At 70.9% G+C, this 57,671-nt stretch carries 37 protein-coding genes, 3 rRNA genes and 2 pseudogenes; 26 read left to right on the top strand and 16 right to left on the bottom strand.

Annotated elements, in window-relative coordinates:
- The first annotated feature begins 512 nt into the window (after nucleotides 1–512).
- The 4 genes from ACSMXW_RS18940 to ACSMXW_RS18925 all read left to right on the top strand — a co-directional run bounded on the left by ACSMXW_RS18940 (nucleotide 513) and on the right by ACSMXW_RS18925 (nucleotide 5,538).
- On the top strand, nucleotides 513–1,547 hold the full coding sequence (locus tag ACSMXW_RS18940; RefSeq protein ID WP_485797892.1) for a LacI family DNA-binding transcriptional regulator: 1,035 nt from the start codon (nucleotides 513–515) through the stop codon (nucleotides 1,545–1,547).
- Nucleotides 1,548–1,857: 310 nt separating this feature from the next.
- Entirely contained in the window at nucleotides 1,858–2,931 is a 1,074-nt protein-coding gene (locus ACSMXW_RS18935; RefSeq protein WP_485797891.1) for a S1C family serine protease, read from the top strand.
- A 268-nt stretch (nucleotides 2,932–3,199) separates the two neighbouring features.
- A complete protein-coding gene (locus tag ACSMXW_RS18930; RefSeq protein WP_485797890.1) occupies nucleotides 3,200–3,925 on the top strand; it encodes a response regulator transcription factor in 726 nt (241 codons plus the stop codon).
- 221 nt (nucleotides 3,926–4,146) lie between these two features.
- A complete protein-coding gene (locus ACSMXW_RS18925; RefSeq protein ID WP_485808148.1) occupies nucleotides 4,147–5,538 on the top strand; it encodes a sensor histidine kinase in 1,392 nt (463 codons plus the stop codon).
- Between the two features lie 347 nt (nucleotides 5,539–5,885).
- On the opposite strand, the gene ACSMXW_RS18920 is transcribed toward ACSMXW_RS18925, so the two are convergent.
- Both ACSMXW_RS18920 and ACSMXW_RS18915 read right to left on the bottom strand, forming a co-directional pair.
- Nucleotides 5,886–6,437 (bottom strand): TetR family transcriptional regulator, encoded by a 552-nt coding sequence (locus tag ACSMXW_RS18920; protein WP_485797889.1) that lies wholly within the window; start codon nucleotides 6,435–6,437, stop codon nucleotides 5,886–5,888.
- 98 nt (nucleotides 6,438–6,535) lie between these two features.
- Nucleotides 6,536–8,425 carry a bifunctional metallophosphatase/5'-nucleotidase gene (locus ACSMXW_RS18915; RefSeq protein ID WP_485797888.1) on the bottom strand — a complete coding sequence of 630 codons (1,890 nt, stop codon included), beginning with the start codon at nucleotides 8,423–8,425 and terminating at the stop codon, nucleotides 6,536–6,538.
- A gap of 296 nt (nucleotides 8,426–8,721) precedes the next feature.
- Here ACSMXW_RS18915 and mshD point away from each other — a divergent pair, with 296 nt between their 5' ends.
- The 8 genes from mshD to pstB all read left to right on the top strand — a co-directional run bounded on the left by mshD (nucleotide 8,722) and on the right by pstB (nucleotide 19,653).
- Nucleotides 8,722–9,675 carry a mycothiol synthase gene (mshD, locus tag ACSMXW_RS18910; RefSeq protein ID WP_485797887.1) on the top strand — a complete coding sequence of 318 codons (954 nt, stop codon included), beginning with the start codon at nucleotides 8,722–8,724 and terminating at the stop codon, nucleotides 9,673–9,675.
- A 340-nt stretch (nucleotides 9,676–10,015) separates the two neighbouring features.
- Complete coding sequence (locus tag ACSMXW_RS18905) at nucleotides 10,016–12,385, top strand: RNA degradosome polyphosphate kinase (RefSeq protein WP_485797886.1); 2,370 nt, start codon at nucleotides 10,016–10,018, stop codon at nucleotides 12,383–12,385.
- Nucleotides 12,386–12,602: 217 nt separating this feature from the next.
- Nucleotides 12,603–13,973, top strand: a complete 1,371-nt coding sequence (locus ACSMXW_RS18900; RefSeq protein WP_485797885.1) for a CHAD domain-containing protein — start codon at nucleotides 12,603–12,605, stop codon at nucleotides 13,971–13,973.
- Nucleotides 13,974–14,194: 221 nt separating this feature from the next.
- Entirely contained in the window at nucleotides 14,195–14,620 is a 426-nt protein-coding gene (locus ACSMXW_RS18895) for an NUDIX hydrolase (RefSeq protein WP_485808146.1), read from the top strand.
- A gap of 883 nt (nucleotides 14,621–15,503) precedes the next feature.
- A complete protein-coding gene (pstS, locus tag ACSMXW_RS18890) occupies nucleotides 15,504–16,634 on the top strand; it encodes a phosphate ABC transporter substrate-binding protein PstS (RefSeq protein ID WP_485797884.1) in 1,131 nt (376 codons plus the stop codon).
- 140 nt (nucleotides 16,635–16,774) lie between these two features.
- The gene (pstC, locus tag ACSMXW_RS18885) at nucleotides 16,775–17,779 is read left to right on the top strand and encodes a phosphate ABC transporter permease subunit PstC (RefSeq protein ID WP_485797883.1); all 1,005 of its coding nucleotides are present in this window, start codon (nucleotides 16,775–16,777) and stop codon (nucleotides 17,777–17,779) included.
- The gene (pstA, locus tag ACSMXW_RS18880; RefSeq protein WP_485797882.1) at nucleotides 17,776–18,837 is read left to right on the top strand and encodes a phosphate ABC transporter permease PstA; all 1,062 of its coding nucleotides are present in this window, start codon (nucleotides 17,776–17,778) and stop codon (nucleotides 18,835–18,837) included. Before pstC ends, pstA begins: the two co-directional genes overlap by 4 nt.
- A 39-nt stretch (nucleotides 18,838–18,876) precedes the next feature.
- Complete coding sequence (gene pstB, locus ACSMXW_RS18875) at nucleotides 18,877–19,653, top strand: phosphate ABC transporter ATP-binding protein PstB (RefSeq protein ID WP_485797881.1); 777 nt, start codon at nucleotides 18,877–18,879, stop codon at nucleotides 19,651–19,653.
- A gap of 320 nt (nucleotides 19,654–19,973) precedes the next feature.
- Here pstB and ACSMXW_RS18870 read toward each other — a convergent pair whose 3' ends face one another.
- Together ACSMXW_RS18870 and ACSMXW_RS18865 are read right to left on the bottom strand one after the other, a co-directional pair.
- Nucleotides 19,974–20,972, bottom strand: coding sequence for an anion permease (locus ACSMXW_RS18870; protein ID WP_485797880.1), 999 nt, complete (start codon nucleotides 20,970–20,972; stop codon nucleotides 19,974–19,976).
- A 6-nt stretch (nucleotides 20,973–20,978) separates the two neighbouring features.
- Entirely contained in the window at nucleotides 20,979–21,599 is a 621-nt protein-coding gene (locus tag ACSMXW_RS18865) for a DUF47 domain-containing protein (protein ID WP_485797879.1), read from the bottom strand.
- A gap of 797 nt (nucleotides 21,600–22,396) precedes the next feature.
- Here ACSMXW_RS18865 and ACSMXW_RS18860 point away from each other — a divergent pair.
- Entirely contained in the window at nucleotides 22,397–22,807 is a 411-nt protein-coding gene (locus tag ACSMXW_RS18860) for a metal-sensitive transcriptional regulator (protein WP_485797878.1), read from the top strand.
- A gap of 775 nt (nucleotides 22,808–23,582) precedes the next feature.
- Here ACSMXW_RS18860 and ACSMXW_RS18855 read toward each other — a convergent pair.
- Both ACSMXW_RS18855 and ACSMXW_RS18850 read right to left on the bottom strand, forming a co-directional pair.
- Nucleotides 23,583–23,753 carry a hypothetical protein gene (locus ACSMXW_RS18855; protein WP_485797877.1) on the bottom strand — a complete coding sequence of 57 codons (171 nt, stop codon included), beginning with the start codon at nucleotides 23,751–23,753 and terminating at the stop codon, nucleotides 23,583–23,585.
- 215 nt (nucleotides 23,754–23,968) lie between these two features.
- On the bottom strand, nucleotides 23,969–24,808 hold the full coding sequence (locus tag ACSMXW_RS18850) for an SCO4651 family lipoprotein (RefSeq protein ID WP_485797876.1): 840 nt from the start codon (nucleotides 24,806–24,808) through the stop codon (nucleotides 23,969–23,971).
- Between the two features lie 147 nt (nucleotides 24,809–24,955).
- Between ACSMXW_RS18850 and ACSMXW_RS18845 the strand changes: the two genes are divergently transcribed.
- Entirely contained in the window at nucleotides 24,956–25,165 is a 210-nt protein-coding gene (locus ACSMXW_RS18845; protein WP_485808144.1) for a hypothetical protein, read from the top strand.
- Nucleotides 25,166–25,453: 288 nt separating this feature from the next.
- Entirely contained in the window at nucleotides 25,454–27,016 is a 1,563-nt protein-coding gene (locus ACSMXW_RS18840; protein WP_485797875.1) for an FAD-binding oxidoreductase, read from the top strand.
- Between the two features lie 530 nt (nucleotides 27,017–27,546).
- On the opposite strand, the pseudogene ACSMXW_RS18835 reads toward ACSMXW_RS18840, so the two are convergent.
- Nucleotides 27,547–28,179: pseudogene (locus ACSMXW_RS18835) on the bottom strand (phosphatase PAP2 family protein); the annotation flags it as partial.
- Nucleotides 28,180–28,452: 273 nt separating this feature from the next.
- Nucleotides 28,453–29,472, bottom strand: a complete 1,020-nt coding sequence (locus ACSMXW_RS18830; protein ID WP_485797874.1) for a C40 family peptidase — start codon at nucleotides 29,470–29,472, stop codon at nucleotides 28,453–28,455.
- Nucleotides 29,473–29,740: 268 nt separating this feature from the next.
- Between ACSMXW_RS18830 and ACSMXW_RS18825 the strand changes: the two are divergent.
- Nucleotides 29,741–29,968, top strand: a pseudogene (locus ACSMXW_RS18825) (DUF397 domain-containing protein); the annotation flags it as partial.
- A 544-nt stretch (nucleotides 29,969–30,512) separates the two neighbouring features.
- On the opposite strand, the gene ACSMXW_RS18820 reads toward ACSMXW_RS18825, so the two are convergent.
- Entirely contained in the window at nucleotides 30,513–31,130 is a 618-nt protein-coding gene (locus ACSMXW_RS18820) for a cysteine hydrolase family protein (protein ID WP_485797873.1), read from the bottom strand.
- Nucleotides 31,131–31,879: 749 nt separating this feature from the next.
- On the opposite strand from ACSMXW_RS18820, the gene ACSMXW_RS18815 reads away from it, so the two are divergent.
- The 7 genes from ACSMXW_RS18815 (at nucleotide 31,880) to ACSMXW_RS18785 (ending at nucleotide 41,542) form a co-directional block, all read left to right on the top strand.
- On the top strand, nucleotides 31,880–33,421 hold the full coding sequence (locus ACSMXW_RS18815; RefSeq protein ID WP_485797872.1) for a hypothetical protein: 1,542 nt from the start codon (nucleotides 31,880–31,882) through the stop codon (nucleotides 33,419–33,421).
- 355 nt (nucleotides 33,422–33,776) lie between these two features.
- A complete protein-coding gene (locus ACSMXW_RS18810) occupies nucleotides 33,777–34,085 on the top strand; it encodes a hypothetical protein (RefSeq protein WP_485808143.1) in 309 nt (102 codons plus the stop codon).
- Nucleotides 34,086–34,358: 273 nt separating this feature from the next.
- Nucleotides 34,359–35,219, top strand: coding sequence for a DUF8175 domain-containg protein (locus ACSMXW_RS18805; RefSeq protein ID WP_485797871.1), 861 nt, complete (start codon nucleotides 34,359–34,361; stop codon nucleotides 35,217–35,219).
- The gene (locus ACSMXW_RS18800) at nucleotides 35,209–36,561 is read left to right on the top strand and encodes a hypothetical protein (protein WP_485797870.1); all 1,353 of its coding nucleotides are present in this window, start codon (nucleotides 35,209–35,211) and stop codon (nucleotides 36,559–36,561) included. The genes ACSMXW_RS18805 and ACSMXW_RS18800 overlap by 11 nt, the downstream gene beginning before the upstream one ends.
- A 32-nt stretch (nucleotides 36,562–36,593) precedes the next feature.
- The gene (locus tag ACSMXW_RS18795) at nucleotides 36,594–38,135 is read left to right on the top strand and encodes an SCO6880 family protein (protein ID WP_485808142.1); all 1,542 of its coding nucleotides are present in this window, start codon (nucleotides 36,594–36,596) and stop codon (nucleotides 38,133–38,135) included.
- Between the two features lie 126 nt (nucleotides 38,136–38,261).
- A complete protein-coding gene (locus tag ACSMXW_RS18790) occupies nucleotides 38,262–39,677 on the top strand; it encodes an ATP-binding protein (RefSeq protein ID WP_485797869.1) in 1,416 nt (471 codons plus the stop codon).
- 212 nt (nucleotides 39,678–39,889) lie between these two features.
- Nucleotides 39,890–41,542, top strand: coding sequence for a TraM recognition domain-containing protein (locus ACSMXW_RS18785; protein ID WP_485797868.1), 1,653 nt, complete (start codon nucleotides 39,890–39,892; stop codon nucleotides 41,540–41,542).
- Between the two features lie 183 nt (nucleotides 41,543–41,725).
- Here ACSMXW_RS18785 and ACSMXW_RS18780 read toward each other — a convergent pair whose 3' ends face one another.
- From ACSMXW_RS18780 to ACSMXW_RS18760, 5 genes are all read right to left on the bottom strand, one after another.
- The gene (locus tag ACSMXW_RS18780; protein ID WP_485797867.1) at nucleotides 41,726–42,292 is read right to left on the bottom strand and encodes a GNAT family N-acetyltransferase; all 567 of its coding nucleotides are present in this window, start codon (nucleotides 42,290–42,292) and stop codon (nucleotides 41,726–41,728) included.
- Between the two features lie 122 nt (nucleotides 42,293–42,414).
- Nucleotides 42,415–42,531: ribosomal RNA gene (rrf, locus tag ACSMXW_RS18775) — 5S ribosomal RNA — on the bottom strand.
- A 91-nt stretch (nucleotides 42,532–42,622) separates the two neighbouring features.
- Nucleotides 42,623–45,744: ribosomal RNA gene (locus ACSMXW_RS18770) — 23S ribosomal RNA — on the bottom strand.
- A gap of 331 nt (nucleotides 45,745–46,075) precedes the next feature.
- Nucleotides 46,076–47,605, bottom strand: a 16S ribosomal RNA gene (locus tag ACSMXW_RS18765).
- Together the 16S, 23S and 5S rRNA genes form the textbook arrangement of a ribosomal RNA operon.
- Before the next feature lie 555 nt (nucleotides 47,606–48,160).
- On the bottom strand, nucleotides 48,161–48,709 hold the full coding sequence (locus ACSMXW_RS18760; protein ID WP_485797866.1) for a MarR family winged helix-turn-helix transcriptional regulator: 549 nt from the start codon (nucleotides 48,707–48,709) through the stop codon (nucleotides 48,161–48,163).
- A gap of 108 nt (nucleotides 48,710–48,817) precedes the next feature.
- On the opposite strand from ACSMXW_RS18760, the gene ACSMXW_RS18755 reads away from it, so the two are divergent.
- A complete protein-coding gene (locus tag ACSMXW_RS18755) occupies nucleotides 48,818–50,137 on the top strand; it encodes an MFS transporter (RefSeq protein ID WP_485808141.1) in 1,320 nt (439 codons plus the stop codon).
- A 110-nt stretch (nucleotides 50,138–50,247) separates the two neighbouring features.
- Here the strand turns inward: ACSMXW_RS18755 and ACSMXW_RS18750 are convergent, their stop codons facing one another.
- Both ACSMXW_RS18750 and ACSMXW_RS18745 read right to left on the bottom strand, forming a co-directional pair.
- A complete protein-coding gene (locus tag ACSMXW_RS18750; protein ID WP_485797865.1) occupies nucleotides 50,248–51,966 on the bottom strand; it encodes an ATP-binding SpoIIE family protein phosphatase in 1,719 nt (572 codons plus the stop codon).
- Between the two features lie 280 nt (nucleotides 51,967–52,246).
- Nucleotides 52,247–53,662, bottom strand: a complete 1,416-nt coding sequence (locus tag ACSMXW_RS18745; RefSeq protein ID WP_485808140.1) for an NAD(P)/FAD-dependent oxidoreductase — start codon at nucleotides 53,660–53,662, stop codon at nucleotides 52,247–52,249.
- A 360-nt stretch (nucleotides 53,663–54,022) separates the two neighbouring features.
- On the opposite strand from ACSMXW_RS18745, the gene ACSMXW_RS18740 reads away from it, so the two are divergent.
- Nucleotides 54,023–54,925, top strand: a complete 903-nt coding sequence (locus tag ACSMXW_RS18740; RefSeq protein WP_485797864.1) for a TetR/AcrR family transcriptional regulator — start codon at nucleotides 54,023–54,025, stop codon at nucleotides 54,923–54,925.
- Nucleotides 54,926–55,448: 523 nt separating this feature from the next.
- Nucleotides 55,449–57,578 (top strand): sigma-70 family RNA polymerase sigma factor, encoded by a 2,130-nt coding sequence (locus tag ACSMXW_RS18735; protein WP_485797863.1) that lies wholly within the window; start codon nucleotides 55,449–55,451, stop codon nucleotides 57,576–57,578.
- Nucleotides 57,579–57,671: the final 93 nt, after the last annotated feature.

The following is a 57,671-nucleotide window of genomic DNA, read 5'->3' as shown; positions in this document are numbered from 1 at the left end:
TCGCGCAGTTCCCCGCGCCCCTGAGGGAGTGCCCCTTGCTGCATCGTCGTCGAGTACCGACCGGCGGGGGTTGCTAGCGCAGTTCCCCGCGCCCCTCGATCCCCGGGGCCGGTGCCGCCACTCATCCTGCGGCCAGGACACCCCACCGGGGGCGCGGCACCCCGATCAGGGGCGTAGGGGACCACGCATCAACCCCAACCGACCGGCACCCGGCAACGAACCGCAAGGGGCAGCCTGATCAGGGGCGCGGGGAACTGCGCGACCTGCCCCCACCGACCGGCACCCGGCAACGAGACCCGAAGGGGCAGACGCCACCAGGGGCGCGGGGAACTGCGCAGACAAGGGGGGGCGGGGAGCTGCGCGAACGGGGCCCGGCGGGGAGCCGAGGGCTGCCGCGTTGGACGGTGCGCGGGGTACCGGAAGCGGCCGCTCCGGAGAGCCCGTCGGCACCCCGCCGACGGGCGAACCGCACCTGGGCACACCCCCCGGTTCCATCCGCGTAGACTTCGCGCGTGGCCAAGGTGACGCGGGACGACGTGGCGCGACTGGCGGGTACTTCGACCGCGGTCGTGAGTTACGTGATCAACAACGGACCCCGGCCGGTCGCCCCGGCCACCCGCGAGCGCGTGCTCGCCGCGATCAAGGAGCTGGGCTACCGCCCCGACCGCGTCGCCCAGGCCATGGCGTCCAGAAGGACCGACCTCATAGGCATGATCGTGCCGGACGCCCGCCAGCCGTTCTTCGCGGAGATGGCCCACGCGGTCGAACAGGCCGCCGCCGAGCGCGGAAAGATGGTGCTGGTCGGCAACTCCGACTACCTCGACGAGCGCGAGGTGCACTACCTCCGCGCCTTCCTGGGGATGCGCGTCTCCGGCCTGATCCTGGTCAGCCAGGGCCCGAGCGAGACCGCGGCGGTGGAGATCGACGCCTGGGACGCGCGCGTGGTGCTGCTGCACCGCCGCCCGGAGGCGATCGAGGACGTCGCCGTGGTCACCGACGACATCGGCGGCGCCCAGCTCGCCACCCGCCACCTCCTGGAGCGGCACGGCCACCCGTACGTCGCCTGCCTCGGCGGCATCGAGACGACGCCCGCGGTCGGCGACCCGGTGGCCGACCACGTCACCGGCTGGCGCCGGGCGATGGAGGAGGCCGGCCGCCCCACCGAGGGCCGCCTCTTCCAGGCCCCGTACAACCGCTACGACGCCTACCAGGTCGCGCTCGCCCTGCTGGCGGGACCGAACCGCCCGCCCGCGATCGTCTGCGCCACCGACGACCAGGCCATCGGGGTGCTGCGGGCGGCCCGCGAGCTGCGCATCGACGTGCCGGGCGAGCTGGCCGTCGCCGGCTTCGACGACGTGAAGGAGGCGGGGCTCACCGACCCGCCGCTGACCACGGTCGCGTCGGACCGGCCCGCGATGGCCCGGGCGGCGGTGGACCTCGTCCTGGACGACGGCCTGCGCGTGGCCGGCTCCCGCCGCGAACGCCTGAAGCTCTTCCCGTCCCGCCTGGTCATCCGCCGTTCCTGTGGCTGCCCCCGCGAAAGCTGAGCCCCACCCGCCTTCCGGCTCACCCGTGGTCGCGCGAGCCCCGCTCTCGTCCCCGGCCACCACATCCCCGTGGCTGATGCCGCCACTCATCCCGCGGCCACGGCACCCCACCGGCCGGCACCCGACAACGAAACAACAAGAGGCACCCTCAGGGGCGCGGGGAACCGCGCGACCAGCCCCCACCTCCCAGCACCCGCAAACGAGACCGCAAGCCACACCAGGCACTCTTTATATCGGGCATACGAGGTTCTGTCGGACTTCTCAGATCGTCCTCACCGTCCTCTCATGATCCCGACAGAGTCTGAAAGACATGACCGAGAGCTTCCGCCGCAGTGGCGAGTACCCCGACGACACGCAGGCCCCGTACCAGCAGTCCGGGTACGCGGGCCCCGCCCAGCAGCACACGTTCTCGTACGAGTCCGGGGGCGGCGCCTACCCCCCGGCACCCGGATACGAGCCGACCGCCGGCAGCTACCCCGTGCAGCCCGTGCGGCGCCGCACCAGACTTCCCGTCGCACTGCTCGCGGCCCTGGCACTGGCGGCGGGCGGAGTCGGCGGCGGGCTCGCCTACGCCGTGGGGGCGGCATCCGGCCACCACGACACCGCGCAGGCCGCGGTGGCCGGCACCCCCGTCGCCGCGAACAGCAGGGGGACCGTCGCCGGCGTGGCCGCCGCGGTCAGCCCGAGCATCGTCGAGGTGATCGCCGACGTGCCGGGCGGCCAGTCCACCGGCTCCGGCGTGATCATCACGGGTGACGGCCAGGTGGTCACCAACAACCACGTCGTGTCAGGCGCCTCGCAGGTCACGGTGAAGACCAGCAACGGCAAGTCGTACGCGGCACAGGTCACCGGCACCGACCCGAAGAAGGACCTGGCGCTGCTCAGGCTGACGGGCGCATCCGGCCTGAAGGCCGCCACCCTCGGCGACTCCGCCGGCCTCAGGGTCGGCGACCAGGTCGTCGCCATAGGCTCCCCCGAGGGCCTGGCCGGCACGGTGACCAGCGGTATCGTCTCGGCTCTCAACCGCGACGTGACCGTGCCCGTGCAGGACCCGCAGCAGGGGCAGGACGCCCCCTGGCAGCAGGGCGGCGGCGGCAGCTGGCCGTTCGAGTTCGGCGGGCAGCAGTTCAACGGCGACACGGGCTCGTCCAAGACCACCTACAAGGCGATCCAGACCGATGCGTCGCTCAATCCGGGCAACTCGGGCGGTGCGCTGATCAATATGGCCGGGCAGGTCATCGGGATCAACTCCGCGATGTTCTCGCCGTCCTCGGCGGACAGCGCGTCGTCGTCCGACGCGGGCAGCGTGGGGCTCGGCTTCGCCATCCCGATCAACACCGTCAAGTCCGACCTCGGCCAGCTGAGGAGCGGAGCGGACGGCTGAGCCGCCGCCGTGACCGCAGGGGCCGGCCCGCACGGGCCGGCCCCACCGCGCGCCGCGCCGGGCCCCGCGGTGGGCGAAGGCCCAGCGGGCCCCTTCCCGGCGGCCCCACCGTGAGCCGTGCGATACCGCCGTGGCGTGCGAGGCTGTCATCCTCGAACCAGCGGCACCACGCACCTGCGCACCTGCGCACCCCGTACGCGCACCACACCTCACGCGTCACATGACGCCCGCACCCGACCGAGAAACCCAAGGACCGAGGAATCCACCCATGAGCCCCGCCGACGGCGAACCGCAGCGCATCCTGATCGTCGACGACGAGCCCGCCGTCCGGGAGGCGCTGCAGCGCAGCCTCGCATTCGAGCGGTACGGCACCGAGGTCGCCACCGACGGCGCCGAGGCGCTCGACAAGGCGGCGGCCTACCGCCCCGACCTCATCGTGCTGGACATCCAGATGCCCCGCATGGACGGCCTCACCGCGGCCCGCCGCCTGCGGTCCTCCGGCAGCACCGTGCCGATCCTGATGCTCACCGCCCGCGACACCGTCGGCGACCGCGTCACCGGCCTCGACGCCGGCGCGGACGACTACCTCGTCAAGCCCTTCGAGCTCGACGAGCTGTTCGCCCGGATCAGGGCCCTGCTGCGGCGCAGCTCCTACGCGGCCGCCACGGGCCGGGCCGACGAGGGCGACGTGCTGTCCTTCGCCGACCTCCGCATGGACCTGGCCACCCGCGAGGTGACCCGGGGCAGCCGCCGGGTGGAGCTGACCCGCACGGAGTTCACGCTGCTGGAGATGTTCCTCGCCCACCCGCGCCAGGTGCTCACCCGGGAGCAGATCCTCAAGGCCGTCTGGGGCTTCGACTTCGAGCCGTCGTCGAACTCCCTCGACGTCTACGTGATGTACCTGCGCCGCAAGACCGAGGCGGCCGGCGAGCCCCGCCTGGTGCACACGGTGCGTGGAGTCGGGTACGTGCTCCGCTCGGGCGGCGCGGAGTGAGCGCTGCACAGCCGGGGGCATGGCAGGGCGGCGGCAGCGGCGACCCCGGTGACAGCAGTGGCCCCGAGGGCCCCGGCGGCGCTGGCGGCCCCGGGGACCCCGGGGACCCCGGGGACCCCGGGGACCCCGGGGACCCCGGGGGCCCCGGCGGCCCCGCTGGCCCCGCCGGCGCCACCGATGCCGAGCCGGACCGGCCCCGGGGCCCGCGCGGCTTCCGTGCCCTGCCGCTCCGGTCCCGTCTCGCCCTGCTCGTCGCCGCGGCCGTGGCGATCGCGGTGGCGGCGGCCGCGGTGTCCTGCTGGCTGCTCACCCGCACCCAGCTCCGGGACGAGCTGGACAACACCCTCCAGAACACCACCGTCGGCAGCGAGTACGCGGCACGGCTCCTCACCGACTGCCGCAGTTCCTCGCAGGTCGGCCCCAACAACCCGCCCGCGTTCGCCTTCATCCAGCTGGTGGGGGCGGACGGTTCGCGGTGTGTCGCGCCCGGCTCCCAGGCGGTGCCCGTGCAGGCCTCCGACCAGGAGGTGGCGCTCGGCGTCCGGAACAGCTCGCTGCACGACGCCACGACCGTCGACGGCCAGCAGGTCCGCGTCTACACCCAGCGCATCCGCACCGACGGCGCGGGCGTGCTCACCGTCTCCGCCTCCCGCCCGCTGGACGAGATCGACAAGGCCCTGAACCGGATGGCGCTCCTGCTCGCCGCCGTCGCCGGGATCGGTGTCGTCGGCGCGGGCGCGGCCGGGCTGTGGATCGCCCGCGCCGGACTGACCCCCGTCGACGAGCTGACCGGCGCCGTCGAGCACGTCGCACGCACCGAGGACCTGACGGTGCGGATCCCGGTCGACGGCGAGGACGAGATCGCGCGGCTTTCGCGGTCGTTCAACTCGATGACGGCCGCGCTCGCCTCCTCCCGCGACCGGCAGGCGCAGCTCATCGCGGACGCCGGTCACGAACTGCGCACCCCGCTCACCTCGCTGCGCACCAATATCGACCTGCTGGTGCGCAGCGAGGAGACCGGCCGGGCCATCCCGCCGGAGGACCGCAGGGCGCTGCTGGCCTCGGTCCGGGCGCAGATGACCGAGCTGGCGGCGCTGATCGGCGACCTCCAGGAGCTGGCACGCCCCGACACCGGACAGCACACCGACAAGGTGCGGGTGCTCGCGCTGCACGACCTCGTCGAGACGGCGCTCGGCCGGGCCCGGCTGCGCGGCCCCGAGCTGACGATCACCGCCGACCTGGCGCCCTGGTACGTACGCGCGGAGCCGGCCGCCCTTGAGCGCGCCATCGTCAACGTCCTCGACAACGCGGTCAAGTTCAGCCCGCCGGGGGGCACCATCGAGGTGGCCCTGCGCGGCGGCGAACTGACCGTCCGCGACCACGGTCCCGGTGTCCCGCCGGAGGACCTCCCCCATGTCTTCGAACGCTTCTGGCGCTCGCCCTCCGCCCGCAGCCTGCCCGGCTCGGGGCTCGGCCTGTCGATCGTGGCACGCGCGGTCCAGCAGAGCGGGGGCGACGTGAGCCTGCGCCCGGCGCCCGGCGGCGGCACGGTGGCCACCATCCGCCTCCCGGGCGCGGCCACCCCGCCACCCCGGCCCCCCGACCTCGCGTAGGCCCCCGCCCCCGGGCCGGTCCCGGCACGACGCCCCCTTCGGGGGCCGTCAGGCCCGGTCGTGGCCAGGAGATCGTGCTGGCCGGTTCGGCACCCCACTGCGGCATCGTCGCCGCCGCCCGGTGGCCCGTCACGCGTGCGGTCCCCGCGCCCCTGAGAGGGACGCTCGAACGTTCACCCTCAACCGACAGGGCCGCGGGGAACCGCGTGAAACGGCCGGCGAACCGCGTGAAACGGCCGGCGACCGAGAGCCGAGGAGACCGACCCACCACCCCACATATGAAGGGGCGCGTGGACCTGCGCACAAGGGCACCGGGAACCGCACGCCGAAGGCCGCAGCGGACCCGCTCAGCCCGCCGTGCGCGCCGCCAGCGCCCGGAGCCCCTCGGCGATCTCCCGCCCATCGGGCGCATGCTCCGGATCCGCGAGCCACTGCACCAGAACCCCGGCGAGCAGAGCCATCTGCACGGTACCGACGGTACGCACCTCACGCACCGGCACCTCCGCGTGCCGCACCCCGGCGAGTTGCGCCGCCAGCGCACGGCGGGCCGCGCCCTGCCCCACCGCCAGCCCCCGCAGCAACTCGGGCGAGCGCTGCGCCTGCACCAGCGCCTCCAGGGTCGCCGTCCACAACCAGCGGTGGGCCCGGAACGACGCGGTGGTGCGCGTCCACAGGTCCTCGTAGTCGTCCCCGGCCGCGCCGCCCGTCTCCGCGCCGCGCTCCCTCATCGCCGCGAACAACGCCTCGTGCAGCAGCTCCTCCCGGGAGCCGAAGTGCTCGCCGACGGCGGCCTCGGGAAGCCGGGCGGCCGAGGCGATGTCCCGGGCGGTGCTGCCGGCGTACCCCTTCTCCTCCAGGCAGCGCCTGGCCGCGGCCAGCAGGGCTTCACGGTTTCCCATGCCCGGATCGTACGCACCGGTCCGCGCCGCCCCGCGCAGGCGGAGCCCGACCCGCCGTCCCGGCCGGGGCGCCCCGGACCGGCCCCGCCGTGCCGCCGCTACCGCACCACCGTGATCCGCTCCGCCTTCGGCGGCGCGAGCGGTGCGTCCGCCGACGAATGCGCCGTCAGATAGCCGCTGAAGGCCGCCAGGTCGTCGCCGCCCACCAGCGGATCCGTGCCCTTGGCCAGCTCCGGGAAGCCGTCGCCGCCGCCCGCGAGGAAGTTGTTCATCGCGACCCGGTAGGTGGCGGCCGGGTCGATCGGCTCACCGTTCAGACGGATGGAACCGGCGACGACGCGGTCCGCGCCGGACTTGGTCATGTCCAGCGTGTACGTGAGGCCGTCGGATATCTGGAGGATCTTCGGGGCGGCCTCGTTGGCGCCGCTGACCTGCTGCCGGAGGACCGTGACGAGCTGGGCTCCGGTGAGGTCGGCGAGATTGACGGTGTTGCTGAAGGGCTGGACCGTGAACGCCTCCCCGTAGGTCACCACGCCGTCGCCCTCGCCGCCGCTCGCCGCGTACGTCAGGTCGGCGCGGATGCCGCCCGGGTTCATCAGGGCGAGGTCGGTGCCCGGGTCGAGCGACCTGCCGTACTCGAGCTGGGCGTCGGCTATGACGTCGCCGAGCGGCTCCTCGGGCGCGTCGCTCTGGCCTATGTCGGCGGAGACGTAGCCGACGGGGCGGTTCGCCACGGGCGCCGCCAGCTTGTTCCAGCGGGCGATGAGGGCCGTCATGTCGGCGGCCTTGGGCTGATCGCGGGTGACGACGTGGTTCGCCGACGCGACGCTCGTGCGCACGATGTCCTGGGTGCGGCGGTCGTAGGTCAGGGTGGTGTCCGTGTACAGCCGGCCGAAGGACGACGCGGACGTCACCATGCGCGGCTTGCCGGACGGGTCCGGGACGGTGCACACGTACGCCTGGTGGGTGTGGCCGGTGACCAGCGCGTCGACCTTGGGCGAGATGCCCTTGGCGATGTCCACGATGGGACCGGATATGCCGTCGCCGGCGCCCGGGGAGTCGCAGTCGTAGTCGTAGGACTGCGAGGCGGGCAGGCCGCCCTCGTGGATGAGCGCGACGATCGACTTCACGCCCTGCCGGTCCAGCTCCTCGGCGTACTTGTTGACCGTCTCCACCTCGTCGTGGAACGCCAGGCCCCTGACGCCCTCCGCGGAGACGATGTCCGGGGTACCCTCCAGCGTCACGCCGATGAAGCCGATCCTGACGCCCCGGTGCTTCCAGACCCAGTACGGCTCAAGGATGGGCTTGCCGGTCTTCTCGTCGGTGACGTTGGCCGCGAGGTAGGGGAAGTCGGCGCCCTCGAAGGTCCTGCCCTGCTCGGAGCAGCCGTCCTCGGGGTGGCAGCCGCCGTTCTGCATGCGGGCCAGCTCGGTGGCTCCCTCGTCGAACTCGTGGTTGCCGACGCTGGTGACGTCGAGGCCCAGTCCGTTCATCGCCTCGATGGTGGGCTCGTCGTGGAAGAGGCCGGACAGCAGGGGGCTGGCGCCGATCAGATCGCCCGCGGCGGCCGTGACGCTGTACGGGTGGCCCTCACGGGCCCTGCGCAGCGAGCTCGCCAGGTACTCCACGCCGCCCGCCGCCACCTGCTTCGTGGTGCCGTCGGGCTCGGTCTCCGCGATCCGGCCCGAGGAACCGGTGGGGGGTTCGAGATTGCCGTGGAAGTCGTTGAACGACAGCAGTTGCACGTCGACCGTCCGGGACGGGGCGTGACCGCCGTGACCACCGTGCCCGTACCCTCCAGGGCCTTCCTGCGCTTGGCCTGAATGCGCTCCGTGGCCGCCGCGGCCCGCCGGTCCCGTCGCGGCGCCCGCGGGGAGCGCCGCGATCAGCGCGCCGGCCGTGGCGAGGCCGGCGACAGCCGTGAGGACGCGCTGCGCGCGGCGCCCGGACCGCCGCCGCTGCCGCCGCTGATGAGCTGTGGCTGACACATTCCCCCCTGTGAGTCCCGGGGCCTGCGCCCCGAGGCCGCGCACCGCCCGGCCCGATTCTCCGTTCGGATCGCAGCTTATGGTCAACGCGCGTAGCAGCACAGGGGGTTGTGGATAACCGACGGGTAACCCTCCATGCCGTTCACTCTTTTGCCTGGCCCGCCAACCGCGCCGTTTGACCGCGCGGCCGGCGGTGAAGCGGCGCCGCCCGGCGGGAACAGCGGTGCCCGGGACCGGGAAAGGACACCGGACCCGTACCGCCGCACGCCGGGGGCCGTGACCGTACCCTCGTACTCATGACCAGCGATTCCGGCTCCCTCTCCCTCCGCCGTATCGAGATCGTGGACGAGATCGCCGCCGAGCAGGCCGATGCCGTGCTCGACCTGATCGCCGAGGCCGCACGGAACGACGGCCAGCCGGCGGTGTCCGAGCAGGGGCGGCTCCGGCTGCGCGGCGGGCCGCGCGAAGGCGTGCGGCACCTGCTGCTCACCGTGGGCGACGACCTGCTGGGCTACGCCCAGGTGGAGGAGACCGACCCTGTCGAGGCGCCCGCCGCCGAGCTGGTGGTGCGCCCCGCGTACCGCGGCCGCGGGCACGGCAGGGCGCTCGGTTCCGCGCTGCTCGCGGAGACCGGCAAGCGGCTGCGCGTCTGGGCGCACGGCGGGCACTCCGCGGCCCGGCACCTCGCCCAGGTCCTCGGGCTCACCCTGTTCCGCGAACTGCGCCAGATGCGCCGCCCGTTGGGCACCCTCGACCTCCCCGACCCCGTCCTTCCCCCGGACGTGCGGGTGCGCACCTTCGTGCCGGGCAAGGACGACGCCGGCTGGCTCGCCGTGAACGCCGCGGCCTTCGCGCACCACCCCGAGCAGGGCGCCCTCACCCAGCGCGACCTGGACGACCGCAAGGCGGAGCCGTGGTTCGACCCCGAGGGTTTCTTCCTCGCCGAGCGGGTGACCGGCGGTGAGGGCGCGCGGGACGACGCCGGCGGCCGGATCATCGGCTTCCACTGGACGAAGGTGCACGCCGAGGAGCAACTGGGCGAGGTCTACGTGCTCGGGGTACTGCCCGAGGCCCAGGGCAGCGGCCTCGGCAGAGCCCTCACCACCATCGGCCTGCGCCACCTCGCCGCCGCCGGCCTGCCGACCGCCATGCTCTACGTCGACGCCGACAACACCGCCGCCGTGCGCGTCTACGAGCGCCTGGGCTTCACCACGTACGAGACGGACCTGATGTACCGCACGGAGACGTAGGCGGCCGCGGCCCGGCGGGCGCACCCCGTGCGGCACGGCGGCGGGCGCACACCGTGCAGCACGGCGGCGGGCGCGCCCCGTACGCACATCGGCTGGACGCGCCCCCGTACGGCACATCGGCGAGCGCGCTCCCGTACGGCACGGGACGGCGGTAATCCGCACATCACCCCACTCGTACACGACGTCCACCCACCCGGGCGGAAGAGGCCGTGACGGAGCAATGCCGCCGTCGGCGGGATGCCACCGGGCATACATATGGATGCCCGGGAGTCGCGCCACGATGTCCTGCACGTCACATCGCCGTAACCAACGATTCAGACAGGCTTGCGACGCTCACGGAATGCAGCCTGCTGTGCCCGACCTGCCACCCGACGGGACGTCCCGCCTCGCAGCCGCGCGGTCCGACGCGCTCGGGCGCCGCGCTGCGCGGAAGAATGGGTCTATGAAGCAGTCCGACGCCCAGGCACAGGCCCCGGTCCAGCACCCGCAGCCCTCCGTCGGCTCCCTCGCCGCACACCGTCCGCACACGGTGAATCCGTCCAGTTCCGGCCTGGAACCCGATCTCGACGCCGACCTCGACGTCTACCACGAGGAGACCCCGGAGAGCACCGAGCTGCCCCCGGGCCGCTTCCTCGACCGCGAGCGCAGTTGGCTCGCGTTCAACGAACGCGTCCTGGAGCTGGCCGAGGACCCGAACACGCCCCTCCTGGAGCGCGCCAACTTCCTGGCGATCTTCGCGAGCAACCTGGACGAGTTCTTCATGGTCCGGGTGGCGGGCCTCAAGCGCCGCATCGCCACCGGCGTGGCCACCCGCTCCGCCTCCGGGCTGCAACCCCGCGAGGTGCTGGAGATGATCTGGGCACGCGCGCGTGAGCTGATGGCCAGGCACGCGGCGTGCTTCCAGGAGGACGTCTCCCCCGCCCTCGCCGACCAGGGCATCCACCTGGTCCGCTGGGCCGAGCTCACGGAGAAGGAGCAGGCCGGGCTCTTCACGCTCTTCCGGAACAAGATCTTCCCGGTCCTCACCCCGCTGGCCGTCGACCCCGCGCACCCCTTCCCGTACATCTCCGGGCTCTCGCTGAACCTGGCGGTCGTGGTGCGCAACCCGGTCAGCGGGCACCGGCACTTCGCGCGCGTGAAGGTGCCGCCGCTGCTCTCCCGCTTCCTGGAGGCGTCGCCGCAGCGGTACGTCCCCGTGGAGGACGTGATAGCGGCGCACCTGGAGGAGCTGTTCCCCGGCATGGAGGTGCTGGAGCACCACATGTTCCGGCTGACCAGGAACGAGGACCTGGAGGTCGAGGAGGACGACGCGGAGAACCTCCTCCAGGCGCTGGAGAAGGAGCTGATGCGGCGCCGCTTCGGGCCGCCGGTCCGCCTGGAGGTGGAGGAGACCATCGACCGGTACGTCCTCGACCTGCTGGTCCGCGAGCTGAAGATCAGCGAGGCGGAGGTCTACCCGCTGCCGGGCCCGCTCGACCTCACCGGCCTCTTCGGCATCGCCTCGCTGGACCGGCCCGAGCTGAAGTACCCCAAGTTCGTGGCCGGCACCCACCGTGACCTGGCCGAGGTCGAGTCCGCGTCGGCGCCCGACATCTTCGCAGCGCTTCGCGAGCGCGACGTCCTGCTGCACCACCCGTACGACTCGTTCTCCACCTCCGTGCAGGCGTTCCTGGAGCAGGCCGCCGCCGATCCCGACGTCCTCGCGATCAAGCAGACCCTGTACCGCACGTCGGGCGACTCGCCCATCGTGGACGCCCTCATAGACGCGGCCGAGTCCGGCAAGCAGGTGCTGGTGCTGGTGGAGCTGAAGGCCCGCTTCGACGAGGTCGCCAACATCAAGTGGGCGCGGAAGCTGGAGGAGGCCGGCTGCCATGTGGTGTACGGCCTGGTCGGGCTGAAGACGCACTGCAAGCTGTCGCTGGTGGTCCGCCAGGAGGGCGAGACGCTGCGCCGCTACTCGCACGTGGGGACCGGCAACTACCACCCGAAGACCGCCCGGCTGTACGAGGACCTCGGCCTGCTCACCGCGGACGCCCAGGTCGGCGCCGACCTGTCCGACCTCTTCAACCGCCTCTCGGGGTACTCCCGCCGGGAGACGTACCGGCGGCTGCTGGTGGCCCCGAAGTCGCTGCGGGACGGGCTGATCTCGCGGATCGACAAGGAGGCCCAGCACCACCGCTCGGGCCGGCCGGCCTCCGTCCGCATCAAGGTCAACTCCATGGTGGACGAGGCGGTCGTCGACGCCCTGTACCGCGCCTCGCAGGCGGGTGTGCCGGTGGACATCTGGGTGCGCGGGATATGCGCGGTGCGGCCCGGCGTGCCGGGGCTCTCCGAGAACATCCGGGTCCGCTCGGTGCTCGGCCGCTTCCTCGAGCACTCCCGGATCTTCTCGTTCGGAAACGGCGGAGAGCCGGAGGTGTGGATCGGCAGCGCCGACATGATGCACCGCAATCTGGACCGCAGGATCGAGGCACTCGTCAGGGTCACCGACCCGGCCCACCGGGCGACCCTCAACCGCCTGATGGACCTGGGCATGAGCGAGAACACCGCCTCCTGGCACCTGGGCCCGGACGGCACCTGGACCCGCCACGCCACCACGGCGGACGCCCCCGGCGACCCCGAGGACGCAGAGGCGGCCGCCCGTCCCCTGCGCAACGTCCAGGAGATGCTCATAGACGCCCGGAGGCGCCGGCGTGGCACAGCACCATGATCGTTCAGGGGGCGGTACGGGAACGCGGGACACGCAGGAGCAGACGGCGTACCGCCCGGGCGGCGGGTACGCGAGCGGTGAAGGGACGCGGGGCCCGGTCGGGGCCCCGGCGGCAGACGGAGCACGGGGCACGGCCGGGCCGCCGGCGGTGAACGGCAGGCACGGGAACGCCCCGCCCGGTGCACCGGGCAAGGCGTACGGCTATGGGGGGCGGGCCATGAGTGGCGAGGTAGTGCGGGCCGTGAGCAGCGATGTCGTCAGCGGCGACGCACTGACGGAGCACCTGCAGAAGCAGGCCACGGAATTCCTCCGCTCCCTGCGGCTGCACCGCGAGAGCGGGGGCGCGGGCAGCGGCGGCGAGGGTTCCGCGGAGGCCGCACGCGCCCTGCGTGCTGCCGCGCGCCGGATCGGCAGCGCCCTGCACACGTTCCGGCCGCTGCTCGATCCCGAGTGGTCCGACACACTCCGCACCGAGTTGGCCTGGCTGGCCGGCACCTTGGGCCGTGAGCACGCCAGCGCGGCCCGGCTGGAACGCCTCCTGAGCGCGCTGCACCGGCTCTCCGGCGCCGCGGTGCTGCCGCGTGAGCAGCCGGTGGGAGCGCTCGGGGGCACGGCGGGCGCGATGGACGGCGCCGTGGGCGCGGTGCGCACCGCGGGCGTGCGCGCGGGCGCAGGCTCCGGTGCCGGGCGTGCTGGGGCGTTGTCCGCGGTGCCGCGGCCGGCGGCCGGCGGTTCGCTGGACGGGCCGCCCGCCGCGCCGCCGTCCGGCACCCTCACGGTGGGTGCGGCCAAGGCGGGCGCGCTGCTGGAGCGGCAGCTCACGCTGGCCAGGACCCGTGCGCACTCCACGGCCCTGCAGGCGCTCGGCTCGTCGCGGTTCCACGCCGTCGCCGACCGGGTCGCCGTGCTCGCCAGCGAGGTGCCGCTCACGCCCGGCGCCGCGGGCCAGGACCTGAAGCCGCTGGCCGAGGAGGCGGAGGCCCGGCTCGCCGAGGCGATCGCCGCCCTGCCGTTGCAGCGCGCCGGCCGGCCGTACAACGCCGATGGGCTGATGCACGGCCTCGCCGCCGACCCGGCGCCGCAGTCCCAGGACGCCCCCTGGCATCAGGTGCGGCTGCTGCTGCGGCTGCACCGCTACGCCCGGGAGGTGCTGCTCGGCGGCCGTGCCGACCCGTCCGGCGCGGCCCTGCTGGACGGCGCGGCGCCCCTGGCCGGCCGCGGCGCCGGGCTGCCGGACTCCGTCGGGAACGGTGGCGGGGGGAACGGAGTGATCGGCGGGAACGGCGGGAACGGAGTGAATGGCGGAGCCGGCGGGAACGGGGCGGCCGGCGGGGTCCCCGGTGAGCCCGCCGGCTACGGCGACGACGCCACCGGGCTGCGCCTCGCCGAGGCCGGCCGGGCGCTCGACCTGCACCACGACGCCGCGGAGGCGGCGGCCGCGGCGGCCGCCGCGGCCCGCACCCCCCGGATCGCCCCGGCGACCGCCTATGCGCTCGGGGTGCTCCACGCGGACCAGCGGCAGGAGGTGGAGGCGGCGCGGTTCGCGTTCCAGGACATCTGGCTGCGGGAGGTGGTGGGGCCACGGTGAGGACGCACGACGGCGGCGGGGGCGGCGAAGCCCCTGCGGAGAACGGGCGCGTGGAGAACGACCGCGTGGAGAACGACCGCGTGGAGAACGACCGCGTGGAGAACGACCGCCGGGACGGTCACGCGGACAACGGTCACGCGGACAACGGCCACGCGGACAACGGCCGCCGGAACGGGTACGCGGAGAACGACCGCCCGGACGGTCGCGCCGGGCGGCGGGTCATCCTGGCCGCGGGCTGCGTCCTGTGGCGGCCGGCCCCCGGCGGGGGCGGCATCGAGCTGGCGCTGGTGCACCGGCCGAAGTGGCAGGACTGGTCGCACCCGAAGGGCAAGCTCAAGCGCCGGGAGGACGCACGGCAGGCGGCCGTGCGCGAGGTGCTGGAGGAGACCGGCATGACCTGCGTGCTGGGCGCCGAGCTGCCCACCATGCGGTACCGCGTGGAGGGGCGGCCCAAGGAGGTGCGGTACTGGGCCGCGGAGGCGACCGGCGGGGCCTTCGTGCCGAGCCGTGAGGTCGATCGCGTGGTGTGGCTGCCGCCCGCGGAGGCCCGCGCCCGGCTCACCCAGGACCGCGACCGCGCCCTCGTCGACGCGCTTCTTGCCGCGCGGGCGGCGTACCGGATGCGCGCGGACGCGGGCGGGCGCTGAGCCGGGGGGTGTCCCCGGCGCCCCTGGTGGCCCCTGTGGGGTCCTCGGCGGCCCCCTGTGGTTCCTCGACGGCCCCCTGGGGTGCCTCCGGCGGCCCTCGGCCGCTCCCCGTTGCGGCTTCTGTCTGCGGACTCCTGTCTGCGGACTCCTGTCTGCCGTACCTGCATGCGCCTTCGGCGCCTCTCCCGGGCTTCGCCCGGTCCGTCCCGTCCAGCCCCTTGCGGCCATCACTGCGGCCATCCGCCGGTGGGGGCTGTTCGCGCAGTTCCCCGCGCCCCTTCGTGCGCGCCCGAACCGCCCAGGACCCGGCCCCCGCACCAGGCGGGGCACATCCCCAAGCCGGCCCCGCGCTCCCTTTGTGCGCACCCGAACCGCCCAGAACCCGGCCCCCGCGCCAAGCGGGGCACACCCCCAACCCCGCTCCACGCCCATCGGGCGCACCCGGACCGCCCGAGGTCCGGCACCCGTGTCTACGCCAACCCCACACACCTCGGCCACCCCGACGCTTCCGGGCCGAAACGGAATTCATCCTTCCGTGGACACGCACCGGCACACACTCCCGTGCCGCTCCCCGTGCGCTCCGGGGCACCGCTTCCGAACTCTTGTCCGCAGAGCATGAAAACCGCAGGTCAGACCCTGTAAATGGGCCGTTTCCGAGTGAGTACGCGCTTCCGTGAGCATTCCGTGACCTAACCAGGCCGCCCGCCGAGGTTCACCCTCCGTTTACCTCGGTCCATTGGGCGCTTCACCTCATCTGCCTAATTTCGGCCTTACACGGTGCGCGCCGCACCCCACAGGCGGCCCTCCACCGCCTAACAGTCACGAAACGCAAACCGACTTGCGCCGCCCACGGGAGGGCGGCTCCCGGAAGGAATCCCCTCAAGTGAAGCTTCAGCGCAAGAACCGGCTTCGCGCCCTGTCTCTCGGCGCCGTCGCCGTCTCCGGCGCCCTGGCCCTCACGGCGTGCGGCTCGGACGACACCGGCGGCAGCAGCACCACTTCCGGCGGCGACGCCGCCCAGACCAGCTCGATCAAGTGCGACGACGCCAAGGGCGAGCTGCTCGCCGCGGGTTCCTCGGCGCAGAAGAACGCCATCGACGCCTGGGTGAAGAACTACACGGCGGCCTGCAAGGACGTCCGGATCAACTACAACCCGAACGGCTCCGGCGCCGGCGTCACCGCGTTCATCCAGGGCCAGACCGCGTTCTCCGGCTCCGACTCGGCGCTGAAGCCCGAGGAGATCCAGCAGTCCAAGAAGGTCTGCAAGGACAGCCAGGCCATCGACCTGCCGATGGTGGGCGGCCCGATCGCGGTCGGCTACAACGTGCCGGGCGTCGACAACCTCGTCCTGGACGCGCCGACCCTCGCCAAGATCTTCAACAACAAGATCAAGACCTGGAACGACAAGGCGATCAAGGCCCTCAACCCCGGCGCCAAGCTGCCGAGCACCAAGATCCAGGCGTTCCACCGCTCGGACGAGTCCGGCACCACGGACAACTTCACCAAGTACCTGAAGGCCGCGGCGCCGAGCGACTGGACGTACTCGGGCGGCAAGTCGTGGCAGGCCAAGGGCGGCCAGTCCGCCACCGGCTCCTCCGGCCTCGCCCAGCAGGTCAAGCAGACCCCGGGCGCCATCTCCTACTTCGAGCTGTCGTACGCGGGCAGCGACATCCACACGGTCGAGCTGAAGACCAAGGCCTCCCAGCCGGTGCAGGCCACCGTCGACAACGCCTCCAAGGCCATCGCCGAGGCCAAGGTCGCCGGCCAGGGCAAGGACCTCGCCCTGGACCTGAACTACACCCCGAGCGCCGAGGGTGCGTACCCGATCACCCTCGTCACCTACGAGATCGCCTGCGAGAAGGGCAACAAGGCGGACACCCTGGCCGCCACCAAGTCCTTCCTCACCTACATCGCCAGCGAGGACGGCCAGGCCCTGCTGAAGAAGGCCAGCTACGCCCCGCTGCCCGACGAGATCGCCACCAAGGTCCGCAGCACCATCGCGAGCCTGAGCTGACCTGAGTGTGCGGGCGGAGCGCCTCGTTCCCGAGGCCCCGCCCGCACCGTCCGGTGCACCGCCGCCTGGAGCCACCCCCACTGGGGGTACCTCCCACGCTTTGAGGCAGTGGGGGGAGGCCCCGCAGACCGGAGAATCTCATGGACACAACCACCAAGAACCCCACCGCGCCCCCCGTGCCCGGCCCTCCCGACGCCGAGCCGACCCGGGCCGCCCGGGGTGCCACCCGCCCCGGCGACCGGATATTCCTCGGTCTGTCCCGGGGTTCCGGCATCCTCCTGCTGCTGATCATGGCAGCCATCGCGGCCTTCCTGACCTACCGCGCGGCCATCATCGTCTCCAAGGACCACGGCAACTTCTTCACCACCTTCGAGTGGAACCCGACGATGGACCCGCCGGTCTTCGGTATCGCGGTCCTCGCCTTCGGCACCGTGGTCTCGTCGGTGATCGCCATGGCCCTCGCCGTCCCCGTGGCCGTCAGCATCGCGCTGTTCCTCACCCACTACGCGCCCCGGAAGCTGAGCGGCCCGATCGCCTACGTGATCGACCTGCTGGCCGCCGTGCCGTCCATCGTGTACGGCCTGTGGGGCGCGCTGGTGCTCGTCCCGCACCTGAACGGCCTGTTCGGCTGGCTCGACCAGTACTTCGGCTGGACCGGCATCTTCGAGTGGCAGGGCGGCGCGCCCCGCTCCCTGCTCACCGCCAGCATCCTGCTCGCGATCATGATCCTGCCGATCATCACGAACGTGAGCCGTGAGGTCTTCCGGCAGGTCCCGCAGATGCAGCAGGAGGCGGCCCTCGCGCTGGGCGCCACCCGCTGGGAGGTCATCCGCATGTCGGTGCTGCCGTTCGGCCGCTCCGGCGTGGTCTCCGCGAGCATGCTCGGCCTCGGCCGTGCGCTCGGCGAGACGATGGCCGTGGCCACGGTCCTGTCGCCCACCTTCGAGATCCACGCCAGCCTGCTCGACCCGGGCGGCGGCACCTTCGCCCAGAACATCGCCAGCAAGTTCGGCGAGGCCACCGAGCAGGGCCGGGACGCGCTGATCGCGTCCGGTCTGGTGCTCTTCGTCATCACCCTGCTGGTCAACGGCGCGGCCCGCGCGATCATCGCCCGCCGCAAGGAGTACTCGGGGGCCAACGCATGACACACGCAACCGTCTCCGGCACGGGCCGCAGCACCCTGCAGGGCGCCCGGCTGCCGCGCTGGTCGCCCTGGGCGATCGCGGGCGGTGCCATCGTCGTCGCCGTCGCCATCGGCCTCGGCGCCGGGCTGAGCAGCAGGATCCAGTGGGGCCTGATCGCCGCCGTGCTCTTCGTCCTCGGCACGTATGCGCTCTCCGCCCGCACCGAGGGCCGGCGGCAGGCCAAGGACCGGGTGGCCACCAGCGTCGTCTGGGTGGCCTTCGTCATCGCCGTCATCCCGCTGGCCTCGCTCATCTACGCGACCGTCAAGCGCGGTGTGAAGGTCTTCAACGGCTACTTCCTCACCCACTCGATGGGCGTGGTCGCCGACACCGAGCCGGGCGGCGGCATCTACCACGCGATCATCGGCACCCTGGAGCAGGTCGGCATCGCCACCCTGATCGCCGTGCCGATCGGCGCGCTCACCGCGATCTACCTCGTCGAGTACGGGCGCGGCAGGCTGGCCACCGCAGTGACCTTCTTCGTGGACGTCATGACGGGCATCCCGTCGATCGTCTCCGGCCTGTTCATCCTCAGCCTGGTGCTGATCCTGAAGCTGGGGCCGTCCGGCTTCTCCGGTTCGCTGGCGCTGTCGATCCTGATGATGCCGGTCGTGGTGCGCTCCACGGAGGAGATGCTCAAGCTCGTCCCGAACGAGCTGCGGGAGGCCTCGCTCGCGCTGGGGGTGCCCAAGTGGCGCACCATCCTCAAGGTGGTGCTGCCGACGTCCATCGGCGGCATCACCACCGGTGTGATGCTCGCCATCGCGCGTATCACCGGCGAGACCGCGCCCGTGCTGCTGCTCGTGTGGGGCACCGGCTTCATCAACAACAACCCCTTCGAGGGCGCCCAGGCCTCGCTGCCGCTGTACATCTACCAGCAGTACGCGAACAGCGCCGGCTCCACCGCGGCGTACGACCGCGCCTGGGCCGCCGCCCTGGCCCTGATCGCCTTCGTCATGATCCTCAACCTGGTGGCCCGCGGCATCGCCCGCTGGAAGGCACCCTCAACAGGTCGCTGACGCGGCCACGGCGACCTCGCGAAAGAAGCGGTGATTCACATGGCCAAGCGAATAGACGTCAGCGGACTGACCGCCTACTACGGCTCCCACAAGGCGATCGAGGACATCTCGATGACGGTGGAGCCCCGCTCCGTGACCGCCTTCATCGGCCCGTCCGGCTGCGGCAAGTCCACGTTCCTGCGCACCCTCAACCGGATGCACGAGGTCACCACCGGCGGCCGCGTGGAGGGCAAGGTGCTGCTGGACGACGAGGACCTGTACGGCGCGCACGTCGACCCGGTGGCGGTGCGCCGCACCGTCGGCATGGTGTTCCAGCGGCCGAACCCGTTCCCCACCATGTCGATCTACGACAACGTGGCGGCCGGACTCAGGCTCAACGGCTCGTACAAGAAGAGCGAGCTGAACGACATCGTCGAGAAGTCCCTCAAGGGCGCCAACCTCTGGAACGAGGTCAAGGACCGCCTGAACAAGCCGGGTTCGGGGCTGTCCGGCGGACAGCAGCAGCGGTTGTGCATCGCGCGGGCGATCGCCGTCGAGCCGGACGTGCTGCTGATGGACGAGCCCTGCTCGGCGCTCGACCCGATCTCGACGCTCGCCATCGAGGACCTGATCGGGGAGCTGAAGGAGCGCTTCACGATCGTCATCGTGACGCACAACATGCAGCAGGCGGCCCGGGTCTCCGACCGCACCGCGTTCTTCAACCTCTCGGCGGTCGGCCAGCCCGGCAGGCTCATCGAGATCGACGAGACGGAGCGGATCTTCTCCAACCCGTCCGTGCAGGCGACCGAGGACTACATCTCGGGCCGCTTCGGCTGAACCCCTCGCGGTGCTGCATGGCGGTGCCACCGCGAGGTCACCAGGGCCCGCCCCCACCGGCTACCGAGGGGGCGGGCCCGCATACGTCCACGGCCCTGCCCGCCACCATGAGCCTGCCCACGCCACGTCCGCGTCGTCCGCGTCCGTCGTCCACATGCCCGTCGTCCATGTCCGTCGTCCACATGCCCGTCGTCCACGTCCGTCGTCCACATGCCCGTCGTCCACGTCCGTCGTCCACATGCCCGTCGTCCGCGTCCGGGTGCCCCGCGGGCCGGCCGGGAGGCCGTTGAATCAGCTGAACCAGCCGGAGAGCCGGTGGGTCAGCCGAACAGGAACCACACGATCCAGTAGCACACGGCGGCCACCAGCGCGGCGGCCGGCATCGTGATGAACCACCCCATCACGATGTTCTTGGCCACCCCCCAGCGGACCGCGTTGACCCGCTTCGTCGCCCCGACCCCCATGATCGCCGAAGTGATCACGTGCGTCGTGGAGATCGGCGCGTGGAAGAGGTACGCGGAACCGAACATGATCGCCGCGCCGGTGCTCTCCGCGGCGAACCCCTGCGGCGGATCAAGCTCGATGATCTTCCGCCCCAGCGTCCGCATGATCCGCCACCCGCCCGCGTACGTGCCGAGCGACAGCATCACCGCGCAGACCACCTTGACCCAGACCGGGATCTCGTCGTCGCTGCCCTGCACCCCGGAGATGACGAGCGCCAGCACCACCACGCCGATGGTCTTCTGGGCGTCCTGAAGACCGTGCCCGAGCGCCATCGCCGCCGCCGACACCGTCTGTGCCACGCGGAAGCCCCGCTTGGCCTTGTGCGGGTTGGCGTGCCGGAAGAGCCAGAGGATCAGCAGCATCACCAGGAAGCCGATGACCAGTCCGATGGCGGGCGACACGAACATCGGAATGACGATCTTGTCGATCACGCCCGACCAGATCACCGTGATCCCACCCGCGAGCGCCGCCCCCACAAGGCCGCCGAACAGGGCGTGCGAGGACGACGACGGCAGGCCGAAGTACCAGGTGATCAGGTTCCAGATGATCGCCCCGACCAGCGCGGCGAACAGGATCGCCATGCCCTTGCTGCCGTGCGGCGTCGAGATCAGGCCCTTGCTGACGGTCTCGGCGACCTCGTTGCCGAGGAAGGCGCCGGCGAGGTTCATCACCGCGGCCATCGCCAGCGCCGCCCTGGGCGTCAGCGCCCGCGTGGACACCGAGGTCGCGATCGCGTTCGCCGAGTCGTGGAAGCCGTTGGTATAGGCGAAGAAGAGCGCGACGAAAATCGTGATGATCAGGACAAAGGTGTCCACAATTCCTCAGGACTCCTTGACCGCGATGGTCTCCACCGTGTTGGCCACGTGCTCGAACGCATCGGCCGCCTCCTCCAGCACATCCACGATCTGCTTGAGCTTCAGCACCTCGATCGCGTCGTACTTGCCGTTGAAAAGGTGGGCGAGCAGCTTGCGGTGGATCTGGTCGGCCTGGTTCTCCAGGCGGTTGACCTCGATCCAGTACTCGGTGAGGTTCTCCATGGTGCGCAGGTTCGGCATGGCCTCGGCGGTGAGGTCGGCGGCCCGCGCCAGCACCTCGATCTGCTGCTCCACGCCCCTCGGCAGCTCGTCGATCTGGTAGAGGACCACCAGGTCGACGGCCTCCTCCATGAAGTCCATGATGTCGTCGAGCTCGGAGGCCAGCGCGTAGATGTCCTCGCGGTCGAAGGGAGTGATGAAGGAGGAGTTCAGCTGGTGGAAGATCGCATGGGTGGCGTCGTCCCCCGCGTGCTCCGCGGCCCGCATCCGTTCTGCGATCTCGGCCCTGGCGGAGGAGTCCGCCCCGAGCAGTTCCATGAGGAGCTTCGAGCCCGTGACGATGTTGTCCGCGGACGCGGCGAACATGTCGTAGAAGCTCGTCTCCCTGGGGGTCAGACGAAAGCGCACGTAGGGTCCTCGGGTCCTCTGGGTCTCGGTCAGGCTGATGCTAGGCACATCATCCGGCCACGGCTAACCGGCGTCCACCAGTGTCGCCCATCGGTCACTGCGATCAGCACGCGGTCTTGTCCACCGTCGCATACCCGGGAAAATTCGGTACAGTATACCCATCGGGGGTATAAGAATTCGGGCGCGCACTGGGGCAATTCAAGGGGTTCGCCCCTCTGTGTTGCGATCATTTTCGGCCGCCCCAGCATGGCCAAGGCTGATTCCGACCAGCCCGTCGCGGCGATGGGAATGGTTGCGACAGGGTGGAAAATGTGGGATTTCGCACGTTGCGGGGGTGGGTGGGGCGAGTTCACGGGGCCCGTGGGGCTCCGTGAACGGGTGCGTCGGCGGGGCGATGAGTCGGCCGGTCCGGCAGAGTCAGGTAGAGCAGCAGTCAGGCAGTGCACGAAGTCGAGTGGTGCAGCAGTCGGGCACGGCAGGCGGAGTCACGGAGAGCAGCAGCGGAGGACGCTATGACGACCACAGGGGCCGGCGCGGACGCAGCGGCCGCCGGCGCGAGGGCCGGCACGGCGGCCGGTACCGGTGCGGACGGGGTGACCGATACGGGTGCGGGTGGCGGTGCCGGTACGGGTAGCGGTGCCGGTACGCGTGGCGGTGCCCGTGCGGGTGGCGGTGCCGGTACGGGTAGCGGTGCCCGTGCGGGTGGCGGTGTCGGCGAGGTGACCGGTGCCAGTGCGGTGGCTCGCGCGGGGGCGGGGGCGGCGGGTGCCGCCGGTGCGGCGGGCGGTGCGGGAGCGGTGTCCGGTTCGCGTCCGGCGGGCGGTTCACGTGCGGCGGGCGGTACGGGCACGGCGGGCGGTGCGGGTGGCGCGCCGGAGGCCGCGCAGGAGGGCGCGCAGGAGGTGGTCACGGACCACGACCGCGGGATCCACGGGTACCACAAGCAGAAGGACGACCACCTGAAGCGGCTGCGCCGCATCGAGGGCCAGATCCGGGGCCTGCAGCGGATGGTCGACGAGGACGTCTACTGCATCGACATACTCACCCAGGTCTCCGCCTCCACCAAGGCCCTCCAGTCCTTCGCCCTCCAACTGCTGGAGGAACACCTCCGCCACTGCGTCGCGGACGCCGCGCTGAAGGGCGGCACGGAGATCGACGCAAAGGTGGAGGAGGCCACCAGGGCGATCGGCCGCCTGCTGCGCACATGACCGCCGGCGCCCCGGCTGCCGGACGGCGTTCCAGCAGAACGAGCACCCGTCCGGCACCGGGGCCCGGCGCACCCGGGCCCTTCCCCCACTCCGGCCGTACCTGGGGGCTTGCCCACTTCCGCCGTTCCCAGGGGTTCTCCCACTGCGGCCGTTCCCAGGGGCTTTCCCCCTTCCGCCGTACCCAGTCGCTCTGCCTCACTCCAGCCGCGGCCAGACACTCTCCCCACTCCAGCCGTGGCCAGGGCCCTTCCCCGCTCCCGCCGTACCGAGGCGCCTACCCCCACCCCCACTTACGCCGTACCCAGACGCCTTCCCCACTCCCGCCGCAACGGCGAGCAACCCCCCGCAAGCAGACCGGCGGTGCCGAACTCACCCGAGCCGACGCCGCCGCACGGGCCGCAACCCGCCAACACACCGCTCCCCCACCGCACCGACCGCTTCCCCACCGCACACACCGCTCCCCCCACCACCGCGCAGACCGCTACCCCCGCCGAAACACCCACTGCCCCGCCGCCCAGCGCACAGCGCCCGGCACTGCGGCAGCGGAGACGGGAGATCGGCCCACCGCACCATGCCCGCCCGCAGGGCGAAGGCCCCGGACGTCCGCCCGCCGCTCCGTGCCCGCCAGGGCGAAGACCCCGGACGCCCCGGCGCTCCGTGCCCGCCCGCCAGGGCGAAGGACCGTACACCGCCCGCCCGCCGCACTATGCCCGCCCGCCAGGGCGAAGGAATCCGGACACGCACCCACCGCACCGGCTGTCTCAAAAGCGCGGCGTCAAAGTCCCGCGCGTGGCCGTTCCTCGGCCACTTTCAGCACCTCGTCGATGCGGTCGGCGCTGAGCCGTTCCCCATCCGCGGCCGACGCCGCAATGATCAGTTCGCCGCACAGCTCGATCTCGGCGAGGGCGATGTGGTCCTGTACGGCCATTTCACGCACGAGAGCCATGCACATCACCTCTTCCTGCCGTTACCGGCTTCCCAGCGTAGGCAGCGGCCTACGCATGGCGCATGGCACGGACGGACCATTTCCGGCGCCCCGTACACCCCCCATGCGCACCCCTCACGCCCGCAGTTCCACCCCCGCACACCCCCGCGAGCCCCCTACCCCAGCCAGGCGTCCGCAGTCACATGCCCCACAACCCCGCCCCGCGATCCCGCGCCCTACGACTCCGCGATCTTTCCCGCGTAGATGTCCTCCGGGTCGGGCAGCCGTACGGCCGCGGGGGCGCCGAAGTCGTACAGGAGCGTGACCGACATGACGGCGACGGGCTTGTCCGTGCGGCCGTTGTCGTAGCTGAAGCGGTGCCGGACCTTGCGGACACGGCCCTCCTCGTCGAGGTACGCGTCGAACGGCACCTGCGCCCTGGAGAGTCCGTGCGCGGCCGCGGCCAGCACCTGCCCGTCCGCACCGGGGTCGACGGCACGGGCCGCGCGGGCGAGGTCCGCCACCCCGCGGTAGTGCCGCACGGGCGTGCCCGCCACCTCGGACTCGCCCAGGTATGCCACCCGCCGCGCGCCCGCGAGGATCTGCGCCGCGGCCAGCGGGTCCGTGGCGCCGCCGGTGACCAGGTTCCCGTCCGACAGCGATGCGGTGTCGACCCGAACCCATTTGTCCGCGGGCACCCCGGCGCCGCGGTTCTTCATGTAGAGGGCGCCGGGGGCGAGGAGTTCGGTGATGGGCCGGTGCTCCTCGACGCCCGAGGGGTCCGGCGGCAGCACCACCCGGAGCCTGCCGAGCCGCGCCCGGTAGTCGTAGACGCCCTCGCCGCGGATGGTGACCCGGGTACCACCGGTGGCCATCACCATCGCCGTACTGGCCCGGGAAGTGCCCTCTCCGACCAGCACACGGGCGGCGTCGCGCACGGCGTCGACCGGATCGACGGCGCGCCGGCTGTCGGCCGCGGCTCCGCCGCCCGAACAACCGGCGGTGGCGCACACCAGACCCGCCACCGCGGCGGCCGTCGTGACCGCCCTGCCGACCCTCCCGTGCTGCACCACCATCGCCTGCCAACCCCCAGAACCCGTCCGTCGGTGTGGCCCCCCTTGTTGTCCGGTTAACGACCGGTAAGAGCACTTGTCACGCGCCTGCCGATCAGCCGGGCCGGGCAGGCCTGAGGCTCGCCGGGCCCGGGTACCGTCACCTCCGTGGTGTGGCAGCGGGAATCGGCGGAGCACTCTCCGGACGGCCATCGCACGACCACCGTCGAGCAGGGCCGCTTCTGCACGGCCCGGTGCACATGCGGCTGGCGCGGTCCGGCCCGCCGGGCCCGCAGCCGGGCCCGCGCGGACGCCGAGGAGCACACCGCGGCGGGCGCCGGCCGGGGTCTGTCCGGCGCCGCCCCGGCCGGCCCCGGCTGACTCCCTTCGTACAAGCGTCCTTGAGCGGAACCCGGGACCCCACTTGCACCGTCTGGTCCTTGCGAGAGCCGGCCGCGAACGGGCCCGCGCGGGCAGTGGGACCGCAACGGCATCCGGCGGCCGGGCCGGACCGGACCCGTTCGGGACGGGCGCCGATCCGTTCGGGACAGGCGCCGGATCCGTTCAGGACAGGCGCCGGACGGCCCGCCGGGTGCGGGCGCGAGAGGCCGAGAGACGAGGACTCTCCCGGTGGGACCCCCGGGAGCACGACGGGAGACGGGACGGCACATGGAGAGGCGCACTTTCGTGGGCGCGGGGGCCGGGGTGCTGGCCGCCGCGGTGACGGCCGGCTGTAGGAGCGGCAGCTCGAACAGCGGCGGGGCCCCCGCGGGCACCGGCGGCGGGGCCCGGACCTCCTCGGGTGGCGGCGCCCCCGGGCCGGCGGCTCCGGCCGACCTGAAGGCGCTCGCCGGTGACCTGAACGGCACGCTCGTCCGCCCCGGCGACGCCTCCTGGACGACCGCCCGCCAGCTCTACAACACCCGCTTCGACGGCCTGAAGCCCGCCGCCGTCGCCTATGTCTCGGATACCGACGACATCCGCACCGTCCTCTCCTACGCCCGCGCCCGCAAGGTCAAGGTCTCCATCCGCAACGGCGGCCACTCGTACGCGGGCTGGTCCTCCGGCGACGACCGCCTCATCATCGACGTCTCGAAGATGGCGAGCGTACGGGCGAGCGGCTCGGAGGCGGTGGTCGGCGCGGGGGCCAAGCTCATCGACGTCTACCGCACCCTCTCCGCCAAGGGCGTGACCATCCCCGCCGGTTCCTGCCCCACGGTCGGCGTCTCGGGCCTCACCCTCGGCGGAGGCCACGGGGTCGCCTCCCGGGCCTACGGCCTGACCTGCGACAGCCTCACCCAGGCCACCCTGATCACCGCCGACGGCAAGCAGCTCACCGCCAGCGAGTCGGAGAACAGCGACCTCTTCTGGGCGCTGCGCGGCGCGGGAAACGGCAACTTCGGCGTGGTCACCGAGCTGCGCTTCCGTACCCACGCGGCGCCGCAGGGCGTGGCCGCCTATATGACCTGGCCCTGGAGCATGGCGACCGCCGTCATAGCGGGCTGGCAGGAGTGGGGCCCTGACCAGGCGGACGAGATCTGGTCGGCGGCGCATATCGACAGTGCTGCGGGCGGTACACCCACCATCTCCATCTCCGCCTTCTCTCTGGGCACCTACGGCGAACTTCAGAACGCCGTCGACCGCCTCGCCGACCGCATCGGCTCCTCCGCGCGCAGCGTCTCGCTGCGGCGGCGCTCGTACGAGGCGTCCATGGAGGTGTACGCGGGCTGCTCCTCGTACACCGATACTCAGTGTCACCTCCAGGGCCCAACTCCGGGAAGGGCGCCCGAAGGCGTGCTGGGGCGCGAGACCTACGCCGCGCGCTCCGACTTCTTCGACCGCTCTCTCTCCGACGCGGGCATCCGGACACTGCTGGCGCAGATGCGGTCCGTCTCGGGGGGCGCCGGCAGCGTCGCGCTCACCGCGCTGGGCGGCGCCGTCAACCGCGTCGATCCCATGGCGACCGCGTTCGTGCACCGGCGTTCACGCATGCTCGCCCAGTACCTGGTGTCCTGGCCGGCCGGCTCCTCCGGCTCCACCGCGCAGTCCTGGCTGGACCGCGCCCACTCGGCCATGCGCCCCTACGCCTCCGGCGCGGCCTACCAGAACTACACCGACTCCACCCTCAAGGACTGGCGCTCCGCCTACTTCGGCCAGGCCGCGGGTCGGCTGAGCAAGGTGAAGAAGCAGTACGACCCGGAGGGGTTCTTCAGTTATCCACAGGCCGTGTAGCGGCACGCTGCCGTGCTGCCTTGGACGGGCCCGGGCAGGTCCGTGGCCCGGCCCGGGGCGCCAGGGTGGCCCCTGCCCCCGCCCCCACAGCCCCGGGCGGCACGCCGGTCCAACACCACGGCAACCCGCCTCGGCCTCGCCGACAGATCGAGTCGCCGCCAGGAGCGGCGGCTCGCGGGCGTCGTCCGCTATGCCGCCAGGTCGGGCTCGCTCGGTCCCTGCGGGTCGCGCGGACCTGGCTTCTGCGGATCCTGCGGGGCCCGGCTCACCTGAGCCGGGGCCTCGTCGTCCGTCTCGGTGCCGGAACGCCGCGCCGTGTCCTGCCCGGACCGCCGCGCCCGCTCCGTACCGGGCTGTAACGCCGCCTCGGAGCCCTGGTCGGCCCCGTTCGCGGTGTCCGGCCGGGCCGTGGCGGCGGGCCAGGTGGACGGGGCCGGTTCTGCGCCGTCCGTGGCAGCGGACGCAGCGCCGGACTGCTGCGCGGGTTCCGCCCGGGGTGTTCCGTCGTCGGCCAGGGAGAGGTGCGCGTCCTTGGAACGGGCCCGGATCAGCCAGCCGGCCCGCACGGACCGCCCCACCGCCTTCGTCAGCGGTGTCAGGGCGGCGGACGCCAGCGGTGACAGCAGGAGGACGACCGCCGTGCCCAGCGCGAATCCGCCTATGACGTCGGTCGGGTAGTGCACGCCGAGGAAGACCCGGCAGAAGCCCTCGGCCAGGGCCATCGCGATCCCGATGAGCCCGAATTTCCGGCTGGCGACGAAGAGCCCGGCCGCCATGGCCATGGCGAGAGTGGCATGGTCGCTGACGAACGAGTAGTCGTGCTTGCCATGGATCAGGACGTCGATCCCGTCGTGGTCCACGAACGGGCGCGGGCGTCCGACGAACCCGCGGATGGGCACATTGACCAGCACGGCGATGCCGGCGGCCAACGGGGTCCAGAGCACCGCGGCAACCGAGGAGGCGGCGGCGTCCAGCGAGGGGGCGTGCCTGCGCTGGCTCCACCAGCACATCAGGACGAGGAGGAGCAGGCCGATCAGCAGGCCGTACTCGCCGAGGAACTCCACCGTGCGGTCCAGCCACCCGGGCGAGCCCTTGGCCAGGCCATTGATGTCGTAGAGCAGGCTGACGTCAGGGTTCGACCCGGACGTTGCGAGTCCAGCCATCGCGCAGCGGCCCCTTCGTCTTCTCTCGTCTGCTCACCGGCGCACGTCGCTGTGCACCGCTCTCACCACCCCCCGTGGCCGCGGGCCCGCTCCGACGGAGCCCGCGTCAGCCAGCTCACGTCTTCGAAAGCCCACCAACCCCAGCCTTTCTGAGGAACGCACAGTCTCTGTCCACACGTTCCGCTCTCAACCGAAAGATCATGCAGAAGTTACCGAAGAGAGACTCAATCGCCGCAGTTCAGGGGGCAGCTTTGACGGAGAGTCAATAGACGGTCACGCCGATGACGGCGGGTTGTCGGGCAGCGCCTCGGCGCCATCTCGGGTGACCCGGGTTGCCCCGAAATAGTCAGGTGTGTCGATCGGGTCGAACCGGACTTTGGTGTTCGACCTCGGCGCGTCGATCATGTACCCCCCACCCACGTATATGCCCACATGCCGGATCGCCCGGGAGTTCGTCAGGTCGTCCGAGAAGAAGACCAGGTCGCCTGGGAGCAGCTCCTTGCGGCCGGGGTGCGGGCCGGCGTTGTACTGGTCGTTCGCCACGCGCGGCAGGGTGATGCCCACCGAGGCGTAGGCCGCCTTGGTGAGGCCGGAGCAGTCGAAGCGGCCGCCCTGCTCCGGCGTGCCGTTGCCACCCCAGAGGTAGGGCGTGCCGATCTTCTTCTGCGCGAAGTAGATCGCCCCCGCCGCCTGCTTCGAGGGAGCCACCCGTGCGGCGGGCTTGGCGAAGCTCTTCTCCAGGCTGGTGATCGTCTTGACGTAGTTCTGCGTCTCCCGGTACGGCGGGACGCCGTTGTACTTGATGACCGCGTAGGCGCCTGCGTTGTACGCGGCGAGCATGTTCTCCGTCTGGTCGCCGGCGGCGTCCTTCACGTAGGAGGCCAGCTTGCAGTCGTAGGTGGCGGCGGAGGGGATGGCGTCGCCGGGGTCGTACACATCGGCTTTGCCGTCGCCGTTGCCGTCGATGCCGTGGGTGGCCCAGGTGCCGGGGATGAACTGGGCTATGCCCTCGGCGTCGGCCGCGCTTCGGGCGTTCGGATTGAAGCCGCTCTCCTGGTAGAGCTGGGCCGCCAGCAGGGCCGGATTGATGGCCGGGCACAGATGGCCCCAGTCCTGGACGATGCTCTGGTACGCGGCGGGCACGGACCCCTCCGCCAGGTCGACCGCCGCTCCGCCGGCCGCGCCCCCGAGGTTCCCCGCTGCCATGTACGTCCCGACGACGAGCACCACGAGAAACGACAGGCCTCCGCCGCCGGCGAGCCCCGCGACCAGCCATGCCTTACGCACCGTCAACCCCCCTTCGCCGCCCGGTAATCCACCGAGCGCCAGTGTAGGCGGGCAGCAGGGGCCGTGGGGATGGCGCCGGAAGCCTGTGGATAACCGCCTGTGGAAAACCTCCCGGGTGGTGCGCGCAGCCGCCCTCGCCTTTAACCACGTGGCACGGAACCGCGGTGACGATACGGTGGCCGCGGAATGTCCCGCCCACGGAGCGGCACGGCCCGCTCGCCCCGGCACCCGCCGCCTCGCTCCGTCCGGCCCCCTCTCAAGGAACCGACGACCCGTGTCCGAGCACACCAACCCGGCGGACCTCGACTGGGTCCGCGCCGCCCCCGACGACGCCACGGGCCCCGGCCCCTGGATCGAGGTCGCCTTCGGCCCGGCCGACCACGTCTACCTGCGCGAGACCAGCAACCCCGAGAACGTCGTGACCACCACCCGCCGCAAGTGGGACGCCTTCGTCCTCGGCGTCCGCGCCGGCGAGTTCGACCACTTCGTGGCCGGGCTCGACGCACAGCCCGGCGACGGACTGCCCGGCCCGGGAGCGCTCCCGCAGGACACCGCTCCGACCGCGGGAAACGGCCTCCCCGCCGGATCGGGCGGACTGCCGGGCGCCGGCACGGAACTCGCCGACCGCCGCCCCGGCGGCCTGGACGCCCAGGTGTGAGTGCACAGGGCCCCGCGCGGCCGACCGCGGCCGCGGGTGGCCGGCCGCGGCCGCGCGCCGCTGGGGCGCGGTCGCGGGGCGCTGGGGCGCGGTCGCGGGGCCGCAGGGCCGCGGGTGGCTGACCGGTGCTCCCCAGCAGACCGGCACCGGCGGCCGACCGCCAGGCCCATCTGACCGGCACCGGCGCCGGCGGCCGACGGCCGACGGCCGGCCTGAACGACCTGACCCTGACAGCCGACGGCCGACCTGACGCCCCGGCAACAACAGCCGACCGGCGAGGCTCAGCCCGAGGCGAGGCTCAGCCGACCAGCGAGTCCCAGCCGACCAGCGAGTCCCAGCCGACCAGCCAGCCACAGCCGACCAGCCAGCCACAGCCGACCCACGAGCCTCAGCCGGCCGCCGGGGACTGGCCCAGCACGTGGGGCAGCTCCGCGATGCCCAGCACATCCGCCTGACGCGGGAAGACCCGCTCCATCAGGACCTCGTGCGCCTGGGCGTCCGGGTCGGCGCAGCCGTCGGAGAGGACCAGGAGCCGGTAGTCGCGGTCGGCCGCGTCGCGGACCGTGGACAACACGACCCCGCTCGTGGAGATGCCCGCCAGCGCCAGGGTCGTGATGCCGCGCCGGGTGAGCTGCTCGTGCAGGTCCGTGGTGGAGAAGCTGCCGACCCGCGTCTTGCGCACCACGACGTCGCCCTCGGCCGGCGCGAGCTCCCGGACGACGGCGGTCTCTGGTCCGTCGGCGTCCATGCCGCCGCGGGCCGCGATCGCCGAGAACATCTTGTTCGCCGGTGGCACCGCCGCGAGATCCTCGGGGGTGAAGCCGACGCGTACGTAACCGATGGTGCCGCCCGCCCGGCGCACCGTGGTGATCGCGTCCCCCACCCGGCGCACCAGGGCGGCGCCCTCGGTCTCGGGCAGCAGCCCCACGATGGACGTCTGGTAGTCCATCACGAGGAGCGCGGTCCGCCGCGGATCCGCCGCGGCCTCCGGTACGGACGTCGTCATGAGGTGCCTCCGTCGCGACCCGTCTTCTTGATCACGCCGACCCTACCCGTCCCACCCACCGGAGCCCCGCCCGGGGACGGGCGAGTCGGGCCGCGATCCGACCGCCACCACGCCACCGGGGGCCAGTCCCCGGTGGCCGCTGGTATCCCTGTGCCGTCGGCAACGGAGGACCCGGTCCCCGGGCCCTCTGCCGGAGCTCTTCCGCGCAGGGCAAACCCGCACCGGGCCCTGTCCGGCCTGGCTAAGGTGAACCTGTGGAATCGCTGTGATCCTGCCCTGTACCCGGGCAGAATTCACTCAGCAGCAGGGGTGGGAACGCACAGCCGCACGCACAGCCGCACGCACAGCCGCACGCGCGCCGGACGCGCGCCGGACGCGCGCCGGACGTCGTCCGGCAATCAGGGGGAGTCGCGATGGCCTGGGATCAGCCGCGGGAAGAGCGCGGAGAGGCGGGAGACGCGGGAGACGCGGGCAAGGACACGAGCAAGGCCACGAGCAAGGCCAGGGGCGAGACGGGCAAGGACGGAGGCGGCGTCGCCCCGGATCCGGGTGGCGCCCCGGACCCGCGGGTGACCCCGGGCCCGATCCCGGCCGCCGCCCCGGACCCGCGCGCGGCCCCGGGCACGCCCTTCGGTGCCTCCTTCGGCGCCCCACCGCCACCTCCGCACCCGCCGGCGGTCCCGGCGTTCCCACCCGCACCCGGGGCACTCCCCGCACCCAAGGTCCCACCAACGTCCGGGGCCCCTTCGATGCCACCCGCGCCGCCCCCACCGGCCGCACCGCCCGAACCCCCCGCACCGGCCGACCCCCTGCGGGCCGCCGCCGTGGCGCTGCTCAATCTGAGCGGTCTGGGCCTCGGGTACGCCCTGACACGCCGCTGGTTCGCCATGGTCGTCTGCTGGGCCGCGACCGGCCTCCTGCTGGTGTCGGCACTCCCCGCGGATCCGGACGGCGTCTCCGGCAGGAACGTCCTCGCCTACCTCGCCTTCCTGGCGCTCGCCGCCGCGCACGGCGCACTGCGCGGCCTGCGCACCCGGCTGTCCTGGCCCCCGCAGGCCCCCGTCGCCGCCGCACTCGGCCTGGTGCTCCTGGCCGTGCCCGCCGGAGGCGTCGTCCTGTACGGCAACGCCAGGGACGAGGCCATCGAGCAGGCCCTGCTCGACCGGCTCGACCAGGCGGACAAGCTCGTCCAGGCCGCAAAGAACGAGCCATTCAGCGCGGCCCAGCCGGACTTCGACGAGGCCCTGGCGACCTACCGCGATCTCGACAGCAAACACTCCGACTCGCGCGCCGGCAGGCGCGTACCGGACAGCCTGACGAAGTACTACAGGGCAGTCGCCACGCCCTACGACCAGAAGAAGTACTGCGACGCGGTCGAGCGCCTGAAGTACCTGCGCGAGGTGCCCGACAGCTTCGGCAGGCAGCGCCTGGGCACCTTGGCGACCTGGCCCGACGACCGGCTGGCGACCTCCTTCTACGAGTGCGGCATCGACGGCCTGGGCAACGACAAGGGGGACACCGAGAAAGGCGACCTCGCCCAGCTCCTGACCACCTTCCCCGAGTCCCCGCAGGCCGCCAAGGTGGAGCCCGCCCTCAGCGACACCATCGACGCCGCCGCCAAGGACCTCGGCGGCAGCGACCCCTGCCCCGCCACCGACCGGCTGCGCATCCTCGGCGACCAGGCCTCCGCGCTGCCCGGCGAGAGGGCCGGCATCGCCGACGCGCTCTCCAAGGACGCCCACAAGGCCGACGAGAAGGTGCAGTCCGGCACGTATGCGTGCGGCGTGGACCAGTACAAGGACAAGGACTTCGCCGGCGCCCTCGACACGTTGAACGACTTCGTCGACACCTACAAGCACGACAAGAACCGCGACCGCGCCAAGAAGATCGCGATAGCCGCGGAGATCGCCAAGAGCGTCCCGGCGGCGGGCAGGCACCTGCCCTCCGGCGGCTCGGGCGGCAGCATCCCCGTGACCATCAAGAACGACAGCCCCGACGAGATCGAGATCCTCTACACGGGCCCCGTCACCGGCAGTTTCAAGCTCGGCGCGTGCCACGGCTGCTCGACCTACTTCAGTGAGGCGGCGGCGTCGGTGTCCGCCTGCAAGGACAGCGGCAGGCACTACCCGGCGAGGACGATCCGCCTGCCCGTCGGCACCACGTACTTCCTGCACAAGTCCACGGGCTCCTCGACCAGCGTCGGTACGGACACCGCCAAGATCGAATCGGGCTACACCTACACGGAGTGCGCCTACGTCGTGCAGAGCTTCGGCTCCGGGTACAGCTCCTAGGACGACGGCACCAGGAGGGATCCCGAAGGAGAGAGGCCGAAGCGAGGCGGTCTTTCGGAGACGACGGCGCCCCAGGGAGAGTTGCTCCTCGAAAACGACGGCTTCCTGGGGTCACGCCCTGGTCGTACGCGCCGTTCCGGAAGCGCGCCGCAGCCGCGCAAGCCCGCGCCCACGGCCCCCGCCTGACCGCCGCTCGGGGAACATCCATGCGACATCCGGTTGTGGATCCGCACGAAACACGCCATCCGATGACGCAGGACCGCCATCCACGGGCATCATTGTCAGCGAGAATGATGCGTGACCTCTGCACGACGGCAGAGAGAGCGGAACTACCCAACAGGGGGCGGTGAGTTACATGCTTATGGCAGCCGACAAGGGCGATATCTCCACCATCATCGGCGGAATCGCCCCAGACTGGGGGCCCTTCGGAAGCCTGGGCGCCGAAGCACGGGTGATGATCGAGGTCGTGATGGCCGTCGCCATCCTCCTCTGCCTCGGCATCGCGATCTGGGGCGCGGCCAAGCAGCGCATCGGTGCCACGGCACTGCGCGACACCTTCAGCGCGGAGCAGGGCAAGGGCCTGATCATCGCGGGCCTGACCGGAGTCTTCATCATCGGCTCGCTCGGCACGCTCTTCACCATCGTGTACGGCATGGCCGTCTAGCCGCGGCCGCCCGGAGCGGCGGATCCGCGCCCCTGTCCGTCCCCCGAGCGCCCGGACCGGCAGCCGGTCAGGACCCGTCGCCCGGCCGCCCCTCGTGTCCCACCGATCCCATCCGCCTCCGCCGACCCGTCCGCCCGATCCACCCGCCGTGCCCACCGACTGAGGTTGCTTCTCCCTGATGTCGAGTCACCACACCGCAACCACGCGGCAAGCAGCACGGCCACTACCGTCGTACAACGGGGTCCAGCTCAAAGGCGAGGGAGCGAACGCGGCATGAGTCTCGGCGACGATCAGGGGTACGGCGGCGAGCGCGGCTACGGCGGCGCTCCGGGCCGCGGCGCGGGACGGGCGGGCCAGACCCGCACCCGGCTCCCGGAGGGCGACAGCGCCCCCTACGGCTCCGGGCGCCGTCCCGCCACACGCGGCACCCGGAGCCTTGTCACGGTCGTCGGTGTCATCGTCCTCCTCATCGCCGCCATCGCGTTCGCGAACCGTGGTGGCGGGGATTCCGGCTCCGCCGCCGACGACAAGAAACCGGGCACCTCACCCACCTCCGCCACCGGCAAGCGCCCCGTGAGCACCACCTCCGAGAACGGCATCCCCTCCGGCTTCGCCCACGACGAGCAGGGGGCCCAGAGTGCGGCGGCCAACTACGCGGTGGCCCTGGGGTCGGCAGACATGTTCGACAAGGGCAGGCGCGACGGCATCCTGGAGGCGATCGTCGCGCCGTCCAGGGTCGACGACTTCAAGAGCAGATTCGACAAGGCGTACTCACCTCGGTTCGAGAAGACGGTCGGCCTCAACGACGACGGTTCGGCCCCCGAGGGCTACACCTTCGTCTCCCGCACCAGCCCCATCGGCACCAAGGCCGGCGACTTCTCCGGCGACCGGGCCACCGTCTCCGTCTGGTGCGGCGGACTGCTGGGGCTGGCCGGCGAGAAATCCAACACCCCGGTGACCGACAACTGGTTCACGATCACCATGACGCTCCAGTGGACCGCCGACGACTGGAAGATCGTCGACCAGTCGCAGAAGGACGGCCCCTCACCGGTCCCGGGCGACAACCGGGCGTCCAGCGCCGACGAGATCGCCAAGGCGGTCGAAGGGTACGGAGGCTTCACGTATGCCCGCTAACGCCCGCGCACTCAAGCTCGCCGCCGTGACAGCGGCCGTGCAGAGCGCCGCCGTGCTGCTCGCCACGCGTGCCGTCGCCGCGCCCGACCCCGGCAAAGGCGACGACTGCGCCCCCGGACCCGCCAGGGACCTCTGCCCCGGCGGCTCCGGCGGCGGCTCCACGCCCCCGGACGTGTCGAACCCCCTGGACCCCCTCTCGTCCCTCGCCAAGGGCTGCGCCGACGCCGCCTCCTGGACCATCGACCAGCTCAGCAAGACCGTGAAGGAGACCGCCAACGTCGACTTCACCAACCCCACCTTCCTGAAGCAGTACGCCGTCGTGTTCGCCGCGTCGACGATCCTGACGCTGCTCCTGTGGCTGCTGGCCGTCGCCAAGCGCGCGGTGCGCGGTGTGCCGCTGACGACCGCGCTGTCCGAGGCGATCGGGTTCCTGTGGCTGACGGTGCTCGCGTCCGCCTTCACCCCGCTGATCCTGTACACGGTGGTGTCGGCGGCGGACAGCGTCACCGATGTGCTCGCGAAGACCACCGGCGGCCAGACGGACGTGTTCTTCGGCTCGTTCTCGGACGCGCTGAAGAAGGGCGACGACATCGGCGGCGGCCCGATCATGCTGATCGTCGTCTCCCTGGTGTCGATCCTCGCCGCGGGAGTGCTCTGGCTGGAACTCGTCATCAGGGCGGCGCTGCTCTACGTGGGCGCCCTGCTGGGCACCGTCGTCTACGCGGGCCTCGTCGACAAGAACATGTGGGGCCACGTCCGCCGCTGGGCGGGCATCATGATCGCCGTCATCCTCGTCAAGCCGATCATCGTGATCGTCCTCGGCCTGGCGGGCGCCCTGAGCGCGTCCGACGACGGGCCCGGCGCGTTCTCCGCCGTGGTCTCCGGACTCGCCATCATCCTGCTGGCCATCTTCGCCAGCGCCGTCATCTACCGGTTCGTGCCCGGCTTCGGCGACGAGATCGCCAACACCCGCAACAACCGCATTCACCAGGGCGCCGAGAACCGCGCGGCCGCCGTCATCAGCTCCCCGGCCGCCCTCGTCTCCCAGGGCATCAAGACGCACAGCACCCGCGGCCGCGCCGACGAGGGCGCCGCGGCCGGCCCGGGCGGCGGCCAGGGCCCGGTACCGGCGAACCCGGCGAGCGGCGGCGTGGCCGCCCACAGCACCCGGCCGTCCGACGGCGGCACCGTGGGCGGCATGGGCGGCGGGGGCGGCCCCGTACCGGCCGCGCCCCCGGCGCCCCGCAGCAGCCCCGTCAACACCCCGCACGCGGCCACCAACAGGGGTGGCCCCGCTGGCAGCGGCGGCAGCAATCGCACAGGAGGAGGTGACGGGCGTTGACGACCGACTCCCACGTCGCCCACGTGTCCCACATGTCCCATACGGTCACGCCCCGTCGTACGTATCTCATCGGACGGGCCCGACCGAACGCGATCGTCGGGCGCAACCGCGAGACCGGCGAGATCGCGCTCATCATCGGCGGTGCCTTCCTGGGCATGATGTGCGGACTGCTCGTCCCTGTGCTGTCGCTCCGGATCGTGCTCCTGATGGGCTTCCCCCTGCTCGCCCTCGCCGCGGTCTACGTGCCCTACCGGCACCGCACGTTCTACAGGTGGTTCGAGATCAACCGCAGTTACAAGAGGCAGCTGAGGCGCGGCACCGTCTACCGCTCCAGCGCCATGGAGGCGGGCACGCTGCTCGACGGACGCGAGGTCGAGGTCGGGCCGCCCCCGGGCATCGGCCGCATCAGCTGGCTCGCCGCACCCTTCGGCCCCGACGAGATCGCCGTCCTGCTGCACGCCGACCGGCGCACCGTCACCGCCGCCATCGAGATCGAGGGTCCCGGCGTCGGCCTGCGCGACTCCGAGGACCAGGAAGCCCTGGTCGACCGGTTCGGCACCCTCCTGAAGCACGTCGCCAACGGCGACGGTTTCGTCACCCGCCTGCAGATGCTGGCCCGTACGCTGCCCGCCGACCCCGACGCGCACGCCAAGGACGTCGCCGTACGCGGCGACGACCGCGCGCCCGCCTGGATACAGCACTCCTACGACCAACTGCAGTCCATGGTGTCGACGAGCAGCGAGCAGCACCGCGCCTACCTGGTCGCCTGCATGCACTACACCCGTGAACTGGCCGCCGAGGCACAGGCCATGGCACGCGCGGCCCGCCCCAAGGGCACCCGCAGGATCGACCGGGACGGCGGCCTCGCCGTCGTCATGGCGCGCGAGCTCACCGACATCTGCTCACGCCTCCAGGAGGCCGACATCCGGGTGCGCCAGCCCCTCGGGCAGAGCCGCCTCGCCTCCCTGGTGCACTCCATGTACGACCCGGACCACCCCATCGACCACATCCAGGCGATGTCCCAGCGCAACGCCTGGCCCGCCGAACTCGACGCGGTCGAGCCCACCTACCTGCAGGCCAAGACCCGGGAATCGCCCACGCGCGCGCCCTGGTGCCACGCCACGGCCTGGATCAAGGAGTGGCCGATGACCCCCGTCGGGGTCAACTTCCTCGCCCCCCTGCTTGTCCACACCCCCGACGTGATCAGGACCGTCGCTGTCACAATGGACCTGGAACCCACCGAGATCGCCATCGAGAGGATGCTCACGGAGAAGACGAACGACGTCGCGGAGGCAAGCCGCGCCGCGAAGATGAACCGCACGGTCGACCCGCGTGACATCGCCGCACACTCACGCCTCGACCAGCGCGGCGAGGACCTCGCCAGCGGCGCGGCCGGCGTCAACCTGGTCGGCTACATCACCGTCTCGGCGCGCTCCCCGGAGGCACTGGCCCGCGACAAGCGCACCATCCGGGCCTCGGCCGGGAAGTCGTATCTGAAGCTGGAGTGGTGCGACCGCGAGCACCACCGGGCCTTCGTCAACACGCTCCCGTTCGCGACCGGAATCCGCCGGTAGGCGGACGCCACGCGAGCAGGAAGCGCAGTACGGCACGGCAGGCGACCGACCGCCGGGGCACGGCGGGCGGCGCGACAGGCAGGAACAGATGGGTAGAGGTGGTCAGGGGCTGATGTGGTGATGGCGATGCGGGATCCGCTCTCGGTCCTCACGGACGCGTTCACCTCCTTCCTGTTCGGGAAGGTGGAGACGACCCGGCTTCCGGTGCGCACCTCCACCGGCCAGGCACAGGCCGTCTACCTGCCGACGGCCGCACCCGGCCTCGGCGACTCCGGCGTGATCATCGGCCGTGAGGTGTACTCCGGCAAGGGCTACATCTACGACCCCTTCCAGCTCTACGGCCAGCAACTCCCCGCACCGCACTGGCTGGTCCTCGGCGAGTCCGGCAACGGCAAGTCGGCGCTGGAGAAGACCTACGTGCTGCGCCAGCTCCGGTTCCGCGACCGCCAGGTCGTGGTGCTCGACGCCCAGGGCGAGGACGGCGTCGGCGAATGGAACCTCGTCGCCGAGGAGATGGGCATCACCCCCATCCGCCTCGACCCGACCGCCGCCCTGGACACCGGCATCCGTCTCAACCCACTGGACCCGGCGATCACCTCCACCGGCCAGCTCGCCCTGCTGCGCACCATCATCGAGGTCGCCATGGGCCACGGCCTGGACGAACGCTCCGGCTTCGCCCTGAAGGTCGCCCATGCCTACGTCAACGCCACCATCACCGAACGCCAGCCCGTCCTCACCGACATCGTCGAGCAGCTCCGCCACCCGGAGCCCGAGTCCGCCCAGGCGATGAACGTCGCCCTGGACGACGTCCGCGCCTGGGGCCTGGACGTGGCGCTGGTCCTCGACCGCCTCGTCGACGGCGACCTGCGCGGCATGTTCGACGGCCCCACCACCGTCGGCATCGACCTGGACGCCCCCCTGATCGTCTTCGACCTCTCCCACATCGACCGGAACTCCATCGCGATGCCCATCCTGATGGCGATCGTGGGCGTCTGGCTGGAGCACACCTGGATCCGCCCGGACCGCAAGAAGCGGATCTTCCTGGTCGAAGAGGCCTGGCACATCATCAACTCCCCGTTCGTGGCCCAGCTCTTCCAGCGCCTGCTGAAGTTCGGCCGCCGGCTCGGCCTGTCCTTCGTCGCGGTCGTGCACCACCTGTCCGACGTCGTCGACGGCGCGGCCGCCAAGGAGGCGGCGGCCATCCTCAAGATGGCGTCGACCCGGACGATCTACGCCCAGAAGGCCGACGAGGCCCGTGCGACCGGCCGTGTGCTCGGTCTGCCCCGCTGGGCCGTCGAGATCATCCCCACCCTCACCCCGGGCATCGCCGTCTGGGACGTCAACGGAAATGTGCAGGTCGTCAAGCACCTCGTCACCGAGACCGAGCGCCCGCTCGTCTTCACCGACCGCGCCATGACCGAGTCCGCCAGCACCGCCCCCGACGACGACGCCCTGCGCGCCGCCGAACTGGAAGCAGAGGAGAGGGCCGCCGCCTTCGTCGAGCAGCAGCTCCACGACTCATCGGAATCCACGGTGGCCTGAAATGGAATCGACGGTGTCCTGAGATGCGCACGCGGTACGGGGACCACGGACAGGACGACGAGTACGGAGCCACGGGCGGCCGGTACGGGGAGGAGGCCTACGGCGGCCCTGTGCCACCCAGCGGGGGCCGCGCGCTGCATCAGGGCCCCCGGGCGCCGTATCAGGGCCCTCGGAGACCGGCGAGCGGCCGCGGCGTCTCTGACGGGCTTCTGGTGGGCTTCCTGGCGTTCCTCCTCGGCGTGACCCTGCTCGTCTGGTCCGCCACCGGCCTCGCCGGGCTCCTCGCCCACGGCTCCTGGCCGGCCCGTGTCTCGTTCTCCCACACCCCGCTGGCCATGCGGCACCTGATAGGGCACCCGCATGACGTGCCGGGCGCCTGGCCGCACACCCCGAAGGAGCAGCTTTCCGGCTACGGCCTCCTGTGGGGCCTGTTCATCGGCCAGTTGATGGTGCTCTTCGTCCTCGGGCTGTTCGTCCTCGGCACGGTGACCCGCTGGCAGGCCGTCCGGGCGGCACGGCGCGCGGAGCATACTGCCGCACGCTCCAGGAGTGGTACCAGGACGCAGAAGGCGGGCGCCGCGCCATCGTTCGCCAAGGAGGACGTTCCGCTTGCGGCGCGGCACACGGTGGCCGGTCCGCAGACGCCCGGTCCGCAGGGGGACGCGGCGAGTCTGCCGGGCGAGGCAGCCATGCCGGGCGAAAGGGCCGTGCTGCCGGAACGTGCTTCCGCCGCCCGGGACACCAGTGCGCAGTATGAGCCCGTCCAGGCGGCCCGCGCCCAGGAACCCCCGAAGCCGGAAGCGTCCTCCCGAGCGCGGGAGGACGCTTTCCCGTCCGGGGAGGAGGGTTTCCCGGTCAGGGAGGACGGTGTCCCGGTCAGGGAGGAGGGTTTCCCGTCCGGCGGCTTCCGGCTCCCCGCCCGGGGCGCCTCCGGCGCGCCCGTGCAGCGGGTGGTGCTGGGCCTGCCGGACACCCGTCGGCCCCTCGCCGTGGGGGCCGTACGGGACGCGGACGGGCCCGTACTCGTCGTCACCTCGGATCCCGCGGTCTGGTCGGAGACCAAGGACGCCCGCGGCAAGCTGGGCCCGGTCCTGCTCTACGACCCGGCCCACCGCTGCGACACCCCGGCCCGGCTGCACTGGTCCCCGAGCGCCGGCTGCGAGGAGCGCGCCACCGCTGCCGAGCGCGCCAGGGCGCTGCTCGCCCCGGTACGGCCCACGGCGCGGATCGACAGCGCGGTCGCCGACACCGCGGAGACTCTCCTGCGCAGCTTCCTACACGCCGCCGCGGTGGACGGCAAGCAGTTCCGCCATGTGCACCGCTGGGCGCAGGGCTCGCAGGTTCAGGACGCCGTCCGCGTCCTCCGCAGCCACCCGCGGGCCGCATCGGGCGCGGCCGGCGAACTGGAGGCCGCGCTCACGGCTCACCCCGAACGCCGCGACATCGCACAGGAGCTGACGGCACGCGCCCTGTCGGCCCTGTCGTCGGTACATATCCGCGACTCGTGCACACCGAACAGAACTGATGCGGTCAGCCTGGATTCCTTCGTGAACGAAGGGGGCACGCTCTATGTGGTGGGCGAGGCCATCGAGGACCCCAAGTCCCACCCTGGAGCCATGCCACTGCTGACGGCACTGGCATCAAGCGTGGTCGAGCACGGCCGGCGCATGGCCGAACGGTCATCCTCCGGTCGGCTCGACCCACCACTCACGCTCGTTCTGGACGACGTCGCCGCGGTCGCCCCGCTCCCCGGGCTGCCCGACCTGCTGGCCACCGGCGCCGAGCGCGGCATGCCCGCCCTCGCCCTGCTGCGCTCCCGGGAGCAGGCCCGCGCCCGCTGGCCCCACGACGAGCTGCCGTTCTGACGAGGATCGTTTCCCCGGGCCTCGTTCCGACGAACGTCGCTCCGCCCAGCTGTTGAGCTACCGACCTGCATTTGCAGCGGTCCGTCGACCGTCGGTCTGTCGGTCTGTCGGTCTGCCGGTCAGGCCGTTCGGCCAGGGCCCGATTCCGGCAGAGTGCGAGCCGGGGCCAGGTAGGGTCTGCCGCTACCAGGCACGGTCCGCGGTGTGGGGGCGGTACATCACCAGTTCCACGTCCCGTACGGACGGCTCGCCGGGTACCGCGGCAGAGTGCCCGCTGGGTACGAAGCCGACCTTGCGGTAGGCACGCTCGGCGCGGGTGTTCCGCTCGTCCACGAAGAGCCGTACCCGCTCCAGTGCCCTGAGCGACCAGGCCCACTCCAGCGCGGTGTCCAACAGCGCCTCGATCAGCCCCCGGCCGCGCCACTCGGGCCGTACGAACACGCCGACCACAAGCCCCTGCCGGTGCTGCACCACACCACCGAAGGGATCCCTGGCTCCGGGCTCCTCGACGAGCACGGTCACCGTCCCGCTCAGCACGGTGTCCGGTGCCTCGGCGACGAACTGGCGCACGGCCTTGCCCCTCGCACCGTCCAGGGCCCGCCGCTGCCAGAAGGGGTCCGGCTTGGCGGCGGCCTCTTCGTAGGTCTCCAGGAAGGCCAGCGGCGCCATGGGGTCCCGCAGCGCGGCGAGCCGCAGAGCCTTCACCGCCGGCCACTCTTCCGCACGGACGGGACGTACGACGTAGTCCATGCGGCGATCGTCCCTGCGGGCGGCCCTGGGTGCAATTCATTCTGACGGGACCTTGGCATCGCCCCACAAACGCAGAGAGCCCTGGTACTGGGTTACCCAGTACCAGGGCTCTCTCACAAAGAGTTCGGCGGCGTCCTACTCTCCCACAGGGTCCCCCCTGCAGTACCATCGGCGCTGTAAGGCTTAGCTTCCGGGTTCGGAATGTAACCGGGCGTTTCCCCCACGCTATAACCACCGAAACACACACCACCAACCACAACCCCCGCCAACCAAGACGGACTAGCGTGATTGTTCGTGGTTTCAGAACCAACACAGTGAACGCGAGCACCTGAGGACAAGCCCTCGGCCTATTAGTACCAGTCACCTCCACACCTCACGGTGCTTCCAGATCTGGCCTATCAACCCAGTCGTCTACTGGGAGCCTTACCCCATCAAGTAGGTGGGAGCCCTCATCTCGAAGCAGGCTTCCCGCTTAGATGCTTTCAGCGGTTATCCCTCCCGAACGTAGCCAACCAGCCATGCCCTTGGCAGGACAACTGGCACACCAGAGGTTCGTCCGTCCCGGTCCTCTCGTACTAGGGACAGCCCTTCTCAAGACTCCTACGCGCACAGCGGATAGGGACCGAACTGTCTCACGACGTTCTAAACCCAGCTCGCGTACCGCTTTAATGGGCGAACAGCCCAACCCTTGGGACCGACTCCAGCCCCAGGATGCGACGAGCCGACATCGAGGTGCCAAACCATCCCGTCGATATGGACTCTTGGGGAAGATCAGCCTGTTATCCCCGGGGTACCTTTTATCCGTTGAGCGACGGCGCTTCCACAAGCCACCGCCGGATCACTAGTCCCGACTTTCGTCCCTGCTCGACCCGTCAGTCTCACAGTCAAGCTCCCTTGTGCACTTACACTCAACACCTGATTACCAACCAGGCTGAGGGAACCTTTGGGCGCCTCCGTTACCCTTTAGGAGGCAACCGCCCCAGTTAAACTACCCATCAGACACTGTCCCTGATCCGGATCACGGACCCAGGTTAGACATCCAGCACGACCAGAGTGGTATTTCAACAACGACTCCACGAACACTGGCGTGCCCGCATCACAGTCTCCCACCTATCCTACACAAGCCGAACCGAACACCAATATCAAACTATAGTAAAGGTCCCGGGGTCTTTCCGTCCTGCTGCGCGAAACGAGCATCTTTACTCGTACTGCAATTTCACCGGGCCTATGGTTGAGACAGTCAAGAAGTCGTTACGCCATTCGTGCAGGTCGGAACTTACCCGACAAGGAATTTCGCTACCTTAGGATGGTTATAGTTACCACCGCCGTTTACTGGCGCTTAAGTTCTCAGCCTCGCCCACCCGAAAGTGAGCTAACCGGTCCCCTTAACGTTCCAGCACCGGGCAGGCGTCAGTCCGTATACATCGCCTTACGGCTTCGCACGGACCTGTGTTTTTAGTAAACAGTCGCTTCTCGCTGGTCTCTGCGGCCACCCCCAGCTCAGACAGCATATGCCATCACCAGGAATGGCCCCCCTTCTCCCGAAGTTACGGGGGCATTTTGCCGAGTTCCTTAACCATAGTTCACCCGAACGCCTCGGTATTCTCTACCAGACCACCTGAGTCGGTTTAGGGTACGGGCCGCCACAAAACTCGCTAGAGGCTTTTCTCGACAGCATAGGATCATCCACTTCACCACAATCGGCTCGGCATCAGGTCTCACCCACAAGCCAGGCGGATTTACCTACCTGACGGGCTACACCCTTACCCCGGGACAACCACCGCCCGGGATGGACTACCTTCCTGCGTCACCCCATCACTCACCTACTACCAGCTCGGGCCACCGGCTCCACCACTCCCCTTCACCCGAAGGCTCCGGGGCGGCTTCACGGGCTTAGCATCACTGGATTCAATGTTTGACGCTTCACAGCGGGTACCGGAATATCAACCGGTTATCCATCGACTACGCCTGTCGGCCTCGCCTTAGGTCCCGACTTACCCTGGGCAGATCAGCTTGACCCAGGAACCCTTAGTCAATCGGCGCACACGTTTCCCACGTGTGAATCGCTACTCATGCCTGCATTCTCACTCGTCAACCGTCCACAACTACCTTCCGGTGCTGCTTCACCCAGCAGACGACGCTCCCCTACCCATCACGATCTCCGTTAAGAGTAATATCGCAATGACACGACTTCGGCGGTGTGCTTGAGCCCCGCTACATTATCGGCGCGGAATCACTAGACCAGTGAGCTATTACGCACTCTTTCAAGGATGGCTGCTTCTAAGCCAACCTCCTGGTTGTCTCTGCGACTCCACATCCTTTCCCACTTAGCACACGCTTAGGGGCCTTAGTCGATGCTCTGGGCTGTTTCCCTCTCGACCATGGAGCTTATCCCCCACAGTCTCACTGCCGCGCTCTCACTTACCGGCATTCGGAGTTTGGCTAAGGTCAGTAACCCGGTAAGGCCCATCGCCTATCCAGTGCTCTACCTCCGGCAAGAAACACACGACGCTGCACCTAAATGCATTTCGGGGAGAACCAGCTATCACGGAGTTTGATTGGCCTTTCACCCCTAACCACAGGTCATCCCCCAGGTTTTCAACCCTGGTGGGTTCGGTCCTCCACGACCTCTTACAGCCGCTTCAACCTGCCCATGGCTAGATCACTCCGCTTCGGGTCTTGAGCACGCTACTCCACCGCCCTGTTCGGACTCGCTTTCGCTACGGCTCCCCCACAACAGGTTAACCTCGCAACATGCCGCAAACTCGCAGGCTCATTCTTCAAAAGGCACGCAGTCACGAGAATGAAGCAAAGCTCCATTCCGACGCTCCCACGGCTTGTAGGCACACGGTTTCAGGTACTATTTCACTCCCCTCCCGGGGTACTTTTCACCATTCCCTCACGGTACTATCCGCTATCGGTCACCAGGGAATATTTAGGCTTAGCGGGTGGTCCCGCCAGATTCACACAGGATTTCTCGGGCCCCATGCTACTCGGGAAACTCTCAAACAAGTCGCTGACATTTCAGCTACGGGGGTCTTACCCTCTACGCCGGGCCTTTCGCATGCCCTTCGCCTACATCAACGATTTCTCACTTGCCTCGCGACCGGCAGATCACGAAAGAAAGCTCCCACAACCCCCTGCATGCAACCCCTGCCGGGTCTCACACATACAAGGTTTAGCCTCATCCAGTTTCGCTCGCCACTACTCCCGGAATCACGGTTGTTTTCTCTTCCTGCGGGTACTGAGATGTTTCACTTCCCCGCGTTCCCTCCACACTGCCTATGAGTTCAGCAGTGGGTGACAGCCCATAACGACTGCCGGGTTTCCCCATTCGGACACCCCCGGATCACAGCTCGGTTGACAGCTCCCCGGGGCCTATCGCGGCCTCCCACGTCCTTCATCGGTTCCTGGTGCCAAGGCATCCACCGTGCGCCCTTAAAAACTTGGCCACAGATGCTCGCGTCCACTGTGCAGTTCTCAAACAACGACCAACCACCCACCACCCCAAACCACACGGCTTGAGTTCACTGGGGCCGGCAACCGAAGACACAACCAAGCGGCCGCGCCCTCAGACACCCAACAGCGTGCTCGACACAGTCAACCGACAACACTCACGTTCCACACACCCCACAGAGCGGGGGCAGTACTAGCAAGCCCATCCGAGCCGACCATGCCGAATAGTCAACGTTCCACCCATGAGCTAACCACCGTCGAACACACGCCGACGAAATGGCTCTGGACCACCAGACCCTCAAGCCTGGCAGCCAAGATGCTCCTTAGAAAGGAGGTGATCCAGCCGCACCTTCCGGTACGGCTACCTTGTTACGACTTCGTCCCAATCGCCAGTCCCACCTTCGACGACTCCCTCCCACAAGGGGTTGGGCCACCGGCTTCGGGTGTTACCGACTTTCGTGACGTGACGGGCGGTGTGTACAAGGCCCGGGAACGTATTCACCGCAGCACTGCTGATCTGCGATTACTAGCGACTCCGACTTCATGGGGTCGAGTTGCAGACCCCAATCCGAACTGAGACCGGCTTTTTGAGATTCGCTCCACCTCACGGCATCGCAACTCATTGTACCGGCCATTGTAGCACGTGTGCAGCCCAAGACATAAGGGGCATGATGACTTGACGTCGTCCCCACCTTCCTCCGAGTTGACCCCGGCGGTCTCCCGTGAGTCCCCAGCACCACAAAGGCCTGCTGGCAACACGGGACAAGGGTTGCGCTCGTTGCGGGACTTAACCCAACATCTCACGACACGAGCTGACGACAGCCATGCACCACCTGTACACCGACCACAAGGGGGACCGTGTCTCCACGGTTTTCCGGTGTATGTCAAGCCTTGGTAAGGTTCTTCGCGTTGCGTCGAATTAAGCCACATGCTCCGCCGCTTGTGCGGGCCCCCGTCAATTCCTTTGAGTTTTAGCCTTGCGGCCGTACTCCCCAGGCGGGGCACTTAATGCGTTAGCTGCGGCACGGACCACGTGGAATGTGACCCACACCTAGTGCCCACCGTTTACGGCGTGGACTACCAGGGTATCTAATCCTGTTCGCTCCCCACGCTTTCGCTCCTCAGCGTCAGTATCGGCCCAGAGATCCGCCTTCGCCACCGGTGTTCCTCCTGATATCTGCGCATTTCACCGCTACACCAGGAATTCCGATCTCCCCTACCGAACTCAAGCATGCCCGTATCGACTGCAGACCCGGAGTTAAGCCCCGGGCTTTCACAACCGACGTGACACGCCGCCTACGAGCTCTTTACGCCCAATAATTCCGGACAACGCTTGCGCCCTACGTATTACCGCGGCTGCTGGCACGTAGTTAGCCGGCGCTTCTTCTGCAAGTACCGTCACCTTGCGGCTTCTTCCCTGCTGAAAGAGGTTTACAACCCGAAGGCCGTCATCCCCCACGCGGCGTCGCTGCATCAGGCTTGCGCCCATTGTGCAATATTCCCCACTGCTGCCTCCCGTAGGAGTCTGGGCCGTGTCTCAGTCCCAGTGTGGCCGGTCGCCCTCTCAGGCCGGCTACCCGTCGTCGCCTTGGTAGGCCATCACCCCACCAACAAGCTGATAGGCCGCGGGCTCATCCTTCACCGCCGGAGCTTTCCACACCGAGGAGATGCCTCCCGGTGTCATATCCGGTATTAGACCCCGTTTCCAGGGCTTGTCCCAGAGTGAAGGGCAGATTGCCCACGTGTTACTCACCCGTTCGCCACTAATCCCCGGCCGAAGCCGGTTCATCGTTCGACTTGCATGTGTTAAGCACGCCGCCAGCGTTCGTCCTGAGCCAGGATCAAACTCTCCGTGAATGCTTCCCCGTACTCGGGGCGAACACATCACGAGAGCGGTGCGGGAAGAGGAATTATCTTCCCGCACACAGCATCCTCGCTGTGTATTTTTTTCAAAGGAACCTCGTCACCGGAGAACGATCTCCGGCAGACGGGGTATCAACATATCTGGCGTTGACTTTTAGCACGCTGTTGAGTTCTCAAGGAACGGACACTTCCTTTGTACTCACCCCGGAACCAAGTTCCGCGGCTTTCCTCCGGGCGTTTCCCTTCGGTGTTTCCGACTCTATCAGATCTTTCGGATCCGATTTCCCCGGTCGGAGCGGGGTGCCTTTGCGGCCTTGCGGCCCCTCCAGCGGTCCATACCTTAGCCCAGCCTCCCGGAAGCTCATAATCGAGCCGGTGGTTTTGAATTTCGGGCACGCCGAATTCAATCCCGCTGGGAGGTCGTGCTGAGGGTTTGGGTTGCCGCAGGTGCGGCAGGATGTACTGCCATAGAACCGTTACGGCTCCGTGGCAACCCGAAGAACCTTACGGATCACTCGGAAGGCTGTCAACTCAGTTCCGCCGCGGGGGTCAGTCGAGGTCTTCGACGCGGCCGCCGCCGTCCGGCTGGTTCTCCTCCACTCGGCGGAGCAGCCGGGTGAGCACCTGGCCGAGCGAGGTGCGTTCCTCCGGCGAGAGGTCCTGGACGAGGTCCTTCTCGAAGACGGAGGCCAGGCGCATGGCCTCCAGCCACTTCTCGCGGCCCTCCGGGGTGATCTCGACGATCACCCGCACGCGGTTGCTCTCGTCCCGGTCGCGGGTAACCAGGCCCTCGTCGACCATCCGGTCGATGCGGTGGGTCATCGCCGCCGGGGTGAGGCCGAGGCGCTTGGCCAGGTCGCCGGGGCCGAGGCGATAGGGCGCGCCGGAGAGGACGAGCGCCTTGAGGACCTCCCACTCGGCGTTGCTGATGCCCAGCGTGGCGTTCTGGCGGCCGTAAGCGACGCTCATACGGCGGTTCAGGCGGCCGAGCGCCGAGACGATCTGCTCCACCTGGGGGTCAAGCTCCTCGAATTCTCGCTGGTAGGCAGCGATCTGCTCCTCCAGCGCAGGCTCGCCGGCCTGCGGCATGTCACCCATGAAGCCAGTATGGCACGGTCCGTCTTTGCTTTGAAGTCCTTCGCTATGTAAAGTTTAGGAGCAAAGTTTAGGTTCGAAGTCTTCCGGAAGGTGACAGTGACCAGGGCGGTGGGGTCCGCGGTGCGACGGATCCAGGTGGGGAGTGCGCTGAGCGCGTTCGGTGTCGGCTTCACGGTGCCGTTCCTCTATGTGTATGTGGCGCAGGTGCGGGGGCTCGGGGCCGGTGCCGCGGGGTTGGTGCTTGCCGTGTTCGCGCTGGCTGCGCTGGTCGTGCTGCCCTTCGTCGGCAGGGTGATCGACCGGCGTGGCCCGCTGTCGGTCCTGGTGGGCGCGGCCCTGGTGGCCGCGCTGGGCGCCGCGTTGCTGGGGCTTGCGGACGGTGCGCCGATGGCTCTTCTGTCGGCGTCGGTGCTCGGGGCGGGCACGGCGGTGATGCAGCCCGCGCTCGCCACGCTGATCGTGTGGTGCTCGGACGCGGGCACGCGCACGCGTGCCTTCGCTACGCAGTTCTTCCTGCAGAACCTGGGCCTCGGCGCGGGCGGCCTGCTGGGCGGGCAGCTCGTCGACGTGCACCGCCCGAGCAGCTTCACGGTGCTCTTCGCGATCGAGGCGGCGATGTTCCTGGTGCTGGCGGGCATCGTGCTGTCGGTGCGGGTTCCCGAGGTGCTGGCGGCGGCCCGGGGCGGTGAGCTGCCGCCGGCCGAAGCCGGTGCTGCCGGACGCGGCGGTGTCCGTGCGCTCCTGTCGCACCGGATCATGGTCCAGTTCTGTGCGCTGGCCTTTGTGGTGTTCTTTGTCTGCTATGGACAGTTCGACTCGGGGCTGGCCGCCTTCGGCGTGGAGGCGGCGGGGATCTCGCCGTCGAGCCTGGGGATCGCCCTCGCGGCGAACACGGCCGTGATCGTAGTGGCGCAGTTCGCCGTGCTGCGGCTGGTGGAGCGCCGACGGCGCTCGCGGGTGATCGCCGGCGTCGGCCTGCTGTGGGCCCTGGCGTGGGCGGCGGCGGGCTTCGCGGGGCTGGGCCACTGCGGCCATGCGATAGCCACGGGGGCGTTCATCTCCGCGTACGCGCTGTTCGGACTGGGCGAGACGATGCTGTCGCCGACGCTTGCGCCGCTGGTGGCGGATCTCGCGCCGGCCGGGATGGCGGGCCGGTACAACTCCGCTTTCGCGCTGGTGAAACAGCTCGCGCTGGCGGTGGGCCCTGCCGTGGGCGGGCCGATGGCCGCGGCCTGGCGTGCGCCCTATGTGGTGACGTTCCTGTCGCTCTCCCTGGGGCTCACGGTGCTGGCGGCGCACTTCGGGCGCCGGCTGTTGCCCGCGCAGGACCTGCCGCTGCCGGCCGGCAGCAGGGTCGTCGCCACGGGTGGGCCGGCCTCCGAGACCTCCGAGCACGGCCAGGTGCCCGCGGGCCCGGCGGGCACCTGAGCAGCACCCACGGCCTTCGCGGCGGAGGCGGCCGGTACGTCCTCTGAGGACGCTCACGCCCCGGAGCGGCAGGGCCTGGCGTTGCCCGGGCCCTCGTCCCGCGTCGACCGTCAGCGGACAGGTCGTGGTGGGCGCGGTGTCGACGGCAGGGCGAACTCGCACCACACCGCCTTGCCGCCCTCGGGGGTGCGGCGGGCGCCCCAGCTCGCGGCGATGGTGGCGACGATGGCGATGCCGCGGCCCGCCTCGTCCGCGGGCTCCGCACGCCGGCGGCGCGGCAGGTGGTCGTCGCCGTCGGTGACCTCGATGATCAGTCGGCGGTCGGTGCGGCGCAGCCGCAGGCGCATGGGCGGGGTGCCGTGCTGGAGGGAGTTGGCGACGAGTTCGCTGGCGGCAAGGACGCCCAGGTCGTGGAGCTCCGTGGGGAAGCGCCAGCTGGTGAGGACGCCGGAGGCGAAGGCACGCGCGCGTGGGGCGGCTTCCACGCCTCCCAGGAGGTCGAGCGCGGCGTTCCGGAAGAGGTCGCGGTCGGGGCCGCTGCGTGCGGTGTGCTGGAGGACGAGGACGGCGACGTCGTCGTCATGGTCGGCGGTGACGCCGGCGGTGCGCAGCAGGCGGTCGCAGACGACCTGGGGAGTGCCGGTCGCGCCGGCGAGGGCGGTCTCCAGGGCGGTGACGCCCTCGTCGATGTCCTTGTCGCGCCGCTCCACCAGGCCGTCCGTGTACAGCACGGCCGTGCAGCCGGGGCCGAGCGGCACGGAGCCGGAGGAGTGCAGCCAGCCGCCGGTGCCGAGCGGTGGTCCGGTGGGTTCGTCGGCGCGGCGGACGGTGCCGTCCTCGCCGCGGACGAGGACGGGCGGGTGGCCCGCGGAGGCGTAGACGAGACGGCCCTCGTTCGGGTCGTGGACGGCGTAGACGCAGGTGGCGATCTGGTCGGGGTCGATGTCGGCGGCGAGGCCGTCGAGGAGTTGCAGGACCTCGTGTGGGGGCAGGTCCAGGCGGGCGTAGGCGCGTACGGCGGTGCGGAGCTGTCCCATGACGGCGGCGGCGCGTACCCCGCGGCCCATGACGTCGCCGATGACGAGGGCGGTGCGGCCGCCGCCGAGGGTGATGACGTCGTACCAGTCGCCGCCGACGGCGGCTTCGGTGCCGCCGGGGTGGTAGGTGGCGGCGATGCGCAGGTCGTCGGGCTCCTCGAGCTTCTGGGGCAGCAGGGAGCGCTGGAGGGTGACGGCGGTCTCACGCTGGCTGCGCTCGCCGGCACGCAGGCGCTCGGCGGCCTCGGCGTGGTCGGTGACGTCGGCGGCGAAGATCAGGACGCCGCTGCCCTCGTGGGCGGCGAGGGAGTCGACCGGAGTGCAGGTGAACGTGTAGGAGCGGCCGTCGGGCGCTCTTCGGGACTTGACGGTGCGTGGCTTGTGGCTGCGCAGCACCTGGTCGAGAAGGGGCAGCAGGCCCAGTTCGTCCAGCTCGGGCAGGGCCTCGCGGGCGGGGACGCCGTGCGGACGGGGGCCGAAGGCGGTCTGGTAGGCGTCGTTGACGTAGCTGACGCGGTGCTCGCGGCCGTACACGAGGGCGACGAGGGCCGGGAGGTGGTCGAGGACTTCGCGTACGCGGGCGTCGGTGACCCCGGGCAGGCCCGGCGACGGGGGTGCGTCGGCGGTGGAGGTGACACTGGGCGCCCGGTCTCCGGATGCGCCCTGGTGTGCCTGTTCGGCGCGGGCGGCGGGCACGGCGCTCTCCCCTCGCTGTGCCGTGGAGGTCGCGCGGTCGGTACGTGCGCGACGCTGCGTTCCGGAGAGCCGGGCGCTCCAGCGGGTGAAGTTCACCGAATTCTTGCCTCGTGTCGTCGGGTACGGCCTGCCCCTCTGCCGCGGGGTCCCGGGTGGTGCTCCGGGGGAGACACAGCGCTGGGCAGCAGCCTTGCGATGTCGGGGACGCCGGGGGTGCCGGGGTGTCAGCGATGTCATGGGTGTCATGGGTGTCGCGGGGCCGGCGCGTCCCTGGTGAGGTGGGCACCGCCCATGGTCACGGATCCAGTCTGGCCGACGGGGCGGAAATCCGTTATCCGTCAGACGCTTGTCCTGTTCGTGGAGTTCCGTACTCCGCTCAGGACGACCCCTTAGGGTCCTTCGGGGGTTTTCCTCCGGCCGCGAGTTCGAACTCCGCACGAGGATGTTCGAGTGACCCCAGGGAGACGATTTCGCGCTTGAACAATCCGGACAGTGTCCATTCCGCGAGCACGCGTGCCTTGCGGTTGAAGGTGGGCACCCTGCTCAGGTGGTAGACGCGGTGCATGAACCACGCAGGATAGCCCTTCAGCTTGCGTCCGTAGACATGTGCGACGCCCTTGTGGAGGCCCAGGGAGGCGACGGAGCCGGCGTAGGAGTGGGCGTACTCCTTGAGGGGCCCGTCGTGCAGGGACGCGGCGAGGTTCTCGGCGAGCACCCTGGCCTGGCGCACGGCGTGCTGGGCGTTGGGGGCGCACTCGGCGCCGGGCTGGTCCGAGGTGGTGTCGGGGACGGCGGCGGCGTCGCCGGCCGCCCAGGCGTGCGCCACTCCGTCGACGGTGAGCCGGGTGGTGCAGATGAGCCTGCCGCGCCGGTCGCGGGGCAGGTCGCTGGCGGCCACGACGGGGTGTGGTTTCACTCCGGCGGTCCACACCAGCGTCCGGGTCGGGAAGCGGGACCCGTCGTCGAGGACGGCGACGCGGTCCTCGCAGGACTCCAGGCGGGTGCCGAGTCGCACGTCGATGTTGCGCCCGCGCAGTTCGCGCACGGCGTAGGTGCCCATGTCCTCGCCGACCTCCGGCAGGATGCGGCCGGTGGCCTCCACGAGGATCCACTTCATGTCCTCGGCGCGGATGTTGTGGTAGTAGCGCGCGGTGTAGCGGGCCATGTCCTCCAGTTCGGCGAGCGCCTCCACGCCGGCGTATCCGCCGCCGACGAAGACGAAGGTCAGGGCGGCGTCGCGGACGGCGGGGTCGCGGGTGGAGGAGGCGATGTCCATCTGCTCGATGACGTGGTTGCGCAGCCCGATGGCCTCTTCGACCGTCTTGAATCCGATGCCGTGCTCGGCCAGGCCCGGCACGGGGAGGGTCCGGGAGACGGAGCCGGGGGCGAGCACCAGCTCGTCGTAGCCGATCTCCACGGGTCCGGTGCCCTCCTCGTGGGTGGAGAGGGTGGCGAGCGTGGCGGTGCGCTTGGCGTGGTCGATGGACTGGGCCTCGCCGATGATGACCCGGCACCGGTCGAGCACCCGGCGCAGCGGTACGACGACATGGCGCGGGGAGATGGACCCGGCCGCGGCCTCCGGCAGGAACGGCTGGTAGGTCATGTACGGGTCGGGGGTGACGACGACGATCTCGACCTCGCCCCGGGTCAGCTCGCGTTTCAGCCTTCTCTGGAGGTGCATGGCGGTGTACATGCCGACGTAACCGCCGCCCACGACGAGGATCCGCGTAGCCGCTGTGGGGCCGGGTGTGGTCCCGGGTGATAGTGAGGCCTTCACCTTCCCATGACGCATCGCGGCCCGGCGTTTGTCCACAGGCTCAGCAATTTGTATGACTGGAAGTCGTCTGAAACACCGGGCTCGGGAAATACCGGGGTATGTGAAGACTTCGCAGGTCAGAAGGGGCGTACGGGGGGCGCGGGCGAGGTGCGGCCCGGGGTGAACCGGTGAGTAGCCCGATCGGGCGCAGGGCCGCTCGGGACCTGCCCCTTCTGAATTGACCCCAGCTCAACTATGTTCGTGTCAGTCGGGGCGTTGGGGGATGCGCTCGGCAGGCTCGCACCGGGGCTGTGCCATCGGGTTGTTCCCCACTGCTCCGGTTGCCGATGACGGGGAGTGTCTCCGGGGGGAGACGTCATTACCGGGGGAACATTCATGCACATTCAGGACTCTCATTGGTCTGTCACGCCCGCCGTCGTTCCTGGCGGCGGTGGTGGCGGGAGCGGCCAGGCTGTCACGGGCGGAGCCCGTACCTCCCCGCTCCGGGTGGACGCACAGCGCAATCTCGAGCACGTACTGCGCGCGGCCCGCGAGGTGTTCGGCGAGCTGGGGTACGGGGCTCCGATGGAGGACGTGGCGCGCCGCGCCCGAGTCGGCGTGGGCACCGTCTACCGGCGCTTCCCCAGCAAGGACGTGCTGGTCAGACGGATAGCCGAGGAGGAGACCGCCCGCCTTGCCGACCAGGCGCGTGCCGCGCTGGGGCAGGAGGAGGAGCCCTGGTCGGCGCTCTCCCGCTTCCTGCGGACCTCGGTGGCGTCGGGCGCGGGGCGCTTGCTGCCGCCGCAGATACTGCGCGTGGACGTCGCCGACGACGGCGACCGGGCGGAGCCCGGGTCCGGCTCCGGGCGGGACGAGGGCGGCTCCGGCGCCGACCGGGCGGCGCGGCGGCTGCCGCAGCAGCGCGGTGTGACCGGTGAGCCCGGCGGGGCAGCGGGCGCGCCGGGTCGGTCTCCCTCTGCCGTCCCGCCGTCGGGGCGGGCCGCGGCGCCCGACCTGCGGCTGGTGGGCGCCCCGGCCGAGCGGCGCCCGGCGGGCGCCGAGCCCCGGGGGCCGCTGGACGAACCGGGCGCGCGGGCACTGCTCGACGTCGTCGGGCGGCTGGTCGAGCGGGCCCGGGCCGCGGGTGAACTGCGTACGGACGTCACGGTGTCCGATGTTCTGCTGGTGATAGCGACGGCGGCGCCCGCGCTGCCCGACGCCGCCCAGCAGGCCGCCGCCTCCGAGCGGTTGCTCGACATCCTCCTGGAGGGGCTGCGTTCGCGGCCCGGACGCGCGTAGTCGTGTTCCTCCTGGCCTCGGCCCGGACCACGGTCCCGGGTCATGGCCAACGGCCATGGTGTCCCGGTCCAGGGGTCACGACCAATGGTCACGGGTGCCGGGTTCACGGCCACGGCTGCCTGGCCATGGGCGAGCCCACGGGCCACTGGCCACGGTGCACGGGCGATGGGCCCGGTTCACGGGGGCCGGTCCACGGGGGCCGGTTCACGGGACGGTTTTGGGACGGTTGGAGCACGGGCCCAGGCCGGACCGGTGTTCGAGAGGGCGGTGCCGTGTTCGGCCGCCGGGAGGTCACCGCGAGCGCCGGACGAGTCCGCCGGAGGCTCTGGACGAGCCATGATCGTCGAGGTCAGCGGGGCGCGGGGCAGCCGTTGGCGGTGACGGGCGGGACGGGAGTAGGCGAGGCGGACGGAAGGGACGGGCACCGGATGGGTGATGGCGCTCAAGGGGCCCCGGAGCGGTGTGATGGTGTGGCACGCTGAGCCGATGGCCGGGGCATACGGGCAAGCGGAGGCTGTCCCCGATGAGCAGTGACGGACGGGACGAACCACTCGGTGGCAGGGGCGCGCCGGACGCTGCGAGCGTGCCGGCGCAGCGATCGGGCTCCGGCAGCGCGGCACGGAGGGACCCGGCAAGCGGTACCACTCCGGAAGCGGCGGACGGCACGGTGGACCCGTCCGCCGGCACCGGGGATCCGGGGGGACGCCCCGCGGATCGGGTGCGCGGCACCGTGGGCCCGGCGGGCGGCACCGTGGGCCCGGCGGGCGACGCGGGGGACCCGGCGGGCGACGCGGGGGACCCGGCGGGCGACGCGGTGCTCGCTCCGTCCGACGCCGACCTGATCGCGCGTATGCGGTCGGGCGACGACAGCGCCTACGAGGATTTGTTCCGCCGGCACGCCGCCGCGGTACGCCGCTATGCGCGCACCTGCTGCCGGGACGCCCACACGGCCGACGACCTCACGGCCGAGGTCTTCGCCCGGATGCTCCAGGCGGTGCGCGGCGGCGCCGGTCCGCGGTACGCGGTGCGCGCCTACCTGCTGTCGACGGTGCGGCGGGTCGCCGCGGACTGGACCAGGTCCCGCAGGCGGGAGCACCTCGTCGACGACTTCGCGGCGTTCGCGGCGGAGTCAGCGCGCGGGACCGACTACCCCACCGACGAGAACGTCGATCTCGGCGCGGACGTGCTCGCCATGCAGGAGGCCGAGCAGTCACTGGCCATGCAGGCGTTCCGGAGCCTGCCGGAGCGCTGGCAGGCGGTGCTGTGGCACACCGAGGTCGAGGACGAGTCCCCCCGCGAGGTCGCCCCGCTCTTCGGGCTCGACGCCAACGGCGCCCGGGTGCTGGCGAGCCGGGCCCGCGAGGGCCTCAAGGAGGCCTATCTGCAGGCCCATGTGAGCGCCGCACTCGCCGCGGACGAGGAGTGCGCGCGGTTCGCCGACCGGCTCGGGGCGTACGCCCGCGGAAGCCTGCGCGCCCGGGCCGAGCGCGGGCTGCGCAAGCACCTGGCCGAGTGCGCGCGGTGCCGGCTGGCCGCGGGGCAGATCAAGGAGGTCGCCGGGGGCATTCCCGGAGTCGTGCCGGTCGCGGTCATCGGGTGGTTCGGCGCCGCCGGATACGCCAAGGTGGCCGCGCTCTTCTCCGGAGGTGCCGCGGGCGCGGCCGGGGCAGCTGCGGCGGCCACGACGGGCGGCGCCCAGGGCGCGGCCGGAGCGGGCGCCACCGCCGGTTCCGGGACGGCCGCCGGCAGTGGCGCGGGCGGCGGCTCGACTGCGGCGTCCGGCGGGGGCTCGGGCGGGGCGGCCGGCTCGGGAGGGTCCGGGGCGGGCCCCTCGGGGCTGAGCACACCACTGAAGGCGGGACTCACGGCGACGGTGGCGGCAGCGGCCGCTGCCGCGGTGGCCCTCGCCCTGGTGGGCAGCGAGGCGACGCCACCGGGCAGGCCGGAGGCCAAACCCCCGGCATCCGAACCGGTGGCGCCGCACCAGCCGCCCGCGAACGAGCAGCCGCCGGCGGAGAAACCGGGCTCCGAGCTGCCTCCGGTGGCCAAGCCGATACCCATCACGTCGCCGCACCCCGGCCCCGGGCGTCCCGAGGCGCCGCCGAAGAAGCCGCAGCACAGCACGTCACCCCCGGCGCCCACACCCACGCCGACCCCGACCCCCACTCACCCCTCGCCTCCACCGTCTCCCCCTCCCCCGCCCCCGCCACCGCCACCGGCCCCGGTCGTCTACCAGTGGAGCCAGTTGCGGTACGGGGTGGCCGGTGACGGCAGCAAGCCGGAGATGCGGCCGGGCAGCAGCTGGGTGTGGCAGCGGCAGGGCCTGCGCGTAGACCACCAGCCGTACGCCCACGGCGTCACGGTGCACGGCACGTCCTCCGTCACCATCGACCTGAACCGCTCCTGCACCGCCTACGACGCGCTCGTCGGCATCGACGACGCCACACTGGGCCTGGGCACGGTGCGGTTCTCCGTGCTCGCCGACGGTGTGCGGTTGTGGCAGTCGCCGCTGGTGAAGGGCGGCCGGCCGGCGATACCCCTGCATGTGCCGCTGGCTGGACACAGCACCGTGCGGCTCGTCGTGGAGCCGCACGGCCTGCTGGACGCGGTGATCCTGGCGGACTGGGCGGAGTCCCGCTTCACGTGCAGCTGAGCCGCGGGGATTCGCGGGCCACGGCGTAGGGGCCACGGCGTGCGGGCCACGGCGTGGGGACGGAGCGACCCGCACGAGGCGGGTCAGCGCGCG

This window comes from Streptomyces sp. DSM 116793, from assembly GCF_057320905.1.
This window is presented reverse-complemented; position numbering and strand designations above follow the sequence as displayed.

What these genes read in the sequence shown, in the direction of transcription:
- ACSMXW_RS18935 (WP_485797891.1), top strand. Translation starts at nt 1,858, where the DNA reads ATGACCGAGAGCTTCCGCCGCAGTGGCGAGTACCCCGACGACACGCAG.
- ACSMXW_RS18930 (WP_485797890.1), top strand. Translation starts at nt 3,200, where the DNA reads ATGAGCCCCGCCGACGGCGAACCGCAGCGCATCCTGATCGTCGACGAC.
- ACSMXW_RS18920 (WP_485797889.1), bottom strand. Translation starts at nt 6,437, where the DNA reads ATGGGAAACCGTGAAGCCCTGCTGGCCGCGGCCAGGCGCTGCCTGGAG.
- mshD (WP_485797887.1), top strand. Translation starts at nt 8,722, where the DNA reads ATGACCAGCGATTCCGGCTCCCTCTCCCTCCGCCGTATCGAGATCGTG.
- ACSMXW_RS18905 (WP_485797886.1), top strand. Translation starts at nt 10,016, where the DNA reads ATGCAGCCTGCTGTGCCCGACCTGCCACCCGACGGGACGTCCCGCCTC.
- ACSMXW_RS18900 (WP_485797885.1), top strand. Translation starts at nt 12,603, where the DNA reads ATGAGTGGCGAGGTAGTGCGGGCCGTGAGCAGCGATGTCGTCAGCGGC.
- pstC (WP_485797883.1), top strand. Translation starts at nt 16,775, where the DNA reads ATGGACACAACCACCAAGAACCCCACCGCGCCCCCCGTGCCCGGCCCT.
- pstA (WP_485797882.1), top strand. Translation starts at nt 17,776, where the DNA reads ATGACACACGCAACCGTCTCCGGCACGGGCCGCAGCACCCTGCAGGGC.
- pstB (WP_485797881.1), top strand. Translation starts at nt 18,877, where the DNA reads ATGGCCAAGCGAATAGACGTCAGCGGACTGACCGCCTACTACGGCTCC.
- ACSMXW_RS18855 (WP_485797877.1), bottom strand. Translation starts at nt 23,753, where the DNA reads ATGGCTCTCGTGCGTGAAATGGCCGTACAGGACCACATCGCCCTCGCC.
- ACSMXW_RS18850 (WP_485797876.1), bottom strand. Translation starts at nt 24,808, where the DNA reads ATGGTGGTGCAGCACGGGAGGGTCGGCAGGGCGGTCACGACGGCCGCC.
- ACSMXW_RS18840 (WP_485797875.1), top strand. Translation starts at nt 25,454, where the DNA reads ATGGAGAGGCGCACTTTCGTGGGCGCGGGGGCCGGGGTGCTGGCCGCC.
- ACSMXW_RS18820 (WP_485797873.1), bottom strand. Translation starts at nt 31,130, where the DNA reads ATGACGACGTCCGTACCGGAGGCCGCGGCGGATCCGCGGCGGACCGCG.
- ACSMXW_RS18815 (WP_485797872.1), top strand. Translation starts at nt 31,880, where the DNA reads ATGCCACCCGCGCCGCCCCCACCGGCCGCACCGCCCGAACCCCCCGCA.
- ACSMXW_RS18810 (WP_485808143.1), top strand. Translation starts at nt 33,777, where the DNA reads ATGCTTATGGCAGCCGACAAGGGCGATATCTCCACCATCATCGGCGGA.
- ACSMXW_RS18805 (WP_485797871.1), top strand. Translation starts at nt 34,359, where the DNA reads ATGAGTCTCGGCGACGATCAGGGGTACGGCGGCGAGCGCGGCTACGGC.
- ACSMXW_RS18800 (WP_485797870.1), top strand. Translation starts at nt 35,209, where the DNA reads ATGCCCGCTAACGCCCGCGCACTCAAGCTCGCCGCCGTGACAGCGGCC.
- ACSMXW_RS18795 (WP_485808142.1), top strand. Translation starts at nt 36,594, where the DNA reads ATGTCCCATACGGTCACGCCCCGTCGTACGTATCTCATCGGACGGGCC.
- ACSMXW_RS18790 (WP_485797869.1), top strand. Translation starts at nt 38,262, where the DNA reads ATGCGGGATCCGCTCTCGGTCCTCACGGACGCGTTCACCTCCTTCCTG.
- ACSMXW_RS18780 (WP_485797867.1), bottom strand. Translation starts at nt 42,292, where the DNA reads ATGGACTACGTCGTACGTCCCGTCCGTGCGGAAGAGTGGCCGGCGGTG.
- ACSMXW_RS18760 (WP_485797866.1), bottom strand. Translation starts at nt 48,709, where the DNA reads ATGGGTGACATGCCGCAGGCCGGCGAGCCTGCGCTGGAGGAGCAGATC.
- ACSMXW_RS18745 (WP_485808140.1), bottom strand. Translation starts at nt 53,662, where the DNA reads ATGCGTCATGGGAAGGTGAAGGCCTCACTATCACCCGGGACCACACCC.
- ACSMXW_RS18740 (WP_485797864.1), top strand. Translation starts at nt 54,023, where the DNA reads ATGCACATTCAGGACTCTCATTGGTCTGTCACGCCCGCCGTCGTTCCT.
- ACSMXW_RS18735 (WP_485797863.1), top strand. Translation starts at nt 55,449, where the DNA reads ATGAGCAGTGACGGACGGGACGAACCACTCGGTGGCAGGGGCGCGCCG.